We start from the raw sequence: 57,671 nt of genomic DNA on the forward strand, positions 1-57,671 counted from the left end.
TGGTGCCAGTTAAACGCGTCGTCGATGCTAATGTGAAGGTCAGGGTCAATGCTGACAATACAAATGTCGATACCGCAAATCTGAAGATGGCCATTAACCCATTTTGTGAGATTGCTGTAGAAGAAGCGGTACGTTTGAAAGAAGCAGGTATTGCGACCGAGATTGTGGTAGCAACCATAGGGCCTAAGGCGTCGCAGGAACAACTCCGTACGGCAATGGCACTAGGAGCTGACCGCGGTATCCATGTGGAAACCGACGAAGAGCTTGCGCCACTGTCTATTGCAAAATTACTTAATGCAATTCAAGCCAAGGAGCAGGCTCAGCTGATCATGCTGGGCAAACAGTCAATCGATGGCGACAACAACCAGACAGGTCAGATGCTGGCTGCACTGGCAGGTCTGCCACAGGCTACATTCGCCTCTGAGGTGAAAGTCGAGGGCGAACACTTGGTCGTGACTCGTGAAATTGATGGGGGTTTGCAGACGCTCAAGATGCCACTGCCGGCGGTAGTTACTACTGACCTGCGTCTGAACGAACCTCGCTATGCCAAATTACCTAACATCATGAAGGCGAAACGTAAGCCGCTCGATACCGTGACGGTTGAAAGCCTGGGTGTGACCCTCAAGCAGCATCAGAAGGTGCTCAAGGTAACACCGCCTGCTGAGCGTCAAGCCGGTATTATGGTGGCTTCTGTCGAGGAGCTAGTGGACAAGCTAAAGAATGAAGCGAAGGTGATCTAAATGGCGATTCTAGTAATAGCAGAACATGATAATGCGACTCTAAAACTCGACACGGCTAAAGTCGTGGCCTGTGCCCAGGCTATCGGTAGTGAAGTCGATGTGATGGTAGCGGGTCACAACTGCGGCGCCGCTGTCGAGAGCGCCAAGCAGCTTAGCGGTGTGCGTCAGGTCTTGGTGGCCGATGGTGCCGTTTATGCCAATGCCATCGCCGAAAACTTGTCTCAGCTGATTGTCTCTGTGGCCAGCGAGTATCAACATATTCTGGCTGCGGCATCGAGTATTGGTAAAGATGTGTTGCCTCGTGTGGCCGCACTCTTAGATGTTGCCCAGCTCTCAGAAGTGGTCGAGGTGGTGAGCGAAGATACCTTCGTGCGTCCTATCTATGCCGGTAGCGCCATGGCAACGGTACAGAGCCTGGATGCCATCAAGGTGATGACGGTTCGTGCCAGTGCCTTCGATGCAGTCGCTCAAGAGGGAAGTGCCTCGGTGCAGACACTGGAACATGAATACAGTGGCGACGTGGAGTTTGTATCGCAAACTCTGTCTGAGTCAGAGCGTCCCGATCTGGGCGCAGCTTCAGTCGTGGTCTCTGGCGGTCGCGCCATGGGCAGTGCTGAGAACTTTGCCATTTTGGAACAGTTGGCTGATAAGCTTGGTGGTGCACTGGGCGCGTCTCGCGCGGCAGTGGACGCCGGTTATGTGCCAAACGATCTGCAGGTGGGACAGACAGGTAAGATTGTCGCGCCAGATCTCTATATCGCCGTAGGTATTTCTGGTGCCATCCAGCACCTGGCGGGGATGAAAGACTCTAAGGTGATCGTGGCGATTAACAAAGATCCTGAAGCGCCTATCTTCCAGGTAGCCGACTATGGTCTGGAAGCGGATCTGTTCGAGGCAGTGCCTAAGTTACTCGAACTTATTTAATAAAATGTAAATGCATGGTGAATACCTTGGTGTTCATCTAAAGTTTAGTGTGATATAGATCACGTGGAGCGGCTTTGAGGTAGCATCCTTAAAGCCGCTTGTGTTTTTATGTGCCTCACGTTTGCCGATAGTGACATTGGCAGGCGTCCTGAGACGTAGAGGTGCATTAAATATCAGTAGTATTCGTTAGGGTGATGCCGTTAAGCGAATATGAAAGGATTTGGTGCCGAAGTGGTGGAGTTGATCAAGGCTCGCCGCTGGGGCTGTCATCGAATAGAGGCAGCACTGCCATAGTGCTTCTTATCCGGACTGATAAGAGGAAATTATACCGATAATGGGTATCACTATGGAGCGCTACTGATAGGACAGGTGTAATATCTATTGCTATATCCCACCAGTTCAGTTGCCCTCCATTCGTATTTTAACGAAGACAATATTTAACAATGACAACTTTGAGTTATGCCGATTCGGCACTTTCTTTGCTGCCACCCTTGGTAGCGATTCTGCTGGCGATCTTCACTCGCCGTGTATTGCTGTCCTTAGGCTTAGGGATCCTCTTGGGGGCACTCTTAATTGCCGATTTTTCGCTGCTGGATATGGGTCAGTATCTGGGCCAACAGGTGGTGGGCCTGGTGTGGGATGATGGTGCCCTGAATAACTGGAACGTCTACCTGCTGGGCTTCTTGATTCTCCTCGGGATGATCACCGCGCTGATCACTGTGAGCGGGGCGGCTAAGGCCTTTGCCGATTGGGCGCGCCAGCATATTCGCAACAAGCGTGATGCCAAGCTACTGACCATGTTCCTGGGTTGCGTGGTGTTTATCGATGACTATTTCAACAGCCTGGTGGTTGGTAGTGTCGCCCGTCCACTCACCGACAGATATTATATCTCTCGCAGTAAGCTGGCTTACCTGCTGGATTCGACCGCCGCGCCTATCTGCGTGATTTCGCCAGTGTCGAGCTGGGGCGCTTATATTATTGCGCTGATCGGCGGCATCTTAACTGCCCATGGTTTTACCGACAGCGGTCATCTGAGTGTGTTTGTGCAGATGATACCAATGAACTTCTACGCCATCTTCGCGCTGCTGTTACTCCTATGTGTTGCCTTTATGGGGCTGGATGTGGGCCCGATGCGCCAGCATGAACTGAACGCCCAAAAAGGCAATCTGTATGATGAGTCTAAGGGTTTACCTCCTGGGGCTAACAGCGACCTGCCTGAGGCGGATTCGGGCAAGATATTAGGCTTGTTTTTACCTATTACGGTACTGGTATTTGCCACCATCTACTTCATGATCAGCAGCGGCGCCGATGCCTTAGCGGCAGAGAGCCTGCCCTTTAGCGTAATTGGTGCCTTCGAGAAGACAGATGTGGCGTCATCACTCTTCTTTGGTGCCGTGATAGGTTTGGTGGCCACCTTAGTGCTAGTGATCAGTCAAGGTCTTGAGAAATCCCTTATTCTGAAAGGCATTATTGCCGGCGCGCGCTCTATGCTGCCTGCCATTTATATTCTACTGTTTGCCTGGACCATTGCCGGCGTGATAGGCCAAATGGAGACGGGTAAATATATGGCCAGTCTGGCATCGGGGAACATTCCTTTTGCTTTGCTACCTGCCGTGTTGTTTGTACTGGCTGGATTAACCGCTTTCTCTACCGGTACCAGCTGGGGCACCTTTGGTATCATGCTGCCTATTGCTGCCGATATGGCCATGGGCACCCACAGCAATATGATGTTGCCTATGCTTGCCTCTGTGCTGGCTGGCGCCGTGTTTGGCGATCACTGCTCGCCTATCTCTGATACCACTATTTTGTCTTCTACCGGGGCGAACTGTCACCATATCGACCATGTGCTGACTCAGCTGCCTTATGCGCTTATTGTGGCGGGGATCAGTTTGGTGGGTTACACGGTGTTGGGCTTTACCGAGTCTGTTGGCGCCGGACTAGTGGCCTGTAGCGCGTTATTTGTGGTGAGCGTATTGGTGCTGCGTCACAAGGCTAATCGCCCGGCCTAAGCAAGCTTGAGCAGGCGTAATCACTCGCATTGATTGAAACCTGAGAGATAAAAATGCCGCTCATTGAGCGGCATTTTTTATGGGCGTTCCCTGGTTTAAGGGGGAGTCCTTAGTTCAGACCACGGCGTTTAAGCAAGGCATCAGTGGTTGGCTCCTGACCGCGGAAGGCCTTGTAGGCTTCCATCGGCGGGACGCTGTTACCCACTTCACGTATTGTCTTGCGATACTTCATACCGATCTCGCGGTTTAGACCACCCTGTGTTTGCACATAGGCAAAGGCGTCTGCCGCCAGGATCTCACTCCACATATAAGCGTAGTAACTGGCCGAATAGCCGCCTGGGAAGGCGTGGGCAAAGTAGGTCGACTTATAGCGTGGTGGTACGGCTGCGATATTGATGCCGTGCTTTTCCAGCGCCTTAGCTTCGAACTCAGCCACATCCTGTAGCGGTGTATCGGCGCTCAGTGAGTGCCACTCAAGGTCAACCAGCGCCGCGGCCATATATTCCAAGGTATCGAAGCCCTGGTTGAAGCTACGTGATTTGAGCAGCTTCTGCAGCAGTGCTTCAGGGATCACTTCACCGGTTTGATAATGCTTAGCATAGTTAGCCAGTACTTCAGGGTGCGCAGCCCAGTCCTCTTCGAAGGTCGACGGGAACTCAACAAAGTCACGAGATACAGCGGTACCTGCCAGGCTAGGGTAGGTCACCTTAGAGAACATGCCATGGGTACCGTGACCCATCTCATGGAACATGGTGGTGACTTCATCGTAGCTGACGAAGGTGGGCTCACCCTCAGGGGCCTTCTTGATGTTCATCACGTTGACGACCACTGGCTTTTGGTTCAGTAGTTTAGATTGAGTGACGAAAGAGCTCATCCAGGCACCGCCGCGCTTGCCTTCACGGGCAAAGTAGTCGGCGTAGAAGATCGCCATCGAGCTGCCGTCGGCGTCAAACATCTCGTAGGCCTTCACATCTTCATGGTAGACAGGCAGATCTGGACGTGGCTTAAGCGTGACGCCATAGAGACGCTCTAGGGTAAAGAAGACGCCATCTTTAAGTACGCGCTCAAATTCGAAGTAAGGCTTGATGGCGGCGGCGTCTAGATCGAACTTCTCTTTACGCACTTTCTCGGCATAAAAAGCCCAGTCCCATGGCGCTAGGGTGAAGTCACCACCGGTTTTGTTGATCATCGCCTGAATATCGTCGGCTTCTTTCTGGGTGTTAGCCACAACCGCTGGCACCATAGAACCAAACATCTGATAAACGGCTTCTGGCGTCTTTGCCATCTGCGGCGTTAGGCGGTAGTCGGCCCAGCTGTCGTAGCCCAGTAGTTTAGCTCGTTCTGCGCGCAGTTGTGCCAGACGAGAAACCAAAGAAGCCGTTTCGTTTTCACCACTCATGCCACGGGTGGCAGAAGCTTGCCATACCTTTTGACGCAGTTCGCGATTTTCCAGTTTGGCCAGTACAGGCTGGCGTGTGGTGTTGGTGATGTTGAGCAGGTACTTGCCTTCATGGCCTGCAGCCTTGGCATCGGCCTTGGCGGCGCGAATATCACTGTCTGACAATCCTTTTAGCTCATCGACATTGTCGACCACAACGGCGATCTCTTTGGTGAGTCTCAATAGGCGCTGGCTAAACTCGTTGGTGAGTTTAGATTGCTCTTCGTTTAATACGCGGATTTGCGCTTTTTGATCTTCGGTCAGCTTGGCGCCAGCCATGACGAAACGCTGGTGGTAGACCTCGATGAGACGAACCTCTTCGTTAGTCAGTCCCAGGCTATCCCTCTGTTGGTACAGACTGTCGATACGTGAGAACAGCTTGCCATTGAGGTGAATATTGTCAGAGTGGGCCGCCATTTTTGGCGCCATTTCGCCTTGGATCTTGCGCAGGGCTGGGTTGCTGTTAGAACTCGTTAGGTTGTAGAACACCTGAGAGGCGCGGGTGAGCAACTCGCCGCTGGTTTCCATTGCCACTATGGTGTTAGCAAACGTCGGAGCATCCTGGTTATTGGCGATCGCGAGAACCTGTTGGTAGTGCTCTTTGATGCCTTGCTCTAGCGCGCTTTGGAAATGTTCATCCTTGATCTGGCTAAAGTTAGGTGCCTGATACTGCAGCGTGCTGGCCACCAAGAGTGGGTTTTCTGCCATTACGGCTGCTGCTTGGGCATCTTGTGTCTGAGTCGATTGGCAACCACTAAGTAAAAGGGTGGTCGATAAGGCGCCGGCAACGGCAAATGCGATAAGATTGAGTTTCATCTATTTGAACTTCCTTAGATTGCGCTTGTTATTTTTATGTGGAGAGAGTTTGGCTTTAATGTAGCCATTGTAAATTAACTCAGGCTGAAAATGAGAGGTAAGACAATAAAAAAGGAGCCTGGCGAAGGGCTCCTTTGGGTATTACTCGGGATACTAAGTCATTACCTAGCTATTACCATAAATATTAGCGGGTAAAGTTATGGTACTTTTCGATACCAAAGCTACTACCTTCGGCGTGACAAGTCGCACATGACTCTGTGGTGCTGAGCTTGTACCACTCGGTAGCCGGTACATCTTCAGTGGTAGTACCGCCGTTTTGCATCATATGGTTCAGCGCGCTTTCATCGTTATGGCAAGCGTAACAGTTGGCCGTGATTGGGCTGGCCATCTTGTCATTTACGCCATAGGCACGTGCCTTGATGAACTGATTTGGTACCGCATTCAGATCAACCACACCGCTGTCATGACAAGCCACACAGCCTGTTTGCGGTGCGATCACGCTTGCAGAGTTAGACACTTCCTTACCGTCTTCATCCAAGCTCTTGCTGCCTACACCCCAGTGCATGCTGTGCACCATAGGGCCGAAGCCTGGAGAGGAGTAGCCGGCACGGCGATCTTGACCATTGTTATGACAAGCTACACAGCCCAGGCCACCTTCGGCAAAGTTACCGTTCTTGTGGAAGTTGGCTTCGCTGTTGTGACAGGTGGTACAAGACTCGCTGCCGACGTTATGACGACGCTCGTAGCTGCTCACCTCTCCTGAGACAGGATTAACAACATCTGTGTAGCCATGGATGGTGACCACGTCGGTTTCATCACCCTGATAGTCTTCAGTGGTGAAGCTGACTCGAAGTGACGCCATTAAGCCTGCATCAGGCACACCGCTTAAGTCCACACCCGTAAAGCACATGGTTTTACTGCCATCGGCTTCATAACTGTAGTCGTAAGAGCGGGTTAAGCGCGCTACGATTGAGTCATTGTATACGGCATGCGGGTAAGAGCCAGCGTAGATGATCGGCTTCTCTGGGTTGTAGGCCACATTTTGCTCTTCATACAGGGCATGCAGATCTACTAAGGTTTCAGTTTCACCTTCCACTTGGTAGAGCGACATAGTGGTACACCAGAGGCCAGCATCGTTAAGTGCTAGTGGTGTGCCTTTCACCTTGTATGATTCTTTAATGACCTGTTTCTTATCAAGTTTAGCCTTAGCTTCATGTAGCTTACGCAGATCTGAGCCGTTACCAGGAACGATATCTCCCGGAATGCCACCAGTGTCGTGACAGTCGGTACAGCCTGGGCCCGCGATGTTGACATTAACTGTTGGCTCGGCGTGGCAAGAGCTACAGTTCATCACACTAAAGCCAGTCTCAAACGCTTGGTGGTTAATATGACCTATCTTTGAGAGGGTATTGCTGGCGTAACCGCCAACGGAGAAGCCTTGTTCGTTAACCGCAGTGCGGCTTACCGAGCCGTGACAGACCATACAACCTTCGACGAAGGTGACTTCACCGTCCATGCCTTGGGCCACATAACTTGAGTGGCGATTAGGGCTGGTAGAGTAGTCGACGTGACAAGAGAAACAGGCCTCAGTAGTGGTCGAGAAGGCACCTTCTGGCTTGTTAACTACATATTTACCAGAGCTAGCAATGCCTGATTCGCTATGGCCGCCGACACGTAGCCAAACAATTCCTTCGGTTCCCGCATTAACGCCTTTCAAAGGTAGAACGAATTCATAGTGACCATCGCTTATTTGAGTAAGCGTTGCTCCTTCGGTGTCGGGTGTTCTGGAAGACTCCATGTTTACCCCACCGTAACCACCGATATGAACATTGTCTTCGATTTCGTTGATTGGGCTTTCGGTGCGGTTATTGATAAAGCCTTTGTCGGTCAGAGCTGCAACTTTACCTTCGGCTTTTGTCAGGCCGTTAACAAGCTCACCATTTTCATTAGTGACCTCAAACTCGTAACTAATAGTACCTTCACCAAGTGTATAGTTAATTACCTTAACATTTGTTTCTAACGATGTTGTTGCTACCGGTGGAGTCCAAGATTCTCCTGGAGTACCAGGTTGACCATCAACTCCGTCTTTACCATCTTTCCCATCGTCACCACTGCATCCCGCTAACGAACCGGCCAGCACAGCGGCGACCAGATAAGCGAGTTTTTTAGATGTTATAAGTTTCATCATTTTTCTCCATTGATCCAAAGCGCCGAGTTAGCCGCGTTCCTGCTAAATTTTTGCAGGGGGTCATTAGCAGTCAACAGTTTGTATCAGCGTGATTGGACCCAGGTTATTTTTATTGTTTGAACCAACATGCAAACATATGGGTTCGAATATGAATATATTGTTAATCTCGTGTTATTTTCTTTACCTGGGTCACAGGAATTTATATCTCTTTGGGGGTAGGTCTCATTTTTGTTAAATTTATTTAAAATCAAACACTAATTAATATTTGTTAAGGTTGTTTTAAGTTTATTTTAAGGTTTGGTTGTTTTAACCATCGATGAGATAAACGAAGTTGTTGATGCAGGCAAACCGCACTGGTTAGGGACGGTGCCGATTACTCTGCAGGTGGGATTAGCACAATTTAATCTTGTGACAGCTGGGCCAGCTTTGCTTGGTAGCGCAGCTGTAACTCGACCTCATGGGTTTTATCTAAAGCCTGGGTAATAGCGTGGCGAGCCGCTAGCGGTTTACCCATAAGGTATAGGGCTTTAGCCTTGCCAGCATAGGCTTGTGGCATATAAGGGGCAAGCTCAATGGCCTTGGTGTAGTAGCGTAGTGCGCCTGGATAATCGGCGTTTTGGTAGTGCTCGTTAGCAAGCATGATCCAGCGAAACGGACTGGGATCATCGGCTTTGTCTATGCGCTGCTGTAATGCACGCGCTTCTGGGGTACGTCCCTGAGTTACCATTAACACTTTATAGTTAATCAATAAATTCAGATCGTCATTATCGATAGCTAAGCCATATAAGTAGAGAGATTCCGCTTGTTGATGTGCGTTTAAATGGCGAAAGATCACCGCAAGCAGATTGATGAGTTCGACCCTTTTAGGTGCCAGTGTTAACCCTTCGATGGCGATCTAGGCGGCTCTGGTATACGTTTTTTGCTCTAGCGCATCGGCCGCTTGGTTTTGATAGTACATGGCCATAAACTCATTTTCGCTAATATTCCCCTTAGCTCGGCTGTTACGACTCGGGAAATAGTCGACCACTAAGCCTGGCTCGTAGAAATAGAGGCTACCGGCTTTGGGTTCGAAGTTGGGATCCATGAGCTTGGTTTTGACATGATTGGAGATCAGCTGCAGTTCGGTCGATTGGAAAAACACTGGCGAGGAGGTTTCCTCAATATACTTGAGTTCAATGCCCACCAAGTTAGCGTAGGCCTTGGTCAGTACAGCCAAAGACATACAGTTACCCGCATTTTGGATTAAGGTGTCATTGGCATTGTAGGTTTGGCCATAGTAGTTAAACGAGCCTAAACGTCCCTCGAGATAATCATAGATGCGGTAATGACCCGCTATATCCTGATGGGCGTCGTAATAGCTAAGAAAACGTGATTTCTCTTTTTCATTGATAAACAGTATCTTATCTATACTTTCTATCTCTGGTTTTTGGCCTAATAGACTCGTATCGAGTTGCTTGATGAGATCAAACTTGTCTATTTTTGCCTCTTGCTTTGGCTGAGAGACACAGGCGCTGAGCGAGAGTAGGGCCAGTAAGTTAATGAAGTGAGCCTAAAGGGTGAAAAAACCATAACTTTCCTTATATCTGTTGGGACGTGACGACCTTTCCTGATGATTCGCAAATTGCCAATGTACTTTTACTGGATAATAAATAACCATCCTACAGGTGTCTATCGCCATTTTCTGGCCGAAATGAACCCATGCCTATGCTTCGCCCATTTGCCTAGTCAGGGGAGAAATGTGTGAGATTGTGCAACATCGCCCATTGCCAGCGTGTTTGGCGCTGCTAATTGATATTAGATGGTGATAGAATCGCTCGATAACAATAATCAGGGGAATATTCGATTTGGCACAGCTTTACTTTTACTACTCGGCGATGAATGCGGGTAAATCTACTTCTCTGTTGCAATCTTCCTATAACTATCGTGAGCGTGGCATGAATACCTTGGTCATGACGGCGTCTATCGATGATCGTTATGGTGTGGGTAAGGTCGCCTCGCGTATCGGTATCGAGACCGAAGCTCAGGTGTTTGCCAGCGACGATAATCTGGTGGAGATGGTGAAAGCGGCCGTCAGAGAGCAGACCTTGCACTGTATCTTAATCGATGAGTCGCAGTTTTTGAGTAAGGAGCAAGTACGCCAACTAACCTATGTGGTTGATTTGCTTGATATTCCTGTGCTTTGTTATGGCCTGAAGACTGATTTTCAGGGGGAGTTGTTCAGTGGCAGTCAGTACCTGCTGGCTTGGGCCGATAAGCTGGTGGAACTTAAGACCATCTGCCACTGTGGTCGCAAGGCCAATATGGTGGTGAGACTGGATGGCGAAGGCAAGCCGATGAGAGAGGGCGAGCAGGTCGCTATCGGCGGAAACGAGAGTTACGAGTCCGTGTGCCGTAAACATTTTCGCGAATTCCTTTGGGATTAAGTGTTAAAACAAAAAGCCACCTCAGGGTGGCTTTTTAATGCAGGCTTATTTTATCAATGGCAAGAGCCGCTAGTGCTGCTTATGACCAGGGTTGACCTCCTGTTCGGGGAACCATTTTTCATAGAGACGCTGTATCTCGCCCTCAGCAATCAAGATCCCCAGTGCAGTGTCGATTTGGGTGAGTAGGGCTTGATTACCTCGCTTAACCGCGAAGGCCACTGGCGAACCGGGATCGGGATTATCGAGTATCTTCACCTTGATTCCCATCTGCCGCGCCAGATAGAAGCCTACCGCCTTAGGCATAATAGCGGCCTGGATTCGACCTTCCTTTAACATCTGCATCGACTTCTCTTTACTTTGAGTGCCGATAATGCGGAAATCGTACAGGGTGCCCAACTCCTTCCAGTGTGTCTCGATGTAGGAGTGGCGATCGCCGCTGACAAATTCGTTGTGAAGATCCTCAAGCTTAGTGATCTGTTGGTTGTCTTCGAGAATGAATATCACATCATATCTATGGTAGTAAGGCTGGGTGAACTCAAAGAACTTGGCTCTAAGAGCGTTGACCTCCATGCCTGCAATCACCTCGATATCGCCAAACCTAAGCTCATTAAATACCAGATCCCAGGCTTGCTGCCTAAACTGAAATGGCAGGCTTAGACGCTTAAAAATCAATCTGGCCACATCGGCATCGAACCCTGTCGTTTCGCCGTTTATGGAGAACTGGTAAGGAGGAAATCCGGTGGCTACGCCACATCGTGTCGGTGGCGTTTGCTGCGCCTGAGTCGCAAGACTCAAACAGAGGATTAGGCTGCCAAGAAGCAGCTGTTTGTAGGTAGCAATGTGGGGCATTAGTTGAGGTGGCCTGCTAGTTTCATCTTTTCACTCATAGGGGTTTAGTTTAGTTGGTTTTGTCGTCTTGGAGCGAACGCGCTAAGGGCCACCCTGGCAGGCGCGTCTTCGCTAATGGCCATGATAATATTGTGGATTAGACCTAAATAGCAAACAAAAGCTGTTACAAGGTATTTTATGGTCATAAATTCAACTAACTAGATGAAAATAATCTTTATTATCATAGCCTTGTTTAGTGTGTCTTAAATTAAATCCCCTATGAGATCTGGCTCAAAAACTCAACACTTGTAACCTATGTTGATACAGAAATATTGCGTTAGATCAATTGTCAATTCGTTGTCAGTCGTCAAAATTCAGGCTCTTCTTGGATAACTTATTAAAATGCAATGCGAAATAATCAACCCGTGATAGACAATGAAGTCCCGCTGACCGACGATGACATCTTGCTTTCCACGACAGATCTTAAAGGCAATATAGGTTATGCCAATGAGGATTTTTGTCGTATCTGTGGCTTCTCTGAGGAGGAGCTGCTGACTCAGCCCCATAATATAGTACGTCATCCCGATATGCCCAAGGACGCCTTCGCCATGTTGTGGCAAAGCCTGGCCAAGAAGCAAGCCTGGCTCGGTGTGGTGAAAAACCGCTGTAAAGATGGCTCTTTCTACTGGGTCAACGCCTATGTAGCACCTGTATTAGAAAATGGTCAGGTGAAGGAGTATCAATCGGTACGGCGCCGGGCAAGCCGCGAGCAGGTAGAGCGCGCCAGCGATATCTATCAGAGCCTCAATAAGGCAGAGAGTCGCACTGAAATTACTGATGCGCGCCTGAGTTTTGGCGGCAAGTTAACCCTGTTTGCCTTGAGTTGTCTCTTACTCGGGATTGTCCTCACCATGGTTTCTCCCTGGCTTGGGCTGCTCTGCTTGCCCTTGATATGGTTTGGGATGCACCGGCTGCTTGCGCCGCTAAGGAGACTCAATGACCATGCGCTCGCTATTGTGTCAGATCCTGTGGCTAGACATATCTATGCCGGGCGGCGGGATGAGATAGGTAATATTCACTTTGCTATGGAGTTCACGACGGCAGAGATAGCCGGTGTGGTGGGGCGCATGACTGACGCCTCGAGCGCCATCGCCAAAGACAGCGACGAGCTGCTTGGTTCTATTACCGAGGCGGCCGATCGCGCCGATGGCCAGAATCAACAAACCGCCCAGGCTGCAGCGGCCGTTGAGGAGTTAACGGCCAGCTTTAATGAACTGGGGCAGCAGATAAAACAGGTGTCGGTGGATGTCGAGGCGAGCCAGGCGGCGGTGCAGCAGGGCTATCAGCAGCTCGATGCCGTGGTGGCCAGCATAGATGAGCTACATCGCGAGGTGGGTAACTTTGCCAATGTGGTCAGCGAGATAGAGCATGACAGCGTAGCGATAAACCAGGTGCTTGAGGTGATCACTAAGATTGCCGAGCAGACCAATCTGCTGGCGCTGAATGCGGCCATCGAGGCGGCAAGGGCCGGTGAATCTGGCCGCGGTTTTGCCGTAGTGGCCGATGAGGTTCGCCAGCTATCGGCGCGCACCGCAGATTCTACCAGTCAGATCGATGCCATCATCGCCAAGTTTCAGCAGAGCACAGCCAATGCGGCTCATACCCTGAGCGCTGGTCAGCGTCAGGCGACTCAGGCGGTGCAGCTGGTTAAGCAAGCCGAGGAAGTGTTTGCCGAACTGGTCAATCGTATCGATAAGATCAATCAGATGGCTGAGCTGAGTGCAGATGCCATGCAGGAGCAGGGATTGGCAGCGGTAGATATCAGTGATTCGCTGCAGGCGATCAGCGAGCTGGCCAGCGAAGGCTTCGAACAATCCCAGGCCGATAGGCGCTTGGGTGAGCGCACCTCACTTAAGTCGGTCGAGTCTCGGCAACTGGCACGTCAGTTTTGGCGTCAGGCGGTGCATCGCGCCAATGCCTAGGCGTGTCGCAAGAATGCTTAGCAGTATTGGTTAGATAACAAAAAGCCCAGACAATTCTGGGCTTTTTTAGGTTTAGCGATTGTGATTAGAGCTGCATCTCTGGGACGTGCTCGGGCACAATCAGTTTGCCGGCCGTCTTGGCGACGATCTCCTCGACACTCACCCCTGGGGCTCGTTCCAGCAGGTGGAAGGCACCATCTTTGATCTCCAGGAAAGCAAGGTCAGTTAGCACGCGCTTGATGCAGCCGTAACCGGTCAGCGGCAGCTCACATTTTGGCAGCAGTTTAGAGTTGCCGTGCTTATCGGCGTGCATCATGGTGACGATAATATTATCGGCACCGGCTACCAGATCCATGGCACCGCCCATGCCTTTGATCAGCTTGCCAGGGATCATCCAGGACGCGATAGAACCTTCCACATCCACTTCGAAGGCCCCCAGCACGGTGAGATCCACATGACCACCACGGATCATGGCAAAACTCTCGGCCGAGGAGAAGAAGGAGGCGCCAGGTACCGCAGTAACCGTCTGTTTGCCCGCGTTGATGAGATCGGCGTCTATGGTCTCTTCGGTAGGAAACTCGCCCATGCCGAGCAAACCGTTTTCCGACTGCAGCATCACCTGCATGCCTTCGGGAATATAGTTGGCGACCAGAGTTGGGATGCCTATGCCTAAGTTGACATAGTAGCCGTCTTGCAGCTCTTGGCTGACACGCTGTGCCAGTTGTTCTCTCGATAAAGCCATGGTGTCGCCTCCCTATTTACTCTTCACTGTACGCTGCTCGATACGCTTCTCAAACGTACCTTGGATCAGGCGATCCACATAGATGCCTGGGGTATGGATATGGTCGGGATCCAGCTCGCCCGGCTCGACGATATGCTCGGCTTCGACCACAGTGATTTTACCAGCGGTAGCCATCATAGGGTTGAAGTTAGCGGCTGTCTTGCGAAATACCAGGTTACCCATGGTGTCGGCCTTCCAAGCGCGTACCAGAGCGAAGTCGGCGGTCAGCGCAGGTTCGAGCACATAGTGACGACCATCGATCTCACGGGTCTCCTTACCTTCGGCCACTGGCGTGCCGTAACCGGTCGCGGTGAAGAAGGCGGGGATACCGGCACCACCGGCGCGGATCTTCTCGGCCAGGGTGCCCTGAGGGGTGAGGATCACGTTAAGTTCACCCGAGAGCATCTGCTGCTCGAAGGTGGCGTTCTCGCCAACGTATGAGGCGATCATGGTGCTGATCTGACGGCTCTTAAGCAGTAGCCCCAGGCCGAAATCATCGACCCCGGCGTTGTTTGAGATGGCGGTGAGGCCCTTGGCACCACTCTTAACCATCTGGGCAATTAAGCCTTCAGGAATGCCACAGAGGCCGAAACCTCCCACCATCACTGTCATGTTGTCTGTCAGACCTTCCAGTGCTTCTTCATAGCTGCCGACCAGCTTATTGAGTCCTGCCATTATTATTATCTCCTTTGAGAGTAAGCCGGGCCTGAGCCCAGCCCTGTTATTCTGTTAACGCGCGTGCGACCTTGGCACCGCTGACTCTGCCCAGTGCCTGGCTGATACTGTTACCTGCCTTGATCAGCGCATTAAGATCTATCCCTGTGTCTATTCCCATACCGTGGAGCATATAGACCAGATCTTCGGTGGCCAGGTTGCCCGATGCGCCTTTGGCATAAGGGCAGCCGCCAAGCCCTGCCACCGAGCTGTCGATGACACTGACGCCGGTCTCCAGGCAGGCGAGAATATTGGCGAGCGCCTGGCCATAGGTGTCATGAAAGTGTAGTGCCAGTTTCTCCACCGGCACCTTTTGCGCGACCGCTTCCACCATTCTACGGGCATTTAAGGGGGTGCCAACGCCTATGGTGTCACCCAGAGAGATCTCGTAGCAGCCCATTTTGTAAAGGATTTCTGCCACGCGAGCCACTTCCTCTACCTGTATCTCGCCCTCGTAGGGACAGCCCAGCACGCAGGAGACATAGCCGCGCACCGGGATCTGTTTTGCCTGAGCCGCCTCCATCACGGGGATGAAGCGCTCGATCGACTCCTCGATAGAGCAGTTGATGTTGCGCTGGCTGAAGCTCTGTGACGCTGCGCCGAAGATAGCAACCTCGTCAGCCCCGGCGTCAAGCGCAAGTTCCAGTCCCTTAAGGTTAGGAGTCAGGGCGCTGTAGACCACGCCTGGGCGTTTACTGAGCTGGCGGAAGATCTCGCCAGAGTCGGCCATCTGCGGCACCCACTTGGGGGAGACGAAACTGCCAGCTTCAATACGGGTTAGGCCTGCTTCGCCCAGTTGGTCAATTAGTGCTAGCTTATCGGCTGTGGTCACCGCCTTCTCGTTCTGTAGGCCGTCGCGGGCGCCGACCTCGAAGATGCTGACCTTGCTTGGATAGCTGTACGTCGCGGACATGATTAAGCGTCCTCTTTCGCAGTGACTTCGAGCAGCAGGGCGCCGTCGCTCACCAACTCGCCTGGCTGGAAGAAGAAGGCAGCGACTTTGCCGTCAAACGGTGCCTCTATGGTGTATTCCATCTTCATTGCTTCCATCACCATCAGGCCTTGACCCGCCTCGACCTCATCGCCTACTTCGACCAGGTGAGTGACGATAGTGCCGTTCATCGGCGCCTTGAGCTTGTCTTCGCTGCTGGCTTGATCTTCAATCACCTCGGTTTGCAGGGCGCGGAAGTGGTAGCTGCCGCTCGGCAGGAAGAGGGTGAAATCGTCGCCTTCACGGCTGACGGGGATCTTGCTCTTGTGGCCGTTGATCTCGGCGTGCAGCAGATCTTGCTTGAGTTCGCCGCTCAGTGTCAGCTGCTGATCGTTAAGGTTCAGGTAGTAGCAATCGCCAACCTGACTCAGGGTCAGATGCTGGATCTCATGTTTATCGTCTAGCAGGGATAGCTGATGCATGCCGCTGCGGTTGAGCCTAAAGCCGCTGACCTGACCCCAAGGAGAGTAGGGATCCTGGCTGTTGGTCGCTGTGAGCTTGGCCTGCTCTTTCTGTGCGCACAGGTGATAGAGCGCGGCGAAGGCCAGGGCGCCATTTTGCTCATGGCTGTTGTCACCATCCAAGTTCGCGCCAATCAGGGTGTCGCCATAACGCTCGATAAAGTCTGTGCTGAAATCGGCCTGGCCAAAGGCCTGGTGTTCGGCGATGTTAGCCAAAAATTCTATGTTGTGCTTGAGGCCGCTGATCTGGTACGACTCCAGGGCATGCACCAGGCGCTGCAGGGCTCGGGGGCGCGACTCGTCCCAGACGATCAGCTTGGCGATCATAGGGTCGTAAAAGTTACTGATCACATCGTTTTCGCGGATACCGGAATCGATGCGCACATAGCGGTTCTGTTCGGGTTCACGTAGGAAGTTGAGCTTTCCGCTGGCGGGCAGGAACTCGTTTTGCGGATCTTCGGCGTAGATACGTACCTCGAAGGAGTGGCCGTGGATGCGCACATCCTCCTGGCTCAGTGGCAGCTCGCTGCCGCTGGCGACCATCAGCTGCCATTTGACCAAGTCCTGACCCGTGACCATCTCGGTCACAGGGTGCTCTACCTGCAGACGGGTGTTCATCTCCATGAAGTAGAAGCTGTTGGTCTCGTCACTGGCATGGGTGTCCAGCAAAAATTCTACCGTGCCCGCGCCCACATAGTCGATCGCCTTGGCGGCGGCCACAGCGGCCTCACCCATGGCGCGGCGCAGGCTGTCAGACAGGCCAGGGGCCGGAGCTTCTTCAACCACCTTTTGGTGACGACGCTGAATCGAGCAGTCGCGATCCGACAGATAGATACAGTTGCCCTGAGTATCGGCAAACACCTGCACCTCGACATGGCGAGGCTGTCTCAGGTAGCGCTCGATCAGCAGCTTGTCGTTGCCAAAAGAAGAGGCGGCTTCGCGGCGGGCCGAGTTGATCGCCTCCAGGGCTTCAGATTCCGACTCGACGATACGCATTCCCTTACCACCACCGCCGTAGGCAGCTTTAATTAGCTGAGGAAAACCTATCTCTTTAGAGGCCTTGAGCAGCACCTCGTCGCTCTGGTCGTCGCCGTGATAACCCGGCACCAGAGGCACATTGGCCTTTTCCATGATGATCTTGGCGGCGCTTTTGCTGCCCATGGCATCGATGGCATCGGCACCCGGTCCGACGAAGGCGATACCGGCTTGTTCACACTGGCGGGCAAAGTCGGCGTTTTCCGACAGGAAACCGTAGCCAGGGTGGATCGCCTGGGCGCCGCTGCGCTTGGCGATTTCAAGGATTAATTCGCCCTTGAGGTAAGACTCGCTCGGGGCGCTGCCGCCTAAGTAGAAGGACTCATCGGCCATGGCCACATGACGGGCGTCCTTGTCGGCGTCCGAATAGAGGGCCACGGTTTTGATCCCCATGGCCTGTGCTGTCTTGATGATTCTGCAGGCGATTTCGCCACGGTTGGCGATCAATAATTTGGTAAACATGTTAGCGTGCTCCCCGAACTGGTAGGGCAATAGGGTCTAAGATGATCTCTGGCTTCATTAGGCGTTCCACCTTGGGCTTCTTTTCTCGAAGAAGGCGTTTAGCCCCTCCTGGCCCTCGTCTGAGACGCGAATGCGGGCGATACGCTCGCTGGTGTAGGCCAGGGTTTCCTGGTCGATAACACCATCTTCCAGGCGTGACAGCAGGGTCTTGACCCAAGCCATGCCTTGAGGGCTATTGCCCTTGAGCGCCGTGATGATGGGCGCACTGGCCGCATCGAGGTCATTGTTAATTTCATGGATCACATTGAGCTTAAGTGCCGTTTGGGCGTCGAAACGCTCGGCGGTCAGCATGTAGCGGCGCGAGGCGCGCTGGCCCATGGCACGTACCACATAGGGGCTGATCACCGCGGGGATAAGCCCGAGTTTTACCTCGCTCAGGCAGAAGCTGGCGCGGCTGTCGGCGATGGCGATATCGCTGGCGCAGATTAGCCCCAGAGCGCCACCAAAGGCTGCCCCTTGTACCAAGGCCAGTGTCGGCTTGGGGAACTTGTCCAGCTTGTGCATCAGGGTCGCCAGCTCGTTGGCGTCACTCAAGTTTTGCTCGAAATCCATCTTGGCTTGCTTGCGCATCCAGTTGAGATCGGCGCCGGCGCTAAAGTTACGGCCGTTGGCCTTAAGCACCAACAGCTGACAGTTGTCATCTTTGGCGAACAGGTCGAGGGCGGCGATCATCTCGGCAATCATCACCTCATCGAAGGCGTTATGTTTGTCGGCGCGGTCAAGCACCATCTCGCCGACCCCGTCGCTTAGGGCGCAGCTTAAGTATTTAAATTCTTGTGCGATTGTTTGGCTTGTCATGGGTATCCTTCCTTGCCTCTGCGTTATCGATTGCTGACTAAAGCGGCGCATTACATGCGGAATACGCCAAACTTAGTCTCCTCAATTGGCGCATTGAGCGCTGCAGAGAGGGCAAGGCCGACCACGTCACGGGTTTGGGCAGGGTCGATAATGCCATCGTCCCACAGTCGGGCGCTGGCATGATAAGGATGTCCCTCCTTGTCATATTGAGCCACGATTGGGGCACGGAAGGCGGCCTCATCTTCGGCGGACCATTCCACCCCTTTGCGGGTCAGACCGTCACGGCGTACGGTTGCCAAAACGCCGGCCGCCTGCTCGCCGCCCATCACAGAGATGCGCGCGTTAGGCCACATCCACATCATGGTCGGCTCGAAAGCGCGGCCACACATGCCGTAGTTACCGGCGCCGTATGAGCCGCCAATGATCACGGTAAATTTAGGTACAGTGGCGCAGGAAACGGCGGTCACCATCTTGGCGCCGTGTTTGGCGATCCCTTCGTGCTCATACTTCTTACCCACCATGAAGCCAGTGATGTTTTGCAAAAACAGCAGTGGGATCTTGCGCTGGCAGCAGAGCTCGATGAAGTGGGCGCCTTTTTGCGCCGACTCGGAGAAGAGGATGCCGTTGTTGGCGACTATGCCCACGGGATAGCCGTGAATGCGGGCAAAGCCGCACACCAGAGTGGCGCCATAATTGGCCTTGAATTCGTCGAAATCTGAGTCATCCACTATGCGGGCAATCACCTCTTTGACATCGAAAGGCTTCTTCAGATCCGTGCCGACTATGCCGTAAAGTTCATTGATATCGAACTTAGGCGGTTTAGCTGGACTTAGTTGACTGACGATCTGCTTGTTGTGATTGAGTCGGGTCACTGCCTTGCGCGCCAGTTCGAGGGCGTGGTCATCGTTTTGCGCCATATGGTCGGCTACGCCTGAGATCTTAGTATGCACCTCGGCGCCGCCCAGCTCTTCTGCCGAGACTTCTTCACCGGTCGCGGCCTTCACCAATGGTGGTCCCGCCAGGAAGATGGTGCCTTGCTCTTTGACGATGATCGATTCATCGGCCATGGCGGGTACATAGGCGCCCCCTGCGGTACACAGGCCCATTACTACGGCGATCTGTGGGATGCCTTTTGAGGACATCTTGGCCTGGTTATAGAAGATGCGGCCGAAATGATCTCTGTCGGGAAATACCTCGTCCTGGCGCGGCAGGTTTGCCCCGCCTGAGTCCACCAGATAGATGCAGGGCAGGTGACAGCGCTCGGCGATCTCCTGGGCCCTAAGGTGTTTCTTCACCGTCAGTGGATAATAGGTACCGCCTTTTACCGTGGCGTCGTTGGCGATGATCATGCACTCGACGCCGCTGACGCGACCGATACCGGCGATAATGCCCGCAGCCGGTACTACGTCTTCATAGACCTGGTAGGCGGCAAATTGGGAGATCTCCAGAAACGGTGAGCCGGGATCCAGTAGCTTCTCTACACGTTGACGTGGTGACAGCTTGCCACGGGAGAGGTGGCGCTCCATGGCCACGGCGCCACCGCCTTGTTCGATTTCAGACAGTTTTAATTTGAGATCGGCGACCACCTGGCTCATCTGTTGATGCTTGGCCTTAAACTCGTCGCTGCGGGGATTGATTTGACTGCTCAGTTGCGTCACGGCTTGGTTCCTTTTAAGACTGTGGTGAACGGGAAGCGGCGATTGCCCGCCCGAGGCCGGACAGGATCCGGCCTACTTTACGCATTCGATTATTTCGACTCGTTGAACAGCTCGCGGCCGATCAGCATGCGACGGATCTCAGAGGTGCCGGCGCCAATCTCATAGAGCTTGGCATCGCGCAGCAGGCGACCCGTGGCGTATTCGTTTACATAGCCGTTGCCGCCCAGCAGCTGGATCGCATCCAGTGCCATCTTGGTAGCGAGCTCGGCGCTGTAGAGGATGGCACCAGCGGCGTCTTTACGTGTGGTCTCACCGCGATCGCATGACTTGGCAACGTTATAGATGTAAGACTTGGCGGCGTTCATGCCTGTGTACATGTCGGCAAGCTTGCCCTGTACCAGCTGGAACTGACCGATAGACTTGCCGAACTGCTCACGCTCGTGAATGTAAGGCACCACGATATCCATACAGGCGGTCATGATCCCTAACGGGCCGCCTGAAAGCACTACGCGCTCATAGTCCAGACCGCTCATCAGCACCTTAACGCCGTTGTTGAGGCCGCCAAGGATGTTCTCTTCTGGCACTTCGCAATCTTCGAACACCAACTCACAGGTGTTAGAGCCGCGCATGCCCAGCTTGTCGAGTTTTTGCGCTTGACTGAAGCCCTTGAAACCACGCTCAACGATGAAGGCGGTGATGCCGTGTGGGCCCTTGTCCATATCTGTCTTAGCGTAGATCACATAGGTGTCGGCATCTGGGCCATTGGTGATCCACATCTTGTTGCCGTTGAGGATATAACGGTCCCCCTGTTTGCGGGCGCTCAGCTTCATAGAAACCACATCTGAACCCGCGTTAGGCTCGCTCATCGCCAATGCGCCGATATGCTCACCGCTCACCAGCTTGGGCAGGTACTTGGCCTTCTGCTCGCTATTACCGTTACGATTGATCTGGTTAACACACAGGTTTGAGTGCGCGCCGTAGCTCAGGCCAATTGAGGCCGAGGCGCGGGAGATCTCTTCCATGGCCACCACGTGGGCTAGGTAACCCATGTCTGCTCCGCCGTACTCTTCAGGCACTGTGACCCCAAGCAGACCCATTTCGCCCAGTACAGGCCATAGCTCGTTAGGGAAGGCATTTTCCTGATCGACTTTCGCGGCGATAGGGGCGATTTCGTTGGCGGCGAAGCTTTGCACTGCGTCACGCAGCATGTCCACATCTTCACCTAGGCCAAAGTTGAGAGAGGAGTAGAGTTGAGTCATTGTTTTATCCTACAGGTCTAATTTTTATAATTTTTATCAGGCCGGTTTATCCAGCCTTGCTTGTGTTCAATTTGTTGCTGTGTTAACTCGATATGGATTTTTTTGGTGCCTTAGGCTTGTTCTTGCTGCTCCAGGGCAGCGCGGCACTGTTGCTCGGCAGAGTTGAGCTCCATCAAGACCACCTTGATGTCGTCCATCTGCTGTTGCAGGGCCGATTTTTTTTCTTCCACCAATTCCAGCATGGTATGTAGCTGAGTACTGCTGTTCTTGTCGGCGTCATATAGCTCAAACAGGCGGCGAGTTTCGGCGAGGGAGAAGCCCAGACGTTTACCTCTTAAGATCAGCTTGAGACGCACACGATCTTTTAGACCATAGATGCGGGTTTGCCCGCGGCGTTTGGGTTTCAACAACCCCTGATCTTCATAGAAGCGGATACTACGGGTAGTAATGTCGAACTCCTTTGAAAGGTCGCTGATAGAGTAGGTGGTCTGTGGACTGTGTTTGTCGCTCATCGAAAAAATACCATATTGATTAACTTGTCTAGCACGATATATGAAGTTTACGTAAAGGTAAAGATTTTGGTGGTCGGATTGGCCCATTTGGCTGTAAAAATCTTAGTGATAACTGGTGGAATAACCACCAGCCCTGACTTTGGGACTAGGTTAGGGAAGTTGCGAATAAGTCCTAGTGGGCTTCTCTTTTATAGAGAGTGGCTTACACAGCAATTGGCGTTCAAGGCGTCTGACTGAAGGCATGGCTGGGCCTGGCAAAGTCAGATAACGCTGAGAGCCGGTTGCTGTGAAAGTGCCGAAGGGCGTAGTTTACAGGCCAGCCTGCTGTGTTGTGCTTCTTGCAAAGGACTTTGGCCATTTGGCGCGAACCATGGCTTGCATTCAGGCCTGTAAGTCGACGCAGAGCACACAGGGGACTTGGTCGCACCTCCCTTAGGCAAAGGTCTAATGGGAAAAGTGTCACTTGGCTCCATAATGTGATCTATGGCGCATAAGCCAAATCGTATGGAAGGGGAAGCCGATATGTCGGGCGTCAGCCGCGCTCGCATGTCATTCGGAGAAGATCACATGAAGGATTTGCATAATCAGTTACACCAGGAATCTATCGACAATCCCAACGCCTTTTGGGCCGAGGCCGCTGGCGCCTTAGTCTGGGACAAGGCGTTCGAGCGGGTACTCGATGATAGTCAGGCACCTATGTATCGCTGGTTTAGCGGCGGACAACTCAACACCTGTTATAACGCGGTCGACCGTCACGTTGAAGCTGGGCGCGGCGAGCAGGTGGCGATTCAATATGTAAGCCCGATTACGGATACCGAATATGGGATCACCTATAACGAGCTGCAAGCCCAGGTGAGCCGACTGGCCGGTTATATGGCCAGCCAGGGCGTGACCAAAGGCGACAGGGTGATCATCTATATGCCCATGGTGCCAGAGACCGCCTATGCCATGCTGGCCTGTGCGCGGTTAGGGGCGATTCACTCAGTGGTGTTCGGAGGTTTTGCCGCCAACGAGCTGGCGACCCGTATCGACGATGCCAAGCCTAAGATGATCCTCTCTGCTTCCTGCGGCGTGGAGCCATCGGGCGTGGTGGCCTATAAGCCGCTGCTGGATGATGCCCTCGAACAGGCAAGCCATCAGGTGGAGCAATGTGTGATCCTCAACCGTCCTCAGTTGCAGGCCGAATTAGTCGATGGCCGCGACATAGATTGGCAGAGCGCAGTGGCCGATGCGCCCAATATCGAGTGCCAGACGGTGGATGCGACCGATCCACTCTATATTCTGTATACCTCGGGTACCACAGGCCAGCCCAAAGGTGTGGTGCGCGATAATGGCGGTCATGCGGTAGCACTCGCCTGGTCGATGAAGCATATCTATGATATCGACCCGGGTGATGTTTTCTGGGCGGCTTCGGACGTGGGCTGGGTTGTTGGCCACTCATATATTGTCTACGGCCCCTTATTAGTGGGCGCCACCACAGTACTGTTCGAAGGTAAACCCGTAGGCACGCCAGATCCTGGCATCTTCTGGCGCACAATTGCCAAATATGGGGTAAAGAGCTTCTTTACCGCGCCGACGGCGATCCGCGCCATTAAACGTGATGACCCAGAGGGCAGTTACCTTGAGGGTGTGGATCTTAGTTGTCTCGGCACTCTATTCCTCGCCGGTGAGCGCTGCGACCCGGATACCCTGCACTGGGCCGAGCTGCAGCTCAATAAGCCGGTGATCGATCATTGGTGGCAGACAGAAACCGGTTGGCCGGTCGCGGCTAACCTGATGGGCACTGCGCCTGTGCCGGTCAAGGCCGGATCTCCGGCTAAGGCTGTGCCAGGTTATGACGTGCAGGTGCTCGATGAGATGGGCGATAGTGTCGCGCCGAACCAGTCAGGCAACGTAGTGATCAAGTTGCCATTGCCACCGGGCACGCTGGCGACCCTGTGGCAAAACGAGGCGCGCTATAAGGAGAGCTATCTCTCCATGTATCCGGGTTACTACCTCACAGGGGATGCCGGTTACATGGATGAAGAGGGTTATCTCTATATCATGAGTCGCATCGATGACATCATTAATGTGGCCGGTCACCGTTTGTCGACCGGGCGCTTCGAAGAGGTGCTGTGTCAGCATGAGGCGGTGGCCGAGGCGGCGGTGATCGGGGTGGACGACAAGCTTAAGGGACAGGTGCCACTGGGGTTAGTGGTGCTCAAGAAAGGCTGCGATCTCAGTGACGAGCAGCTTTACAAAGAGCTGATCGCCCTGGTACGTGAGCAGATTGGCCCTGTGGCAGCCTTTAAACTGGTGAGCGCCGTGCCTAAACTGCCTAAGACGCGCTCGGGTAAGATCCTGCGCGGTACCATGCGTAAAATTGCCGACAACCAGGATTTCAAGATGCCGGCGACTATCGAAGACCCGTACACGCTGGAGTTGGTGCGCAACGCCCTGACCCGCATGGGTTATGCCGACGCTCACGTTTAAGGTGTTTGTCTTTCACGATTTAAAAGGGCCCTAGGGCCCTTTTTTAATGTCGGCTTCACTTTGCAACTTAAAGGTGTCGATGCGCGTTATCAATTGCAGCCAAATGCCGCTTGTATAAGGCTCGTATACAGGAGTCGTAAAGAGATAGGGGCGCTCAAGTATAAGCCGCTGCAGCAGTAGCGTGAGTTTATCTTAGCAAGGAGAAGCTTTTCGCCTGCGGTTTAAATATCGCCATTGATAAATGGTTTTAAGCTGTCGTATGCTGAGATGGCACTTTAATCCAAAAGGTTGGGGAAAATGAAGAGTAAGTATCTAGGAATAGTGTTGTTGGTCATCGGCGTAGCGTTAGCCTGGTGGGGGTATAACATCTATGACTCAACCAGTTCGCAGATCACCCGAGCGGTCAACGGCGATACGCCCATTGAGGCTTGGGCTGGTATGGTTGGTGGCGCCATCTGTGTGTTGATTGGCCTATTAAAATTAAAATAATCTTTTAGCACTGACTGGTTAAGCCTGCATTTTTGCAGGCTTTTTGTTTTTAAGATGAAGGATAGAGTAATAAGCTGGGCTGCTAGATAGCTAAGCTAAGCCTTTGGATAACTTATATACGGGCTAATTGGTATAGGGGCTAATTGGCGCAGCTTTTCTGTATTTCGGGCTCCGATAGTACAATCCTGACAGCATAAGACAGTGTCAATTATCGTAAAAAAAAACCGGCATAGAGCCGGCTTTTTCAAGTATCTTCAAGGATGCTAGTTAGGCGAGTTTAACCAACATCTTACCTCGGTTCTTGCCTTCAAACAGGCCGATAAAGGCCGCCGGAGCATTGTTCAGTCCTTCATATATAGTCTGCTCTGCCTTAACTTGGCCATTTGCCAGCCACTGACTCATTTGCTGGGTAAACTCGCCATAGTGCTGCCAGTGCTCGAACACGATAAAGCCTTCTATTCTCAACTTTTTCATGATGATATAGGCAAGGTTGCTTGGGCCTGGAGTTGGCTCGGTTTCATTGTACTGGGCGATCATGCCACACACGGCAATACGACCATGGTCGTTCATGTTATCCAGCGCTGCGGCTAAATGCTCGCCGCCGACGTTTTCAAAGTAGACATCTACCCCTTGAGGGGCCGCCTCTTTGAGTGCCTGACTCAGGTTGGTGGTGCGCTTATAGTTGATCACCTGCTCTATGCCCATTGCCTTGAGCGCTTTGGCTTTCTCGTCTGAGCCCACAGACGCAACGACCTTGGCCCCCATCAAGAGACCCAACTGACAGGCAACACTGCCCACGGCGCCAGAGGCGGCTGAGACAAACAGTGTCTCGCCTTCTTTTAACTGGGCGATGCGATTAAGGCCAGTCCAGGCGGTCATACCTGGCATACCCAACACCCCAAGGAAGTGGGATTCAGATAAGGGGGTCTCGGGTAACAGAGTGTGATCAGCGCCGTCGGTAATATAGTGGCTACGCCAGCCTTTCATGCTGCTGACTTTGCTGCCGACCGGGAAGTCGGCATGGTTAGATTCGATCACCTCACCAATGACGCCGCCTTCTAATACTTGGCCCAAGGCAAACGGCGGGATATAGCTCTCTCTGTCTACCATGCGGCCACGCATGTAGGGGTCGACCGACATCCATAGGTTTTTTACCAGAAATTCTCCGGCCTTGAGTGGTGGTAACTCGATCTGTTTTAGGCTGAAATTCGCTTGGGTAGGCATGCCTTGTGGACGGCTGGCCAACAGTATCTCTTGTGCTTGCATAGATTAAACCTCTTTTTACTTTGCGCGCTAACTAATTGTGGTAAACTCTACAAACAAATTGAGCGCAATGCAAATACTTTGTGCGCAAAGTAATGCGTTTTATTGCCCGAGTATCTTGCATCAATTTTGTTAAGATAGTTGTAGGCTAAGGTGGCTGGCGGCGCTAAAGTGCAGAGCCTTAGTAATAGTTCGAGTCAAAAACGGTAAAAATAATGAGTAAGCAGATGAGTGAAGTACAAGTGACAACTGATGCCGCCGCGGGCGATAGCCTACAACAGGGCGGCGAATGCCTGTCAGATAACGTCTGCTTTGCCCTCTATACCGCCGCCAATGCCTTGGTGCGCGCCTATCGTCCCTTATTGCAAGAGTGCGATCTTACCTATCCCCAGTATCTGGCGATGCAGGCCTTGTGGCTGAAAGATAACGCCAGTCTGACGGATCTCTCCCTAGCGACTCGTTTAGACTTGGGCACCTTAACCCCCATAGTGAAGCGCCTTGAGGCCAAAGGACTCGTGGTTCGCCATGTCGACAGCCGTGATGAGCGAAAGAAGGTGATTCAGGTGACTCAGGCCGGTGAGGCGCTTAAACAGGATGCCCTGGCGCTGAAGCAGCAATTGCTCGCTAAGGTGACAGCATCGGATGAGCAGCTCGAGCAGCTAAGGTTGATCTGTCTGAATCTGACCCAAGATCTCAATGTCGGTTAGTCCAGGTGCTTGATGTGAAAAGCGAAAACACTGTTCTGAAATGCGGCCAGTGAGCGGGGAGTTTTCCTAGTAATTAACTTACCAATTTTTGTATAATCGCGACCAATTTCGTGCCTATCGACTATGTGACTCGCAGTTGTCGTCATAACCTTTTTTAAGCTTATGATTTAACTCAGATAGTCCAGACTATAATAAAAGATAGGTGTAGACAGTCTCTGTTTCCCATGGGAAAAATCTAATGCAAAATCACTCAGACCTCCTCGATATTGGCGTGATTGGCCTAGGCGTCATGGGCAAAAATCTGGCGCTTAATATTGCCGACAACCATTACCGTGTCGCTGCCTTCGATCTTGATAGTGCCAAGATAGATGCCTTGTTGGAGCAGGAGCAAAAAGAACGTCCTGCCGATAAACCTCAACGTATTGAAGGATGTAGCAATCTTTCAGAAATGTTATCTAGTCTCGCAAAACCTCGCATTCTGGTGTTATCGGTTCCGGCCGGTGCGCCTGTCGATGGCGTCTGTCATGCATTGCTTCAAGCAGGTATCGAAGCCGACGATATTGTGGTCGATACCGGCAACAGCCTTTGGACTGATACCGTGGCCCGTGAAGCCCAGTATAAAGATCAATTTATCTTCTTTAGCTGCGCCGTTTCAGGTGGTGAGATGGGGGCACGTTTTGGTCCCTCTTTGATGCCCAGCGGCGATATCAAGGCGTGGGACAGAATCAAGCCAATTTGGGAAGCGATTGCGGCCAAGGTTGACCCGCAAACGGGTTTGCCTATCGAGCGTCAAGAGCCTGGTAACCCTGTGGCAGAGGGCGAGCCCTGTACCACTTACATTGGTCCGGCTGGCGCCGGTCACTATGTGAAGATGGTTCACAATGGCATTGAGTATGCCGATATGCAGCTGATCTGTGAGGCTTATCAGCTGCTAAGCGAAGGCTTAGGGTTAAGTGCAGCAGAGGTCGGCGAGATCTTTGCCCGCTGGAATCAGGGCAGCCTGAACAGTTATCTGATGGAGATCAGTGCTGACGTCTTGTCGCAGGCGGATCCCTTAACGGGCAAGCCATTGGTCGAGATGATCTTAGACAAGGCGGGGCAGAAGGGCACTGGCCTGTGGACGGCGGTGAGCAGTTTGCAAATTGGTTGTCCGGCGCCCACTATCGCCGAAGCCGTATACGCCCGGGCGGTGAGCACTCAGAAACAACAGCGCCAGCAGTTGAGCCTGTTGCTGGCCGGTCCTGCGCCGCTGAGCTTAAGCGAAGATGAGCGCGGAGTCTTTATCGACCAGCTGGAAAATGCCCTCTATTGCGCCAAAATCGCCTGTTACGCCCAAGGCTTCCAGCTGATGGCGATGAATGCGCAGGAGCGTGGTTGGCAGTTGGATTTTGCCGAAATCGCCAAGATATGGCGTGCCGGTTGTATTATTCGTGCTACCTTCCTGCAATCGATCACCCAGGCCTATCAACAGGCACAAACCGCAGGTCAGCCTCTCGCTAACCTGCTGATGGCTGAGACCTTCAGTCTGGCGTTATCGGCCAAGCAGCAAGATTGGCGTCAGGCCGTGGCCAAGGCGATCATGAGTGGTGTGCCCGTACCCTGTATCGGTTCGGCGCTGGCCTATTACGATAGCTATCGCTGCGAGACCCTGCCGGCTAATCTGCTTCAAGGTCAGCGTGACTTCTTCGGCGCCCATACCTTTGAACGTATCGATAAGCCAGCTGGTGAAAAATATCACCTCAATTGGAGTCATAGCGAGCGCACGCTAGAGAAGCTCTAACTGCTGATGAACATAAAAAACCGCTACTGATACCAGTTAGCGGTTTTTTTATGTCTAAATTTGGCGCTGGCTGACGTTAGCCCTGACAGCCGCCACTCTCGTAACAACTGGGCTTACGGGGACAGCTGGCACCGCGGGCGCAGATGAGCCTGGCTTCGCTGTCGATACCGCGCTCGACCCAGTTGATGTTGAGGATCTTAGCCACCCGCTTGATATCTGTCTTGATATTGCTGGGGAGGGGCGATGAACCGCCATTGTCGACACAGGCCTCTTTGAGTTGTTGGGCCACTTGATTAGCGTCGCCGCCTTGGGCCTCGATGGCGGGATTGAGGTCGATACCGGCGCACAGCACGTGGGGATTACCGGCAAGATCCTTTACCCGAATCGACTCGCAGCAGTAGATCTTCGGCTCGTTGGCTACATCTAAGATGGAGATTTGCGCCGATGAGCCTTGGGTGGTGGCGTTGATCATTCTAAATACTGCCCAGTGCTGGCAGGGATCTTCCACCTGACGCATATTGCCCCAGGGCAGCGGAATGCCGTTACCTCGATAGACGGCCTTAAGCTTCCCGGGGGAGTAGGCATCGAAATAGTGCCATTGGCTATAGGGGGAAACCGCCGTCATGCGGCGCATGGCCACCGAGGGGGAAACATCCACCAACCTGGCAACGTCTATCTCGTAACCATGTCTGTCCAATAGCTGCCTGAAGGGCACCTTAGGGCAGAGCAGGGCGCCAGCGAAAAAGCTGGATTCAAAATCGCGCCAGGCGTGCAGTATATCCTGGGCATCGACGGTCGATGATTGAGACCTAAGATCGGCTTCTTCCACTAAGCTTGTGCCATGGCTGCGACCGGCCACCATGATGCTTTTCAGGCCATCTTTGTTGTGTAGCACGCTATGACCTATGTGCACCGCCAAGTCATACTTGAGTCGGCGGGTATGCTGGTTAAGCAACTTGTTAAGACAGATTTTGTTGGGCAACTCGAAGTAGGAGGTGATGATATGTTGTTGGGTCGCTCCAGCCTCTTCGCGGATCGCCTTGGGCGCGCGGGAAAACCATTTCACCACCAGACCGAGGCGCTGCACGATAGCCAACAGATCCTCAAGGCTTAATGGCATGCGTTTTAGGCCCACCTCTTCGGCGGCGCGCTCTAAATCGGGAAAGTGGTTTTGGTGATGCTCCTGATGGGCCCGAATTAAAAGGTGAGCGAACTGGCGACCGCTGATCCCGGTTTGCGATAACATTTCAGGGATGGCAATTTGTAAAATTTCATTGGAAAACAGAAAACTGGGTTCCAGCGCCATGCCGCTTATCCCACCGCGGGAGCCTTTGACCGGGGTGATAGCCTGCTCCTCGGGGGCATCGTCGAGAAACCAGTCGACCTCTTTTTGAAACACCGCTGCAATCACGGCCAGCATGCCTGCACTGGGCACGCGTTTACCGCGCTCTATCATCGACAGGTAAGAGACTGAAGGGGCTGAGTCGGCATCAACCCTAATACAGCGGGCTGACAGATCTTCCATGGTTAGGTTATTGCGTTTTCTGAGGTTACGTATCTTAGTGCCCAGAAAATGCGACTTTCTCATCAAGCTGCTATTTGACTTCATTTTGTAAAATTCACACTGTGAAATTTCTATTGTGAAATTGTAATGAAAAAGTGGCTAGACTACAAATTAAGCAATCGGGGAAATCTATTAGCCCTTGAGCGTCACACTAAGCTGTAAGGGAAATATCTCCTCAGCGAGTCACATAGCGATCACGAAATATGAGGGATGAGGCGATGAATATGCATACAGAGCAACTAGACCAGAGTATTTACAACTTCATCAAGCAGGTAATGCCAATGACACTGATAAACGGAAATAACGCTCTGGCCCCACAAGGTCAGGAGCAAGATACCTTGACCTATGCCAAGCAGATCTTAGATCAGTATTTTCCCCTGGATCAGGGTTCGCATCAGGATGTCTGCAGCTATGTGATTTACTACAAGCAACTGCTAGCCTTCTTCGCCGATGGCAGCCAGAGTGGTCTGGCACAGCCAAAACAGTTTGTGGCGCTGTCGGGTCACAAGTGTGAGCCTAGCTCTCTAGTGCTGAAAAATAATGGTTTTCATATTGAGATTGCCATCGATCGTAGAGGTGAGCAGGGACGTCATGATCTGGCAGGCATCAATGATGTACAGGTCGAGGCGGCATTGATGACGATAGTTAATAGCGAGCAGAGCCCTTGTCAGCGCAGCTGGACCAGCCTGGTGACTGGCCAAGCCGATAAGCATTGCAAGGAGTTCACTTCAAAAGATGGCAACGAATACTGCCTGTGATCTTTCCATCGACTCGCTATAAAAAATGCCAGCATTTCGCTGGCATTTTTTATGGCTATTTGTATTCAGCCTGACGTTTACGCCAGGGCCAGTCCTAAGCTGAACAGAGCACTAAAGATCACCGTGAGCTTGGCGGTGCGTCCTAATAGGGGGTTTAATGCCGCCCCCGAGGTTTGGCTAAATTCGCTGTTTAATTTACGCGCCAATACCAGAGAGAGTCCACCGAGTAAGACAGGCAGACCAGGTAGTAAGCCCAGCAAGAAGCCACCAATGATGAGTGCAAAAGGTAGGTATACCAGTGCCTGATATAGGACTCTGGCTTGCCCTTCGCCAATTTTAACCGCCAGGGTGTGCTTGCCCGCTTTGGTATCTGTGGGAATGTCGCGGGTATTGTTGACCAGCATTACGGCGGCGTTAAACAGGCCGATGGCACTGCCTAAAATCCAGGCGGCAATGCTGGTGTCATTGGCCTGCAGATAGTAGCTGCCTACGACGGCAACCAAGCCGAAGAAGACAAAGGCGGCGACCTCACCAAGGCCATGTGAGGCCAGCGGATAGGGGCCGCCACTATACCCCAGGGCGCCGAGTATTGAGGCCGCGGCTAAGATGGCGATAGGCCAGCCACCGTGGTAAATCAATAGTGAGCCAACTAATAGCGCCAGCACTAAGCAAGCCACCATGGCATTGCGTACCTTGTTTGGGGCAAGCAGGCCACTTTGGGTGACTCGTACCGGGCCTAGTCGCTCTTCGGTATCGATACCACTCTTAAAGTCGAAGTAGTCATTGGCGAGGTTGACGGCGATCTGCAGCAGCAGGGCGCACAGCATTGAGGTGGCAGCAATCAGCCAGCTAAATTGCGTTAGTGAAAGTGCAAGCGCGTTGCCGACCAAAAGGGGGCCAATGGCTGCAGGTAAAGTACGGGGGCGTGTCGCCAAAATCCAGGGATTCATTATGTGAGTTCGTAGTTGTTAGGGTGGGGATGGGAGCGAAGCTCGACAAACTTTGACCAAGCATAGCAAAAAAGGCGAACTCGATGAAGCGATTGAATTAGCATTATGTGAACAGCTTCGTTTTATTTGTGTGGTTTGCCACTTCTGCTTGCTATCAGTTTTAACAAAGTTTAACGGCACTGTTAAAACTTTGTGTATTTTTGAAGCGGCGCACATCTCCAAGTGATTTTAAGCATAAATTTGCAGCTAGCCTCAAAGACATATCCCTTTTTATATGCTGTGATAGCTGTCTGACAGTAGGAAACTGTGAGCTTTGGTTTAAGCTTATCTAATTAATTTATATAGAATTATGCGTAAACCTCGTCGGCAGTCTCCTCGAAGGGTAAGACAAGGAATAGGGTAATGCGTTTTGATGAACAGGTTGCCATTGTCACAGGGGCTGGATCCGGCCTAGGCCGGGCCTATGGGATTGCTTTAGCCGAGCGCGGCGCACGCGTGGTCCTTATCGATTCAGGTATCGCGGATAGCGGCTGCCAGACATATAGTGGTGCTGGTCTCAACAAGACAGCCAAAACCCTAGCCGGGCTGGGTGCCGATTGTTTGACATTTCAACTCGATGTTCGTAATCCTCAGGCCTTAAAAGAGGCGGTAGATACTGTCATGACCCGTTGGGGACGTATTGATATTTTGATCAATAACGCCGGGGTCCACTCAACCGTGCCTTTCGATACTTTGAGCTTTGAACAGTGGCAGCAGCAATTGGATGTGGATCTCAATGGCAGCTTTCACCTGACTAAATTGGTCTGGCCGTTAATGAAACAGCAAAATTATGGCCGTATCGTTATGACGGGCAGCGCCAGTGGTCTCTATGGGGATATGCACGAGACTCATTTCAGTGCCAGTAAGATGGCGCTAGTGGGTCTGGTCAATAGCCTGGCTAAGGAGGGACGAGAATATAACATTTACGTCAACACCTTAGTGCCTCAGGCGCTCACCCCTATGACGGAACATCACCTTAGCCCTCTGGTGAAACCCTTATTTAGTACCTCGTCGGTTAATGCCGCACTCCTGTATCTTTGTTCTGCCAAGGCCTGCACTGGCCAACATCTGCTGGTTGCCGCCGGCAGTGTCAGTCACGGAATGTTTGTCGAATGTCAGCCGCTGCGCATTATAGAAGATGGCTGTAAGCCTGAGGAGATCGCCCATCGTTGGGACGAACTCTACCGCGCCCAGCCATATTTATATCATGAGAGTGGTGAGGAGCAGGTGACGGCTTGGGCTAAGCGCAGTGCCGCCGAGCATAACGTTGATATAGAGTAGTGCTATATTCGACTTGCTGATCCTGTCCACTATTCTTGCATTAACTTCTTGAGTTGCAGAGCGGTTTTAGGCTTTGTTGCCCATAGGCTTTGGCTGGGATGTGATGCTCGGTTTAGCGAGATGACAAGCTTGATAACTGGGGCAAAACTTTGCTGCAAGGGGCTAAGAGAAGCTCAGGTTAAGCTAGTAAGGTTAGCGTCGTTTAAGGTAAGCTTAACGGTCAAGTTAGATAAAATATCGGTGAGATCGTATGAGTCACGTGTTAGATGATTTGTTATCCCTATTATCGCTAGAGCAGATAGAGGCTGGCCTCTATCGGGGGCAAAGCCAAGATCTGGGTTTTGGTCATGTGTTTGGTGGTCAGGTAATGGGGCAGGCTTTGAGCGCTGCAGCGCAAACGGTTGACGCCGAACGTCATGTTCACTCCTTCCATTCCTATTTTTTGCGCGCCGGTGATGAAAAGCTACCTATTGTCTATGATGTCGAGAATATGCGCGACGGTGGCAGCTTTAGTGCACGCCGGGTAAAGGCGATTCAGAAGGGCAGACCCATCTTTTACATGACCTGCTCTTTTCAGAAGCCAGAAACCGGATTCAATCATCAAAACCAAATGCCTGATGTACCAGGCCCTGAGGGTTTACTGAATCAGCAAGAGTTGGCGATGACCCTGACAGATAAGGTGCCAACTAAGGTGCTTGAGAGGTATATGGCTGACTCGCCTTTGGAGATGCGTTTGGTGAATCCATCGACTCCTGTGGCACCCAAGCAGAGTGATCCCAAGCGCTATGTGTGGATCCGTGCTAATGGCAAGGTGCCAAATGATCTCTCTGTTCATGAGTATCTGCTGGCCTATGCTTCTGACTTTAACTTCTTGGTTACCGCGGCTCAGCCACATGGCGTGTCGTTTTTAACACCGGGTATGCGTATGGCGACCATAGATCATGCTATGTGGTTCCATCGTCCCGTCGATTTGAGTCAATGGTTGCTTTATAGCATTGAGAGTCCTAATGCCAGTGGCAGTAGGGGGTTTGTTCGCGGCGAGTTTTATACTGAGTCTGGTGAGTTAGTCGCATCGGCTACCCAGGAAGGTTTGATTCGACTAACACAGGGATAAAGGATTTAGGTAGGTTGAAAGAAATGAAGATTAAAATGAAAGTCATTTTAGCCACTTTGCTGCTGATGTTGGCGGGGTGTGTGACCGTAGAGCCAGAGCCACCCATTATTGTCAACGGAGCCGCAGGCTATTTGGAAAGGGTTAACCTGCCTCAGGGATGCAGCGTGACCATAGCTGTGATCGATCTCGATACCCCTGGTGTCATCGTCGCCCAGAAAACCTTTGATATTGCCAGGGCTCCCGTGCCGTTTAAATTTACCTTTGCCCGAGAGACCATTGAAAGCCACGTCAATTATGGTGTGGTGGCAATGATTCAGTATCAGGGGAAGGTGATCTTCCAAACTTACGATAAGTTTCCGGTGATCAATAACGGTAAATACACCACTGAGGTGGTGATGAAACTGGTTAAATAGCGCCAGATAATAACAGGGAGCCCTAGGGCTCCTTTTTTATGCCCCTATGATTTATCTATTCATTCTTAGCGGATTGCTCTATTGCTCAGACATGTTTTACAAAGGATGAATCTTGAGAAAATTTCACGCAGTAGCGCACTATGATCTGTTGATTTGTTATATTTTATCCAATAGGGTGGGAAGATAATAATTATCAAGGAAGAGCAGATGCAATTTGTCGGCAGTCATCATCTTATTGGGAGTTTGCCTGAAGCGGCGCTAACTCAAGAAAACCCTCTCGATAGACATAACAAGCTCAAGGCGTTGAGGAGTTCACAACCAGGAATGGTCGCTGAATTTCAGCTGCCCACCCCAACTTCATTTATTGGCGGTTCTCACCGTCAAGACTTAACAGATAAAGCAGGCCCACATCAAGATTTGGCATCTAAGGAAGATACGGCTATAGATTTTGCTGACCTGACAGAAGCGCAGAGCCAAGTGTTGCTGGCCAATCTTGGGCTGTTGACTCTCGCCTTATGCTTTCTGCTGTTTGGCAGCAGTGTCTAGTCACTAGCCCGTTAGAGGAAATAGTGTAAACGCTAGCTTTGGCATGCTGAGCGACTGGTTAAATCGCAGCAGCTGTCTTCTATTTGCCTAACCAATTTCTTATCCACCTCATCAGATGCAGAGCTTAGGATGTACTGGGCTTTTTGACGTCCCCAGGATTGCCGTGAGCCTGCACCTTTGTTTTGCCTAAAAACTCAATTACACAAAGCGATTTCAATGACCGCTATCTCTCTTTTCATCTCTTTCCCTCTCTTTCCCTCTCTTTCCCTCTCTTTCCCCTATCTTTCCCCTATCTTTTCATGGTGCCAAAACCTGTGTTAACGGATTGTAAATTGTCATTTCGCTTTGCTTTGCCAATTCGGCGCTTAATAAGTGGGCAACGCGGATGCTTGTCACATAAACAAAAGGTGTATTGTCGATATTTGTTTGTTTTGTGTGATCTGTATCGTGTCGAGGTATTTAAAAAGAGGTACAAGTTAGGCTTGTTGATTTAGATCAATAACTCCTCGTTATTTGTCTGGCAGGATACGCGCAAATGTAAGGAATTTGATAATAAAAACAACAGTAACTGTTGTATTAATGGAGTAGTATGATGAAAAAAACTATCGTTTCAGGTCTGATCGCTGCCACCCTACTGTCTACTGGATTTACAGCCTCTGCACACCAAGCTGGTGATGTTATTATTCGTGCTGGTGCCGCTGTTGTTGCCCCTAACGAATCTAGCCAAGATGTTGCTGGTTTTGGTGAGTTCAATGTTAGTAACAATACCCAATTAGGTCTTAACTTTGGTTACATGCTGAGTGATAACTGGGGTATTGAGCTATTAGCGGCAACGCCATTTAGCCATGATGTCTCTTTAGATGGCGTAGGCAAGATTGCAGAGACTAAGCACCTGCCACCAACTTTAGTGGCTCAGTATTACTTCGGTTCTGCCGAGTCTAGCGTGCGTCCTTATATCGGTGTGGGTGTGAACTTCACTAACTTCTTCGATAACGAATTCACTAATGATCTGGATGGCGCATTGACTGACCTTAGCCTAAGTAACTCTTGGGGATGGGCTGCGCAGGTAGGTTTTGACTATCAATTCAATAAGAATTGGCTGTTTAACGCTTCTGTTTGGTATGCACAAATCAGCACTGATGTTAAATTCAATTTAGGCGATGTTCCTGTGAAAATTGAAACCGACATCGACCCATGGGTTTACATGGTGAGCTTTGGTTACACTTTCTAAATCTAAGTTTTCGATAATAAAAAAGGAGCCAAAGGGCTCCTTTTTTATTATCTATTTCTAACGTATCAGGTTACTGCGCCTTTTTAGCTGCTTTTGCCGCTTTACGTTCTTCTTTGGTGCGCCAGTGACGGGTGTTGTAGATAAATTCTGGTAGCAGCTTAGTTAGCCAAGCGACGAGTCGCCAGCGCTTGGTGATATAGGCTCTGCGCTTTGCCTTCTGCATCGCCTTGATGGCCTGACGGGCGACCTCTTGGGGCGGTGATAGCCAGAGGCGACTCTTCTGCATGGCGGCTTTGTCCAGCAAGCCTAACTGCAGATCTGTGATAGTGATTGGCAGCTTTAAGCGTTGGGCATGCATACTTAGCCCCTCTAGGTAACTGCTGGCGTAGGCCTTAGAGGCGTGGTAGGCCACGTTAGGGCCGCCACGTAGACCGGCGATAGAGTTGATGGCCGCTAGTTGGCCATAGCCCTGTTCGACAAATAATCGAAATGCCGTATTGCATATGGCGCTGTAGCCCTGCACATTGACGGTAATAATATCTTGGTCAAGTTGCCATGGCAGCGAGGCATCATAGCCGTTGAGGCCAGTATTGACTATCACAAGGTGGGCGCCACCGAGTTGCTGCCATACAGACTCTAGGGTGTTGATAATTGCCTTGGGCTCGGTAATGGCCAATGGATGCAGGCTGACTTTTGTGGGCAGCCCATTGGCAAACTCTTGAAGTGATTCGGTATCTTGTGCCAGAAGTGCCAGTTCGACACCTTGCTCGGCGAGTTGTTTGGCGATTTCGCGACTGACAAGTGAGCTGGCGCCCACAATTATGGCTGTAGCTTGAGACATGAGACTATTCGACATCAAATGGTTAGCCTATGATATGAAGATATCTGATTGAGAACAAGATTTATAATATAGACATATGGACATCCAGAAGTCTTGATGTATGATTAGGAGCAAGAGTATGAACAGATGGTTAAGCCCGGTAGTGGCAATGGCGATGAGCGCTGGTTTACTGGCAGCTTGTGCGACACCCAATGCCAGTGTGGAGATCCAAGGGGAAGTGTGGTTTAAGGAGCGTATGGCGTTACCGCCTGAGGCTGTGCTATCGGTGCAAATTCAGGATGTGTCTAAGATGGATGCCCCTGCTGTGGTGTTGGCGGCCTTTGACAGAGACGATGTTACAACGCCTGCACCTTTTAATTTTGTCATTCCTAGGGATCAGTTTGAGGCAGGCCATAGTTACACCGTCGGTGCCAAGATCACTTTAGATGGCAAGCTGATGTTTATTAATACTCAATCGTACCCCATAGATTTAGGCGATAGCTCGCCTATCTCAGTGTTAGTGCAACGCGTCGGCAGGTAAGATTAAACACCGCGCCGATAGCGATTACTGGCCCTATGTGGTTGTTTGTTAACGAGATCGAAAGAGGCGCGGTATGCCGGTAAAAATTCCCGATAATCTGCCAGCGGCGGAAATACTCGAATCAGAAAATATCTTTGTCATGTCCGAAACCCGGGCGGCAAATCAGGATATCAGACCGATGAAGGTGCTGATCTTGAACCTGATGCCAAACAAGATAGAGACTGAGACTCAGCTGTTGCGATTACTCGGCAACACGCCGCTACAGGTGGATGTGGATCTGCTGCGTATTCACGATAAAGCCTCTAAGCACACCTCTATCGATCATATGGACAACTTCTATCGTGATTTTGAGGCGGTTCGTCACAAAAATTACGATGGCCTGATCATTACCGGTGCGCCTTTAGGGCAAATTGAATTTGAAGAGGTGACTTACTGGGACCATATTCGTGAGATCATCGACTGGTCGCAAGAGCATGTCACCTCTGTGCTCTTTCTGTGTTGGGCAGCTCATGCGGCCCTGTATCATCTCTACGGCTTGCAGCGCAAACTGCTGTCGGCTAAGCGTTCAGGGGTGTTTAACCATCAAAGAACCTGTAAACATTTCCCTTTGCTGCGCGGTTTCGATGATGAGTTTTTTGCGCCTCACTCTCGCTTTGCCGAAATGGATGTGCAGGATCTCAAGGCTCACAAGGATCTGCAGGTGTTGGCCGAGTCCGATGAGGCGGGCGCTTACTTGGTGCTGAGCCGCAACAACCGTAACCTGTTCGTGATGGGGCACCCCGAATATCAAAAATCGACCTTAAGCGATGAGTATCAAAGGGATCTTGCCGAGGGGCTTAGCCCTAAGGTGCCGAAAAACTATTTTCGCAATGACGATCCCAGCCTGCCGCCAGTGGCTCGCTGGCACGGTCATGGCAGTCTCTTGGTCAGCAATTGGCTTAACTATTATGTCTACCAGCTGACGCCTTATGATCTTGATGATATGAACGCTATCACTCCTTGGGAACATGAGTATAAAGATGAGCAGGAGTAACTCTTACGGCGGGTCGATCCTTATCGATACCCCCAGGCTGTGCATGCGCCAGTTTGTGCTGGAGGATGCCGAGGATGTGTATCGTTTTGCCGCGAATCCCGATGTGGTGCGCTATACAGGTGATGCAGATGCGGTCAAGAGCCTGGAAGATGCAAAGCGGATCATAGAAAACTATTGGCTGGCGGGGTACCGAGAACATGGTTTTGCCCGTTATGCATTGATCAACAAGGCTGATAAACAGCTGATCGGTTTCTGTGGCATAAAGTATGAATCCTTACTTAACCGAGGGCAGGGTGGCATAGATATCGGCTATCGTATGCTGCCCGAATACTGGGGAAAAGGGCTTGCCACCGAAGCCGTCACTGCCTGTTTGCGCTATGCTCGCGAGACCCTAGGTATCGACTGCGTCTATGCTGAGGTGATGCTTGATAACCCAGCTTCTAGCCGGGTACTGGAAAAGGCTGGCATGGTGCAGATAGATAGCTATCAAGACGATGGCGTGAGTCTCCTTCTTTTCCGCACGCCCTAGGTGGCTGGCAGTTAGTTTTGTTCTCCTGATAGCTGCGTGGCGGTTGAAGAACAAGGTGTAAGGCGCTATTTTAACTAGACGCAGCGCCCGCTCGCTTACCTTCGAGAATGGATCCTCATGTCAGAGAAAAACCAAGCTGTACTCCTGTTATTGGCCCATCCTTCGCAGCACAGATCCGAAGTCAATCTTCCCCTGTATAACCTTGCCAAGACGATTCCTGGCGTCACCGCAGTGGATCTCTACGGTGAGTATCCCGAATTTGATATCGATATCGAGCGGGAGCAACAACGATTGCTGAGTCATGACGTGGTGATCTTTCAGTTTCCCCTCTACTGGTATTCGACGCCCGCTATCTTGAAGGAGTGGCAGGACTTAGTGTTGGAATATGGCTTTGCCTATGGCACCGATGGTAATGCGCTCAAAGAAAAGACCTTTTTCTGTGCGATCACAGCAGGGGGCAAGGAAGAGGCCTACCAGACTGAGGGTTATAACCATTTTACCCTGAGACAACTATTGGCGCCCCTTGAGCAGACCGCCAGCCTGACAGGGATGCGCTATCTGCCACCCTTTGCGCTGTTTGGGGCGCGCACCGCCATCGAAGATGGCCTGATGGCTCAGCACCTGAGTGACTGGCGTTCCCTGTTGAGAGCCTTGGTGGCTGGAAAAGTCAATCGCCGAGTGGCCGCTAAGCTGGCCAAGCTAAACGGCCATCTTGATCAGATCATAACGGGGTAAGCGCCATGACGAGCTATTTTCTACAGGCTTTTATTTATCTGGTTGCCGCCGTAATAGCTGTGCCCCTGGCAAAGCGGTTTGGTCTGGGCTCAGTGCTGGGGTATTTGATCGCCGGGGTGGTGATAGGGCCTGTGATCGGCCTGGTGGGCGATGAAACCTGGGTTATTCAACACTTTGCCGAATTTGGCGTGGTGATGATGTTGTTTGTCGTCGGGCTGGAGCTTGAGCCCAAAATGCTCTGGGCTATGCGTCATCGCCTGATGGGGCTTGGTGGCTTGCAGGTGTTCTTAAGCGCCGCAGCCGTGATGGCTATCGCGCTCTATTCTGATGTGCAGTGGAGCATAGCTCTCACCATAGGCCTTATTTTCGCGCTTTCTTCGACGGCCATCGTGCTGCAGACCTTTAATGAAAAGGGGCTAAGCCGCACCGATGGCGGACGCAATGCCTTCTCGGTATTGCTGTTTCAAGATATCGCAGTGATCCCTATGCTGGCCTTTATTCCTTTGTTGGCGCTCCCCGAATTGGTGGATAAGGCGCAGCAGGCGGCTACTCAGGTTGCCGAGCATCATGATGAGATGAGCCTGGTGGCTGGGCTGCCGCCCTGGGCCTATGCCATAGTTATCGTCGCCGCAATCGCCAGTTTGGTGGTAGGCGGGCACTACTTGAGTCGGCCGCTGTTTCGTTTTGTCGCTGCCTCTGGACTGCGGGAGATCTTTACCGCGACTGCGCTCATGCTGGTCATAGGCATTGCGGCGCTGATGAGTTTGGTCGGGCTATCGCCTGCCTTGGGTACCTTTTTAGCTGGTGTGGTGCTCGCTAACAGTGAATTTCGCCATGAGTTGGAGTCCAATATTGAGCCCTTTAAAGGTTTGCTGCTAGGGCTTTTCTTTATCACTGTGGGCGCCGGGATAGACTTTGGCATCCTCTGGCAAGATTTTGGCCTGATCATTGGCCTGACGCTGGGGATCATCTTGCTCAAAGTGCTGGTACTTTTACTGCTCAGCTTAGTGTTTAAGATCCGTCAGAGCGATCGCTGGTTGTTTGCCCTGAGCCTTGCTCAGGCTGGGGAATTTGGCTTTGTGCTGCTTAGCTTCACGGTGCAAAACCATGTGTTACCTGTTGAGTTGGCGCAGCAGCTTTCATTGGTGGTGGCCCTGAGTATGATGCTGACCCCTGGTCTGTTTATCTTATTCGAGCGGGTGATTGAGCCTAAATATCGCACCAGCAGCGCCGAGCGGGAAGCCGATCAAATTGATGAGCGCGGCAGTGTGATCATCGCTGGCGTCGGTCGATTCGGCCAGGTAGTTAATCGTCTACTCAGCGCCAATGGCATCAAGACAGTGGTGCTGGATCATCAGATAAGTCAGGTCGACATGCTGCGCAGCATTAACGTAAAAAGCTATTTTGGGGATGCCACCCGACCGGATCTGCTGCATACGGCTGGGATAGATGAGGCGGCGCTCTTGGTGGTCGCCATGGACAATCGCGAAGGGGCGGTGGAGCTGGTGAAATATGTTAAACACAGCTACCCGAAAGTGAAGATATTAGCGCGGGCATTTGACCGAGGCCATGCCTATCTACTGCGTGATGCGGGCGCCGATTTTATTCAGAAGGAGACCCTGCTGTCGGCGCTAGAGTTAGGGGCCGATGCCATGAAATGTTTGGGGTTTCATCCTTTTCATGTGGAGCAGCAGAAAAATACCTTCAAGCGTATCGAGAAGCGCAGTTCAGATATGCTCTATCGTGCCTGGAAAGATGACAGCAGCGGTGAGCGTTTCGACAACAACTACCGTAAGCTGTTCATTGAGTTAGAGGAGACGATTAAGGCCGCCATGACAAGGGATCGTACCGATAAGCATGCCATGAGCGATCGAGGCTGGACCCCGCCGCCCAAGGGCTATGATGAGTTGCTTGACGGCGATGAGCCGCTGCCATTAACGCCCCCAGAGGATCAGATCAAGCCTTAAGGGCGGAGAGACTGGGTTGTAGCGCCTCGGGCAGCGCCAGCTGCATTGGCTCATGACTCACAGGGCAGGTGAAATTTAGGAAGCAGGCGGTCAACTGCAGGTTGGGATCGCCTGCTGTGGCATCACCATGCTGCCTGTCGCCCACGACTGGGTAGCCAATGCTTGCCATATGGATACGGATCTGGTGTTTACGCCCTGTCTCTATGTTTACCTGTACCAGCGACATATCAAGCTCGGGATCATATTCAATAAGTGAGGCATGGGAGCGCGCGGCCTTGCCATCGACCTCAGTGTCTATGGTGCGGGTCGCCTCGGGAAATTCACCTTTAACAATCACCCTGTACTGCTTATCTAGCTCACGCTGTTCAAATTGAGCCGCCAGCGCCGCCGTGGTTTTCTTACTGTGACCTATGATCACCAGCCCCGTGGCAGCTCTGTCCAGTCGGTGGATGATGAAGGCCGGACGCTGAGGCGTGAGGTGGGTTTCTACAAAGCGATTGATGGTGGTGTGATCGCTCCATTTTGATCCCTGGCACAACATGGCGTAGGGTTTGTACCAGATGCTGTAATCGCCCTTATCTAAGATTAACTTTGCGTCGTCGACGCTTTGGTTAAGCACGCCACTATTGTAATAGAGGTGCAACTCATCGCCGATTTGTAGTGGTTTCTTTGCTCGGCGCAGTCGCTGGGTGTATTTCCCTCGGGTGAGCCACACAGCACCTTTGGTCATCGCCTGCTTTATCGCCTGTTTCGAGAGTTGGCTTGCCATAGCCAGTTGGCCACAGGCGTCAGTCTGGGTCTCTTTGATGGTGAGGTGGCATTCACATTTGGTTGGTATAGTCTCTTGGGGCATGGGGCTTAATGACCTAATATTCAGGCCCGATAGTTTACACCATTTTAGTGAGAGTTTGAGGGGCTTTTTACGAAGGCGGGCATGGCTTTTGCGCTGCTATACTCATGCTAGGCGGTAATACATGGCGTGGACAGTGATCACCAGGGAGGAGTGGATGAGGCGATTGATAGTAAGCGTGCTGGCAGGCTTGCTGATAAACTATGGTGGCACTGCGCAGGCAGAGGAAGCCCCAGTCCTGGTTCGTTATAACTTATCGACACACTTTGTCGATCCTAAGCAGAGCTACTATATCGATCTGCTGCGCCTGGCAATGGAGAAGAGCCGAGATCAGTTTGGCGACTATCAGATGCAAGCGGTGCCGCTAGAGATGCCCCAAGGGCGAACTATCAAACTGGTAGAGCAGGGCAAGTTGGATGTGGTGTGGACCATGACCAGTATGAGCCGCGAGCAGCAGTTGCGGGCGGTCTATTTTCCGCTGCTAAAAGGGCTGATGGGTCATCGAATCGCCATCATTCGTAAGGAGGATGAAGCGCGTTTTGCAAATATTACTCGCCTAGAGCAGTTGCAGGCGATTCCCGTCGGTCAGGGGATCGACTGGCCCGACAGTGATATTTTGCAGCGCCAGGGTTTTACCTTAGTACGTGGGGCGGCTCCCCATCTGCTGGCTATGCTGGAGAAACGTCGCTTCGACTATTTTCTGCGCGCCCTGCATGAGCCTTGGGGTGAGATAGCCGACAAAGATACGCTGATGGTGGATTCTCACTTTGTTATTGTCTATCCGGCGCCGCTCTACTTCTTCGTCAGCCCGGATAATCTGGCGTTGGCAGAGCGGATCGAGTATGGCCTACGAGCGGCGCTAGTGGACGGCAGTTTCGATGAACTCTTCTATCATCATGCCGTTACTGAAGGTATGTTGAGCCGGGCTAAGTTAGCCGAGCGGCGTTTGTTTCGGTTGGACAACCCTTTGTTGTCCCAGGAAAGCGAGAACTTGTTAACTGAGCCTGAACTCTGGCTCGATTAACGATGCTGATTTTACTGGAAATTGTCATTAATTTGGCGTCAAATACCAGTATAAAGACTTCAATATTGGAGCGGTTATGATCGCAAATGAGCAGATGGTGGCTGTACTTGAAGCCCTTCCTGATCCCGCCTTTATACTATCGAGCAGTGGTAAATACGTGGCCGTATTTGGCGGCAGTGACGCCCGCTATTACCACGATGGTCGTGGTTTGATAGGCGTCCGGCTGCAAGATGTGATTAAACCTGCCAAGGCTGCCTGGTTTTTGCAAATCATAGACAGGGCGCTCTCCAGCCGTCGTTTGCTTATTGAAGAGTATGAGCTGAGCAATAAGGATGTAAAAGGGCTGCCCGATGAGGGGCCTACAGAACCTATCTGGTTTGAGGGGCGGATTCAGGCGCTTGATTTTCTTGTCGATGGCGAGGAAGTGGTTTTATGGGTGGCCAGCAATATCTCTAAACGTCATGATCTGGAGCTTAAGCTTAGAGAGATGAGCGATACCGATCAGCTGACCGGTCTGTTTAATCGGCGCAGGCTCGAACGCGATATTTCTATTCACTTCGATAATTTTACCCGTCAACAGATGCCCACCACCGTCTTAATGTTGGATATCGATAACCTGAAACAGATAAACGATGCTAAAGGCCACCACAAGGGGGACGAAAATATCCTGGCGGTTGCCGAGATCTGTCGCCGTGAGTTTCGCAAAACAGATTATGCTTACCGTTTTGGTGGTGACGAGTTTATTGTGATGCTGCCGGGCTTGATGCCGAATCAGGCGATGACTATGGTCGAGGGCTTGCATCAGCATTTCAATCAGGCGCTGGCGGCATTGGCCGAAGATTGCCCGAGTGCCACCATCAGTATGGGGATGACAGGGATCAATGCTAAAGACGCCTCCTACCAAGACACCCTAAAGCGTGCCGATATGGCTCTGTATCAGGCGAAAACCCAAGGTAAAAATCAGCTAATTTTCACACCTTAAAAGACGACCCTTGGGTGCGTTGATTATCCTAAGCGCGCCGCTCAAAGAGGTTGTTTTGATTGGGGCATCCGCACCTTTCTTCTATAGTTTATATAATGAATCTTTAATGCAAATTCACTTGTTAAGCCTTGCTGACAGACATACTGTTAAGAGGAAGCAAGCGCAGCGGAGGCATTATGCACACACAGTTACAGGCAAAGATAAAACATTGGTTGAGTCTCGATAGCGATGCAAGCAGTCGCGCCGAGATCCAGACCTTGGTGGATAGCGGGGCACACGAGGAGCTGGCCGCCAGGTTCGCTGGGCGACTTACCTTCGGTACCGCGGGCATTCGCGGCGTGGTGGGAGCCGGTCCCATGCGGATGAACCGTTTAGTGGTGCAACAGACGTCTAAAGGCGTTGCCGAATACCTTAAGGCGCAGGTGGACAATGCCGTCAGTCGCGGGGTGATCGTCGGCTATGATGGTCGCCATGATTCCAAACAGTTTGCCGAAGATACTGCAAGCGTGCTCACCGCCGCCGGTTTTAAGGTGTTTCTTACCAGTGCGGTGGCGCCGACTCCGCTGGTGGCCTTTGGCGTGCTGCACTTGGGCGCTGCGGCCGGCATAGTGGTGACTGCTAGTCATAACCCGCCGCAATATAATGGCTATAAGGTGTATTGGGGCAATGGCGCGCAGATCATTCCGCCCCATGATACTGGCATCGCGGCGCGTATCGAGCTGGCGGCCAATACGCCTGTAGATATGTTGCCGCTGGCAGATGGCCTAGAGAGCGGCAAGCTGGTGATGCTGGAAGCCGATTTCTATCAGGCTTATCGTCAAGGTGTGTTAAACGCCGAGGTGCTGCAAAACCATACCCATCCTGAGATGGTGAGTCTGGCCTATACCGCCATGCATGGGGTCGGCGCCGAGATGGCCGAGAGCCTGCTTAAGGATATCGGGGTCACACAGGTCTATTCTGTGGCGGCCCAGCGTGAGCCAGATGGAGATTTCCCCACGGTCAACTTCCCCAATCCTGAGGAGGCTGGCGCCATGGATTTGGTGATGGCCGAGGCCCATCAACATGGCGCCATGTTGGCCTGCGCCAATGACCCGGACGCCGATCGCTTTGCGGTGGCGGTACGTAAACCAAGCGCCACGCCAGAGATGCCATCGGCAGAGGCTTATCAGATGCTCACTGGGGACCAGGTGGGGGTATTACTGGGTCACTATCTGCTCTCCCATGCCAGTAACGATCAGCGTCTGCTCTGCTGCACTATCGTCTCCTCCAGTCTCTTATCATCCATCTGCCAGTCGATGAAGGCCGATTGTCAGACCACGCTGACAGGTTTTAAATGGCTCACCAATGTGGGCATGAGCAAACAAACCCAGCACAACCTATTTTTGTTCGCCTACGAAGAGGCGCTGGGGTACACGGTTGGTAGCATGGTGTGGGATAAAGATGGTCTTTCCGCGCTGGTGGCTTTTGTGCAGTTAACCGCCGAGCTTGTCGCCAAAGGCGAAACACTCTGGGACAGACTGGAGAGCATCTATCGCCAATATGGTTACTACCTCAACCGCCAGGTGAGTATTGCGCTGAGCGGCGAGCCCGGCGCGCCTAGCATAGGCGAGCAGTTAAGAGCGCTGAACCCTGTTGAGGTCGCGGGACGTAAACTTGTGTCGGTGGATGATATTAGCCTAGGCGTGCGCCGCTTTGCCGACGGACGAGAAGAAACGATTGACCTGCCTCGCAGTGACGTACTCATCTATCGTTTAGAAGGAGGAGCTAGAGTGATCGTTCGCCCCTCGGGCACAGAGCCTAAGGTGAAGTGCTATTACGAGCTGGTCGAATCTTTTGGCGAGCAGGAGGGGCTAGATGCCGTGCAGCGCCGCGCAGAAGCCGCCATGGACGCATTTGTCCTTCGTCATCAAGCAGAGCTGCCTAATGCATAGGGAGCAGAAATTCGCGTCTGAAATGACGTGTCATTTATTTATGAAATGTTTGTTCTCTACTGACAATAGGCTGTCAGCAGGGGGGCTGTAAGCTCTTCATAGTGCCGAATGAGGCAGACGCTCAGGGTTGAGCGTCGCATTTGGCCCTTTAAGGAGAGCATGATGCAAGAACAGAAAGTGTTACAGCAGGCCCTTTTGGTCTGGGGCGAGATCGCCGTCGCGGATATGGCGAGAGCCAAAGTCTTCTATCAGAGCCAGTTCGGGGTGAGTTTTCGTGAGCAGCAGATGTTTGGTATGGAGATGGCTATCTTAGAGACAGAGGCGCCCCAAGCGGCCAGCATCGCTCTGGTAAAGCATGATATGATGCGCCCAAGTTCAGAGGGCAGCATTCTCTATCTGCATCTTAGCGATCACCTAGCGCCTATGGTTGAAAGGCTGGAGCGCAATGGTGTCGAAATCGCCCTGCCTATCAAGGCCATCAACGAAGGGGAGTGTGGCTATAGCTGCATCATAATTGACAGCGAAGGCAACCGTGTCGGCCTCTGGGCGCCTAGTCTGAAAGGCTAAATTGCCCACTTAGAATTAGGGCTCAATCCTAAGATGCTTTAACCATAGGGTTGAGAGCCGACAGGGTAAACGCAAGCGCTACGGCGCTTGCAAGCTATGCAATCCAAACTATGCAAAGGATATAACAGAAGGAATTGAAATGAAGACGATAAACCTCGCGCCTCAGTCCGTGGTCGGCATGAGCGTTCGCACCAACAATGGCAATGAGTCAGAGGTGGCAACGCAAAGCATTGCGCCTCTTTGGCAGGCTTTCATGGGGCAGTATGGCGAGCAAATCCTCGGCAAGTTGCCTGTGTATGGGGTCTATTACGACTATGCCAGTGACATTGATGGCGACTATAGCCTGATGGTGGCGGTAGAGGCCGGTACCCTTGAGGCCTGCGAGGGCGGGGCGTTAACCCCCCAGACCATAGAGGGCGGTAACTACCTCTGTTTTTGCGCCACGGGAGAGATGCCCCAGGCGGTGATCTCACTCTGGCAGCAGATCTGGGCCTATTTTCAGCGCCCAGAATGCCCCTATCGTCGTCAGTATCTGACCGATTTCGAGTGTTACTCTCACACCGACAGCGTCGATATCTATATCGGCGTTCACGTCGAGGTCTAGATAGGTTGGTCTTATCCGGTCGAGATATCGTCGGTTGCGTAAGTCTTGGTATCGTTATCACTGGCCGCGCCTAGCGGTGATTATTAGGTAAGTTATGCGCCGCGCCGATCGCTTATTTCAAATCGTCCAAATTCTCAGACACAGACGCCTCACCACTGCCAAGCAGCTGGCGGAGCGTCTTGAGGTCTCTAGCCGCACCATCTACCGGGATATCCAGGATCTCTGCCTGTCGGGGATCCCCATCGAAGGTGAAGCAGGCGTTGGTTATCTGCTGCGCCATGAGGTCAATGTGCCGCCCTTGATGTTTAACGAACAGGAACTGGAGGCCATTCAGGTGGGGATGCGTATGGTGCAGGCACAGGGTGGCCATGAGCTGGCCAGCGCCGCCAAGCAGGCGATGATCAAAGTCGAAGCCGTGTTGCCTGAGCGCCTCAAGGCTTATCAGTCTTTGATGTTTGCCCCTGATTTTTATAGCGATGGTCAGCTATTCACCTTTCTCGACCTGCTGCGTCAAACCGCTAGAGAACGGCAATACATTCAGCTGAGTTATCAAGATATCAAGCAAAGTAACAGTGAGCGTAGGGTGCGCCCGCTGGCGCTCTATTACTGGCAAGGGCTCTGGACCTTATTGGCCTGGTGCGAATTGCGTGGCGATTTTCGTAACTTTAGAGTCGACCGCATCTCAGGCGTACTGCCTCTTGCCAGCTATTTTGCCGATACGCCGGGCCAAGAGATGGCAGATTATATCGCCCTGATGCAGGCGCAATATGGCGACTGCTAGGCGCATTATCAGCGGTTAGGTTATTCTGGCTGCAATGACTACATAAAGCCGTGTGTCTTGACCCCAGTTTGTTTCAATTGCCCCGCTTATTAACAATGGAGTGATACACTCGGGCGATGAGCTTGAGTTAAAGAAAAGCCAACGCGAGGAATTAGCACATTAACACTCATGATGCCGCCGGGCTGGAAAACATCTATCCCTTAGTGATCTTCGATGGCACCTGTAACCTGTGTCATGGCGCCGTGCGTTTTATCGTTAATCGCGACAAGCTGCGACGTTTTCGATTTGCCTCGATTCAGAGCGATATTGCCCGGCAGATCTTGGCCGAGCACGGCATAGTCGTGGACCTTGAGGATCTCAGTAGCTTCTATCTGGTAGATGAGGATGGTGTGCTGGCTCAGAGCGAGGCGGCGCTGGCGGTGGTGAGTCACCTCGATGGCGCCTGGCCCTTATTGAAGCTATTTAGGTGGCTGCCCCGCGCCTTGAGAGACTGGGGTTATCGCCAGATTGCCAGCAGGCGTTATCGTCTCTTTGGTCGCAGAGCCTGCGCCCTGCCAACAGAGGTCGACAGGGCTAGATTTCTTAACTGAATCGAGATTAGTTGAGGATCAGAGTGCCATCAGCTTAGGCAAGAAACGATCGTCCTGTTTGGCAATCTCGCGCTGTTCATCCAGAACCTGCTGCAAAATCTCCTTGCTGGTGAGTGGATTGGCCAGTACCACACGAAACACGACCGAAGTGATGCCATGATTATTGGCCGGGATGATGCGGGTACGGGAGACAAAAGATTTTCCCTGTTCGCGCTGCCGCTTCTGAATAAACTTGGTCAAGCCATCGAGTAAGGCGTTGATCTCGCTCACCCGCGCTGTGTCACCAGTTTGTACAGCCTTTTCCAGTGTCACTTGTACCTTGGCGGGCACATAGCGATAGGTCAGCAGGCAAAGCTCTGGCTTAGATGCCAGCTGGAAATCATCTTGAGCAGCGATAAGCTCGCCGAAATAGCGCGCCTTTTCCAGGCTGTTGTTGATTAAGATCTCGTAGCCGTCACGTCCAATCACCTGCAAGCAAGCGTGCACTAGCATGGCCATACCTGGGCGGGATCCCTCTAAGGTTTGGCTACCCAAATCCTTTGAGCCCTTGCGCAGAATATATTCGGCGTGGTGTTTGATGGCGTTGGCAAATTCCGGGTCTTTAAATAGCACCATTCCGGCGCCCATGGGCACGTACATCTGCTTATGAGCATCGATAGTCACTGAGTCGGCGCGCTCGATACCGGATAACAGGTGACGATACTTGTTCGACAGTAGGCTGGCACCGCCCCAGGCAGCATCTACATGGAAATGACAGCCAAGGTGCTCGGCCAGATCTGCAAGCTCGTCGAGCGGGTCGATATTGCCGGTTTCCGTGGTGCCGGCCACGCCGACAATCGCCATGACCTTGATATTCTTATCGGATAGTTGTTTGGCCGTCTCGCGCATCTTGGCCACATCCACCTTGTTGTCCGCCGCGCAGGGGATACTGATGATGTTGTCGCGGCCGATGCCGAGCAAATCAGCGGCCTTGCCGAGAGAGTAGTGGCCGCGCGTTGACACTAAGATCGCCAGATCATCATAGCCATAATGGCGCAGCGCGCGCATCAGGCCTGATTGTGCCACACCCTTGAAATCCTCATCGGGTTTTAGCAGACGGTTACGAGCGATCCACAGGGCCGTGATATTGGCGACCGTACCACCAGAGCAGAAGGCGCCAAGGGAGTGACTGGCGCTGTGCATCCAGCTCTGATAAAAAGTCTCGGTCTGACCGTAGACCATATGATGCATCATCCCCAACACCTGACGTTCCAGCGGCGTAAAGGCCTTGGAGGTTTCTATTTTCACCAGGTTTTGGTTCAGCCCTACCATCATCTTTGACAGTGGCAGTACGAAATAGGGTAGTGCCGAGGTCATATGGCCAATAAAGCTGGGCGCCGAAGTATGTACGCTGTGGGCGATCAGCGTTTGCATCATCTGCTCGGCATAGTCGGAGACGAAGCTAGGAGCGGCCGGGATCTGATGGGCCTGAAAGTCTTTTTCGATCTCGCTAAGTGGTTTCTCGACCGCGACGATATTCTCTTTGAGGAATCCCATCAGGTTTTCTGACAGGTTTTTCTCTATCTTGCCAAGGGTCGAATTAGGAGCCTCGGGCAAGGTGAAAATACGCATCAAGGCCTCTTCAGAGGCGGTCGCTTGTCGTGTCTGTTTTGATGTCATCGAGGCGCATCGCTTAACTTGTGTCTGTTTTCTAATCGAAAACAGGCGGACGAAAAAGGGAGCTAACTTTACTGTAAGCTTTATACCGCATCAAGGGGGAAAAGTGAAATGGCTAGCGGCAGGGGCGTAAAGCCCTGAGAGGGCCCAGGGACTAACCAAAGGGGGTCGTCCCTGGGCACTTTAGTTTAATTGGCTTTGGGACTATCGACCTAGCCGATACAAGCGGGCGATATTCACTGCGCAGTGGTAAAGGTTGTCGCTGGCACTGGCCAGAACCTGTTCTAATGCCATCGCTCTTGGGGTGACTGAAAAAATAGCCTCTATGCCGTGTTCGAGCAGTATATTGGCATCGTCGCTAACGCAGCCGGCAATGGCGATCACCGGGATCCCCTGTTTGTTGGCCTCGCGGGTGACCCCCATGGGCGTCTTGCCGTGCAGGGTTTGGCTGTCGAGGCGGCCTTCGCCTGTGATCACTAAGTCTGCGTCTTTGAGCTGCTCGCTCAGCTTAACCGTTTGCATCACGATATCGATACCGGGTCTGAGCCTGGCCTTGAGATAGGCCAGCATCGCAAAACCCATACCGCCTGCCGCGCCTGCACCCGGTACCTCGCGGCATTCCGTAAGGCCCGCGAGCTGGGTAATATCGGCAAAGTGAGCCAGTGCCTTATCCAGTCTGGCGACCATGATCTCATCGGCGCCTTTTTGTGGCCCGAAGATGGCGGATGCGCCTTTTTCGCCGCATAGGGGATTATTTACATCGCAGGCAACTTCAATCTGTACCTGATTTAAACGTGGGTGCAGGCCGCTGAGATCGATACTGGCCAGTTCGATGAGGGCTGCGCCGCCAGGGGCAAGGGGCGTACCTTGACCATCGAGCAGGTGAACGCCGAGCGCCTGCAACATACCTGCGCCGCCATCGTTGGTGGCGCTACCGCCGAGTCCGAGGATCAGGTGAGTGACGCCGTTGTTGAGCGCGTGACAGATAAGTTCGCCTGTGCCATAGCTGGTGGTGATTAGGGGATCGCGCTGGGCCGGAGGCACATGGTGCAGCCCCGATGCCGAGGCCATTTCAATCACCGCGGTGCGCTGGCCAGCGATCTCTTGACCCAGTAAGCCGTAGTGCGCATCGACCTGGTTGCCCAGTGGGCCAGTGACCTTGAGCTTAACCAGTTTACCACCTGTGGCATCCACCATAGATTGCACAGTACCTTCGCCGCCATCGGCCACGGGTAACTTAATATATTCAGCATCGGGTAGCACTGCTTTAAATCCGCGTGCTATCTCTGTGGCGACTTCCATGGCGCTCAAACTTTCTTTATATGAATCGGGCGCGATGACTATTTTCATGCAGGCTTCCTGTGTGAAGGGGGAGTAACGTTTAATTAAATCTGGGGTGTCCGGCGCCAAGGTATTAACCCTTCAGCGCCGGGGAGTTTAGCTTAGAGTAGGACAAGACTCAGCAGATAGACTAGCGTCATGGCGGTAACACCTTGGATTAGGGTCGCCATGGTTTGTGCCTTGTAGGCCTGCTTCACGCTCATGCGGCTAAACTGAGTGACCACCCAGAAGAAGCTGTCGTTGGCGTGTGAGACTGTCATAGCACCGGCGCCAATGGCCATCACTGTGAGCACGCGGCCCATGTCGCTGGCCAGGCCGATATCGCCCAGCATAGGCGCAACCAATGCAGAGGTGGCAACCAGGGCTACGGTCGATGAGCCTTGAGCCGATTTTAGCGCCGCGGCGACGATAAACGGCATGAAGATACCGATACCCAGTGCCGACAGAGAACTGCCAAGGAAATTACCAATCTCTGTGGCTTTGAGCACGGCACCGAAGGCACCACCTGCACCAGTGATTAACAAAATCGGGGCTGCAACCACCAGACCATGGCTGATGCGCTCGCTGAACTCTTTGATCTTATCGTTACTCTTAAGCAGAAGTAGCGAGAGGAACAGGCCAATCATCAAGGCGTTCACAGGTTGACCCAGGAAAGCCAGCGTATCGAATAGCGCGCCATCGCCCAGTGGCATTGAAGGGAACTTGGCAATAGAGCCTAAACAGATCAGCAGGATCGGCACGAAGATAGGGGCAAAGGCTTTGGCTGGGCTAGGTAGCTCGCCATAGGTTGCCTTCAGTTTGTCAAAATCTTCCACATTGTTTTTAAGCTCTTCGGCGCCTTCGCCATCGGGCTCAACATTAGCGAAGCGGTTAGCCCACAACATACCCGCCAGTGCGGCAACGGCGGCAACGAAGATACCGACACCAATCACCAAGCCAAGGTTAGATTCCAGTCCCAGGTTACCTGCTGCGGCGATCGGGCCGGGCGTTGGCGGTACGAAGGTGTGAGTAGCATAGAGACCCGTGGCGAGGGCTACACTCATGGAGACGCTGGAGACCTTCATACGGTTGGCCATCGACTGCTTGAGCGAGTTAAGGATCACATAGCCCGAGTCACAAAATACCGGGATAGAGACCAGGTAACCGATGATCGACATGGTGAGGGTGGGGAAACGTTTACCTAACAGTTTAATGACCACATCGGCCATGGTAATCGCCGCGCCGCTCTTTTCCAGTATGGTACCGATAATGGTACCCAGAACGATAACCAGGCCGATATAGCCTAAGATACCGCCGAAACCGGAGGTGATGGTTTTTGCCACATCGGCGCTGGGTAAGCCATAGGCAAACGCAGCGATAAATGAGGCGAGAATGAGGGTTAGGAAGGGGTGAAGCTTAAATTTGGATGTCGCGATAACGATGAAGGCTATCACGGCGATCAAGATCAATACTAGGCTCATAGGGTGTCCCTGTCGTGGGTTATATTTATTGGTTTAGCGTTAACCCGCCCCTAGCGCAGGGACAGAGGGTTTTCAGGCTGGCACCATTATCCGTAGATAGAGACAATCTGGCTTCGTGCTAGTTGCCTAACATTTAACGTGAGCGCAACCAATATTTGTGCGCTTGCACAAATATTGGCGAAAACAGAAGATAAAAGTCGGTCTGGATCACAAATCGACGGGCGGGGTTGTTCGATTAGGCGGTTAATTTATCGTCGTTGGCAGATTGCCAGCTGGCCTCGCCGCGACAGGCACTGCCGAAGGCTTGAAATAGTTTGACCGAGTCAGGATTTTCATTGGCCTGCCACTCAGGGTGCCACTGCACGCCGAGGATAAACTGGCCATAATCTGGGCCGTGGATTGCCTCAATCAATCCATCTTCACCATAAGCTAAGGCTTCGAGCCCCTTGCCTAGGGTGCAGATCCCCTGGCCATGGAGGGAGTTGACCATGGTCTTATCGCCAATCAACTTGGCCAGCCAGCTGCCGGGTACCGTCTTGATGGCGTGTCTGGGTCCATACTGCACATGATTTGGGGTCTGAGGATCTTCACGGTGATCATCAAAGCCGGGTTCGCTATAGACCTTTTGATACAAGGTGCCACCCAGTGCAATATTAAGCTCCTGCATGCCGCGGCAGATCCCCAGAATAGGTAACTTACGCTTAAGGGCGCCTTTAATCACTGCCAGGTCGACGATGTCACGGTTCAGATCTTGGCTCTTTTCAGGGGTAAGGTTTTCTTGTCCATACAGGCTAGGCTCGATATTTGAGCCTGCGCCCGAGAGGTAAACCCCATCGACCATGTCCAGATACCGGTCTACGTCCTCGACGCCGAAACAGGTAGGCATGAGCAGAGGGACAGCATTGGCTATCTCCACAATCGGCTGCATATATTTGTGGGTCATCACTTGGTACGGATGTTGGTTTTTGTCCTGCTGGCCCATGGTCATCAAGATAATAGGTTTGGATTTCTTAGCACTTGTAGTCTGTGTTATTGGCATAGATCACCCGTTTGGTCGCGTTATTTGTCACCCGATGCGTGACATAAGAGTAGCGTTATACGGCCGCTGTGGGCCTTAGCTATTGGCTTTGTTTTAAGGATAGCAAAATGTGCAAAGCCCATTTATCGACCACCAGTCTGCCCTAATGGTGTTCATTATGTCAAACGGTTTGATTTTAATTAATTACGTTTTGGGGCTGGTTGGAGGAGACGTGAAATCCCAGATTTTATCCTGGGAGCATGATTCTTCGATTTGACCTGGTTTGGTTATTGAGGGGGATTCTATATGTTTGATCTATCCGAGGTGTCCATATATGCGATCGAATAACATCCCTGTTTAATTGCCAGTTCGGCATCCATGCCTCTCGCTCGTAAGCGCTAAGCTTTGCTTCACTCACCGTGCCAAAATAGTGATTGTACGAGCCCTGCCGGGCAGGCGCTACTGCCAGATTCCCCCCATTGGGCTGATCGCCACAATAACCATTTGTTCCGACCTCGACCTAGATCAAAATAACTTCACCAAATAAACCTTAACATTGGTGCGAACTGTCACCTGACAGAGCATGTTCCCGTTCCCATTGTTGGCTGGAAGACTTGAAAGGTAAGCCTGTTGAGTCCTGCTGAAACGCAATTGCTCAGGGCTGAATTGTTGAGAAACAGGCTCTGCTTCTCATGCCGGAAATGATGGTGAACATTGCTAAGAAGATAAAAAACCACCTGATTGAGATTGTTATGATTCATAAAATGAGCAAGGCCGTAAGGGGCATACCCACACCAATGGCGGGCTTGGCGCTGGGCATTGCAAGCTTAGGTTGGTGTTGGGAAAACTTTGCCGAGCTCCATGGCTATGGGCAGTGGACTGGCGCCGCGATTGCCAGCGTGCTGTTAGTCGTCTTGGCCGTTAAGTTTTTCTTTCATCACGCTCTGCTTAGGCAAGATCTCGCTCATCCGGTCGTCGGCAGTGTCGTCCCCACCTTTGCGATGGCGCTCATGGTGGTGTCTAACTCCCTGGCGCAATTTTATCCGCTAGCGGGTGAAGCCTTGTGGCTAGTGGCTGTGGTGCTCCACATCATCTTTCTGGTGAGCTTTGTATATCACAGGGCAAAAGACTTTGAACTTCACCATTTGGTGCCCAGTTGGTTTATTCCCCCCGTAGGCATTGTGGTTGCGGATGTCTCTTTCTCAGGCAATCCGGCACTGGCAGGGATAGCGCAGGGCGCGCTGCTCTTTGGCATGTTGGCTTATGCCGTGATGCTGCCCATGATGATCTATCGTTTCATGTTTACCCATGAAGTGCCTGATGCGGCGAAACCCACTATGGCGATTCTGGCGGCGCCAGCCAGTCTCTCGTTGGCAGGCTATTTAACCGTTACAACAACGCCATCGCCGGTGATTATCGCCCTGTTATTTGGCATCGCCGTGCTGATGACCGCTGTTATCTACCTGGCGTTTTATAAGCTCCTGAGATTGCCCTTTAGCCCCGGCTATGCGGCGTTTACTTTCCCTTTAGTGATTGGCAGTACGGCATTGTTTAAGATGGCAAACTGGATGGTACTCGAGGGGATAAAGGCTGATTATGTGCAGCAGGTGAGAGAGTTAGCGGTATTTGAGTTAATGGTGGCGACCCTTGTGGTGTGTTATGTCACGCTGCGCTACATCAATAACCTCTTGATACAGCCACGCCTTGTTTCACGGACAGCTTAGTGTCACCTCCTGTTTAGAGTCTCGTTTTGTTCAGTATCGACGCGCCCTGCTTGATGGGCGGCAGGTTAACCGTACTGGCAAGGAAGCCTCGCCGCGTGAAAGCCAGCAACTCAACGAATCCCCATGCGCTCAGCGCAATAATCAAAACCCTATAGTCTTAACGGTCCGTATGCGCAAAAATAATGACCTTTACGGCATGACTTAGCCGGCGAGAGTGCGTAAAATCCCCGCTTTCAGAAAGGGGGCCTAGCGCCATTGCCCCCGCTTTTTGCCGTATTTATTTAAGATGTCAGACGCCATGTACTGTGCCCAGCAATGTTTCACTCCGTTTCGCGCCTCCGTCGAGGGGATCGCGCTGCCTGAGCGGTTTACCTTTCCCTTCTATTATGAGCCCCACAAGCTGTGTGAGCTGGCGGCAAGTGAGTTGCAGGAATATCTTGAACATCAAAAGCAGTGGCAGCACAACTTCGGTCTGAGCGGCGAGCGCGAAGGTGCCATTGGCAAGATGTTTGGCGTCTTGGTGGTGCAAAATGAACAGGGTGAGCTTGGTTATCTCAAGGCGTTTTCTGGCAAACTCGCCGAGCAGAATCTGCTGCCGGGCTTTGTGCCGCCTGTGTTTGACATGCTGACCCAGGATAGCTTTTTTCATGGCGAGCAGCTGGCCATCAATCAATTGACGGCAGAGCTTGAGGCGTTACAACAATCCTCCGTTCTCAGCGGGCTACAGAGCGAACTTAAGGCGCTGCGCGAAGCCAAAGAGCAGGCTGTGGGCGAACTTAGGGCGGAGATTATCGACAACCGTAAGTCGCGCAAGGCCAGACGAGTGGCGGGT

51 protein-coding genes and 1 riboswitch (2 of these 52 only partly in view) are annotated in these 57,671 nt (G+C 52.2%); of the genes, 29 read left to right on the plus strand and 22 right to left on the minus strand.

The genetic code is table 11. From position 1 onward, the window contains the following. The 3 genes from L2712_RS10600 to L2712_RS10610 all read left to right on the plus strand — a co-directional run. A protein-coding gene (locus L2712_RS10600) for an electron transfer flavoprotein subunit beta/FixA family protein (protein ID WP_033537600.1) crosses the window boundary here: on the plus strand, positions 1-740 show its 3' portion. It extends 10 nt beyond the left edge of the window; the window shows 740 of its 750 coding nt (coding positions 11-750); the start codon falls outside the window, past its left edge; its stop codon occupies positions 738-740. Then, positions 741-1,664, plus strand: a complete 924-nt coding sequence (locus L2712_RS10605) for an electron transfer flavoprotein subunit alpha/FixB family protein (RefSeq protein WP_033537601.1) — start codon at positions 741-743, stop codon at positions 1,662-1,664. Between the two features lie 148 nt (positions 1,665-1,812). Beyond that, positions 1,813-2,029, plus strand: a riboswitch (Lysine riboswitch). Positions 2,030-2,107: 78 nt separating this feature from the next. Next, positions 2,108-3,673 (plus strand): Na+/H+ antiporter NhaC family protein, encoded by a 1,566-nt coding sequence (locus tag L2712_RS10610; protein ID WP_248977769.1) that lies wholly within the window; start codon positions 2,108-2,110, stop codon positions 3,671-3,673. 109 nt (positions 3,674-3,782) lie between these two features. On the opposite strand, the gene L2712_RS10615 is transcribed toward L2712_RS10610, so the two are convergent. The 4 genes from L2712_RS10615 to L2712_RS10630 all read right to left on the minus strand — a co-directional run bounded on the left by L2712_RS10615 (position 3,783) and on the right by L2712_RS10630 (position 9,337). After that, a complete protein-coding gene (locus tag L2712_RS10615) occupies positions 3,783-5,927 on the minus strand; it encodes a M3 family metallopeptidase (RefSeq protein WP_248977770.1) in 2,145 nt (714 codons plus the stop codon). Positions 5,928-6,111: 184 nt separating this feature from the next. Then, a complete protein-coding gene (locus L2712_RS10620) occupies positions 6,112-8,112 on the minus strand; it encodes a multiheme c-type cytochrome (RefSeq protein ID WP_248977771.1) in 2,001 nt (666 codons plus the stop codon). A gap of 403 nt (positions 8,113-8,515) precedes the next feature. Then, a complete protein-coding gene (locus L2712_RS10625) occupies positions 8,516-8,842 on the minus strand; it encodes a tetratricopeptide repeat protein (protein WP_283104821.1) in 327 nt (108 codons plus the stop codon). Positions 8,843-9,010: 168 nt separating this feature from the next. After that, the gene (locus tag L2712_RS10630) at positions 9,011-9,337 is read right to left on the minus strand and encodes a hypothetical protein (RefSeq protein ID WP_248977773.1); all 327 of its coding nucleotides are present in this window, start codon (positions 9,335-9,337) and stop codon (positions 9,011-9,013) included. A gap of 622 nt (positions 9,338-9,959) precedes the next feature. On the opposite strand from L2712_RS10630, the gene L2712_RS10635 reads away from it, so the two are divergent. Then, positions 9,960-10,538, plus strand: a complete 579-nt coding sequence (locus tag L2712_RS10635; RefSeq protein ID WP_248977774.1) for a thymidine kinase — start codon at positions 9,960-9,962, stop codon at positions 10,536-10,538. Between the two features lie 69 nt (positions 10,539-10,607). Here L2712_RS10635 and L2712_RS10640 read toward each other — a convergent pair whose 3' ends face one another. Further along, positions 10,608-11,387 carry a transporter substrate-binding domain-containing protein gene (locus L2712_RS10640; protein WP_248977775.1) on the minus strand — a complete coding sequence of 260 codons (780 nt, stop codon included), beginning with the start codon at positions 11,385-11,387 and terminating at the stop codon, positions 10,608-10,610. 386 nt (positions 11,388-11,773) lie between these two features. Between L2712_RS10640 and L2712_RS10645 the strand changes: the two genes are divergently transcribed. After that, positions 11,774-13,348, plus strand: coding sequence for a methyl-accepting chemotaxis protein (locus L2712_RS10645; protein WP_088904257.1), 1,575 nt, complete (start codon positions 11,774-11,776; stop codon positions 13,346-13,348). An 85-nt stretch (positions 13,349-13,433) separates the two neighbouring features. Here the strand turns inward: L2712_RS10645 and L2712_RS10650 are convergent, their stop codons facing one another. The 8 genes from L2712_RS10650 to L2712_RS10685 all read right to left on the minus strand — a co-directional run bounded on the left by L2712_RS10650 (position 13,434) and on the right by L2712_RS10685 (position 22,079). Beyond that, the gene (locus L2712_RS10650; RefSeq protein WP_033537609.1) at positions 13,434-14,090 is read right to left on the minus strand and encodes a 3-oxoacid CoA-transferase subunit B; all 657 of its coding nucleotides are present in this window, start codon (positions 14,088-14,090) and stop codon (positions 13,434-13,436) included. A gap of 12 nt (positions 14,091-14,102) precedes the next feature. Beyond that, positions 14,103-14,804 carry a CoA transferase subunit A gene (locus L2712_RS10655; protein ID WP_033537610.1) on the minus strand — a complete coding sequence of 234 codons (702 nt, stop codon included), beginning with the start codon at positions 14,802-14,804 and terminating at the stop codon, positions 14,103-14,105. Positions 14,805-14,850: 46 nt separating this feature from the next. Further along, positions 14,851-15,756, minus strand: a complete 906-nt coding sequence (locus tag L2712_RS10660) for a hydroxymethylglutaryl-CoA lyase (protein ID WP_248977776.1) — start codon at positions 15,754-15,756, stop codon at positions 14,851-14,853. A gap of 2 nt (positions 15,757-15,758) precedes the next feature. Continuing rightward, entirely contained in the window at positions 15,759-17,792 is a 2,034-nt protein-coding gene (locus L2712_RS10665) for an acetyl/propionyl/methylcrotonyl-CoA carboxylase subunit alpha (protein ID WP_248977777.1), read from the minus strand. Positions 17,793-17,849: 57 nt separating this feature from the next. Beyond that, on the minus strand, positions 17,850-18,650 hold the full coding sequence (locus L2712_RS10670) for an enoyl-CoA hydratase-related protein (protein WP_248977778.1): 801 nt from the start codon (positions 18,648-18,650) through the stop codon (positions 17,850-17,852). 50 nt (positions 18,651-18,700) lie between these two features. Continuing rightward, entirely contained in the window at positions 18,701-20,308 is a 1,608-nt protein-coding gene (locus L2712_RS10675) for a carboxyl transferase domain-containing protein (protein ID WP_248977779.1), read from the minus strand. A gap of 89 nt (positions 20,309-20,397) precedes the next feature. After that, the gene (locus L2712_RS10680) at positions 20,398-21,567 is read right to left on the minus strand and encodes an isovaleryl-CoA dehydrogenase (protein WP_248977780.1); all 1,170 of its coding nucleotides are present in this window, start codon (positions 21,565-21,567) and stop codon (positions 20,398-20,400) included. 110 nt (positions 21,568-21,677) lie between these two features. Further along, the gene (locus L2712_RS10685) at positions 21,678-22,079 is read right to left on the minus strand and encodes a MerR family transcriptional regulator (protein WP_033537616.1); all 402 of its coding nucleotides are present in this window, start codon (positions 22,077-22,079) and stop codon (positions 21,678-21,680) included. Between the two features lie 567 nt (positions 22,080-22,646). On the opposite strand from L2712_RS10685, the gene L2712_RS10690 reads away from it, so the two are divergent. Next, entirely contained in the window at positions 22,647-24,551 is a 1,905-nt protein-coding gene (locus L2712_RS10690) for a propionyl-CoA synthetase (RefSeq protein WP_248977847.1), read from the plus strand. A gap of 297 nt (positions 24,552-24,848) precedes the next feature. Further along, entirely contained in the window at positions 24,849-25,040 is a 192-nt protein-coding gene (locus L2712_RS10695) for a DUF3185 family protein (RefSeq protein ID WP_033537618.1), read from the plus strand. Positions 25,041-25,307: 267 nt separating this feature from the next. On the opposite strand, the gene L2712_RS10700 is transcribed toward L2712_RS10695, so the two are convergent. Then, positions 25,308-26,306: an NADP-dependent oxidoreductase gene (locus L2712_RS10700; RefSeq protein ID WP_248977781.1), complete on the minus strand. Its 999-nt coding sequence runs from the start codon at positions 26,304-26,306 to the stop codon at positions 25,308-25,310. A gap of 224 nt (positions 26,307-26,530) precedes the next feature. Here L2712_RS10700 and L2712_RS10705 point away from each other — a divergent pair, with 224 nt between their 5' ends. Together L2712_RS10705 and gndA are read left to right on the plus strand one after the other, a co-directional pair. Next, entirely contained in the window at positions 26,531-27,010 is a 480-nt protein-coding gene (locus tag L2712_RS10705) for a MarR family winged helix-turn-helix transcriptional regulator (RefSeq protein ID WP_248977782.1), read from the plus strand. 238 nt (positions 27,011-27,248) lie between these two features. Next, entirely contained in the window at positions 27,249-28,790 is a 1,542-nt protein-coding gene (gndA, locus tag L2712_RS10710) for an NADP-dependent phosphogluconate dehydrogenase (protein WP_248977783.1), read from the plus strand. Between the two features lie 76 nt (positions 28,791-28,866). On the opposite strand, the gene L2712_RS10715 is transcribed toward gndA, so the two are convergent. Then, positions 28,867-30,399 (minus strand): DUF3612 domain-containing protein, encoded by a 1,533-nt coding sequence (locus L2712_RS10715; RefSeq protein ID WP_248977784.1) that lies wholly within the window; start codon positions 30,397-30,399, stop codon positions 28,867-28,869. Between the two features lie 173 nt (positions 30,400-30,572). Between L2712_RS10715 and L2712_RS10720 the strand changes: the two genes are divergently transcribed. After that, positions 30,573-31,112 (plus strand): aldolase/citrate lyase/malate synthase family protein, encoded by a 540-nt coding sequence (locus L2712_RS10720; protein ID WP_033537623.1) that lies wholly within the window; start codon positions 30,573-30,575, stop codon positions 31,110-31,112. A gap of 77 nt (positions 31,113-31,189) precedes the next feature. On the opposite strand, the gene L2712_RS10725 is transcribed toward L2712_RS10720, so the two are convergent. Continuing rightward, complete coding sequence (locus L2712_RS10725; protein WP_033537624.1) at positions 31,190-32,062, minus strand: 1,4-dihydroxy-2-naphthoate polyprenyltransferase; 873 nt, start codon at positions 32,060-32,062, stop codon at positions 31,190-31,192. A 402-nt stretch (positions 32,063-32,464) separates the two neighbouring features. Here L2712_RS10725 and L2712_RS10730 point away from each other — a divergent pair, with 402 nt between their 5' ends. From L2712_RS10730 to ompW, 5 genes are all read left to right on the plus strand, one after another. After that, positions 32,465-33,382, plus strand: coding sequence for an SDR family NAD(P)-dependent oxidoreductase (locus tag L2712_RS10730; protein ID WP_033537625.1), 918 nt, complete (start codon positions 32,465-32,467; stop codon positions 33,380-33,382). A 250-nt stretch (positions 33,383-33,632) separates the two neighbouring features. After that, a complete protein-coding gene (gene tesB / locus L2712_RS10735; protein WP_033537626.1) occupies positions 33,633-34,496 on the plus strand; it encodes an acyl-CoA thioesterase II in 864 nt (287 codons plus the stop codon). A 23-nt stretch (positions 34,497-34,519) separates the two neighbouring features. Beyond that, positions 34,520-34,909, plus strand: a complete 390-nt coding sequence (locus L2712_RS10740; RefSeq protein ID WP_033537627.1) for a YbaY family lipoprotein — start codon at positions 34,520-34,522, stop codon at positions 34,907-34,909. A 207-nt stretch (positions 34,910-35,116) separates the two neighbouring features. Continuing rightward, positions 35,117-35,455 carry a hypothetical protein gene (locus tag L2712_RS10745; RefSeq protein ID WP_248977785.1) on the plus strand — a complete coding sequence of 113 codons (339 nt, stop codon included), beginning with the start codon at positions 35,117-35,119 and terminating at the stop codon, positions 35,453-35,455. A 589-nt stretch (positions 35,456-36,044) separates the two neighbouring features. Then, the gene (gene ompW, locus L2712_RS10750) at positions 36,045-36,686 is read left to right on the plus strand and encodes an outer membrane protein OmpW (RefSeq protein ID WP_033537629.1); all 642 of its coding nucleotides are present in this window, start codon (positions 36,045-36,047) and stop codon (positions 36,684-36,686) included. Positions 36,687-36,756: 70 nt separating this feature from the next. Here the strand turns inward: ompW and L2712_RS10755 are convergent, their stop codons facing one another. Beyond that, entirely contained in the window at positions 36,757-37,527 is a 771-nt protein-coding gene (locus L2712_RS10755) for an SDR family NAD(P)-dependent oxidoreductase (protein ID WP_248977848.1), read from the minus strand. A 118-nt stretch (positions 37,528-37,645) separates the two neighbouring features. On the opposite strand from L2712_RS10755, the gene L2712_RS10760 reads away from it, so the two are divergent. The 5 genes from L2712_RS10760 to L2712_RS10780 all read left to right on the plus strand — a co-directional run bounded on the left by L2712_RS10760 (position 37,646) and on the right by L2712_RS10780 (position 42,311). Further along, a complete protein-coding gene (locus L2712_RS10760; protein WP_248977786.1) occupies positions 37,646-38,047 on the plus strand; it encodes a YbaY family lipoprotein in 402 nt (133 codons plus the stop codon). A gap of 73 nt (positions 38,048-38,120) precedes the next feature. Further along, the gene (metA, locus tag L2712_RS10765) at positions 38,121-39,080 is read left to right on the plus strand and encodes a homoserine O-acetyltransferase MetA (protein ID WP_248977787.1); all 960 of its coding nucleotides are present in this window, start codon (positions 38,121-38,123) and stop codon (positions 39,078-39,080) included. Then, positions 39,067-39,609, plus strand: coding sequence for a GNAT family N-acetyltransferase (locus tag L2712_RS10770; protein ID WP_033537633.1), 543 nt, complete (start codon positions 39,067-39,069; stop codon positions 39,607-39,609). The genes metA and L2712_RS10770 overlap by 14 nt, the downstream gene beginning before the upstream one ends. Positions 39,610-39,726: 117 nt before the next feature. After that, on the plus strand, positions 39,727-40,344 hold the full coding sequence (locus L2712_RS10775) for an NAD(P)H-dependent oxidoreductase (RefSeq protein ID WP_248977788.1): 618 nt from the start codon (positions 39,727-39,729) through the stop codon (positions 40,342-40,344). Between the two features lie 5 nt (positions 40,345-40,349). Next, complete coding sequence (locus L2712_RS10780) at positions 40,350-42,311, plus strand: monovalent cation:proton antiporter-2 (CPA2) family protein (RefSeq protein ID WP_033537635.1); 1,962 nt, start codon at positions 40,350-40,352, stop codon at positions 42,309-42,311. On the opposite strand, the gene L2712_RS10785 is transcribed toward L2712_RS10780, so the two are convergent. Continuing rightward, positions 42,301-43,164 (minus strand): RluA family pseudouridine synthase, encoded by an 864-nt coding sequence (locus tag L2712_RS10785; protein ID WP_248977789.1) that lies wholly within the window; start codon positions 43,162-43,164, stop codon positions 42,301-42,303. The genes L2712_RS10780 and L2712_RS10785 overlap by 11 nt on opposite strands. A gap of 154 nt (positions 43,165-43,318) precedes the next feature. On the opposite strand from L2712_RS10785, the gene L2712_RS10790 reads away from it, so the two are divergent. The 7 genes from L2712_RS10790 to L2712_RS10820 all read left to right on the plus strand — a co-directional run bounded on the left by L2712_RS10790 (position 43,319) and on the right by L2712_RS10820 (position 49,640). Beyond that, on the plus strand, positions 43,319-44,185 hold the full coding sequence (locus L2712_RS10790) for a hypothetical protein (protein ID WP_248977790.1): 867 nt from the start codon (positions 43,319-43,321) through the stop codon (positions 44,183-44,185). 76 nt (positions 44,186-44,261) lie between these two features. Beyond that, entirely contained in the window at positions 44,262-45,167 is a 906-nt protein-coding gene (locus L2712_RS10795) for a GGDEF domain-containing protein (protein ID WP_033537638.1), read from the plus strand. A gap of 176 nt (positions 45,168-45,343) precedes the next feature. Further along, entirely contained in the window at positions 45,344-47,098 is a 1,755-nt protein-coding gene (locus L2712_RS10800) for a phospho-sugar mutase (RefSeq protein ID WP_248977791.1), read from the plus strand. Between the two features lie 177 nt (positions 47,099-47,275). Further along, positions 47,276-47,665, plus strand: coding sequence for a VOC family protein (locus tag L2712_RS10805; RefSeq protein WP_248977849.1), 390 nt, complete (start codon positions 47,276-47,278; stop codon positions 47,663-47,665). 139 nt (positions 47,666-47,804) lie between these two features. Next, a complete protein-coding gene (locus tag L2712_RS10810) occupies positions 47,805-48,269 on the plus strand; it encodes a GyrI-like domain-containing protein (RefSeq protein WP_248977792.1) in 465 nt (154 codons plus the stop codon). A gap of 94 nt (positions 48,270-48,363) precedes the next feature. Then, complete coding sequence (locus L2712_RS10815; RefSeq protein WP_248977793.1) at positions 48,364-49,050, plus strand: helix-turn-helix transcriptional regulator; 687 nt, start codon at positions 48,364-48,366, stop codon at positions 49,048-49,050. A 203-nt stretch (positions 49,051-49,253) separates the two neighbouring features. Continuing rightward, positions 49,254-49,640 (plus strand): thiol-disulfide oxidoreductase DCC family protein, encoded by a 387-nt coding sequence (locus L2712_RS10820; RefSeq protein ID WP_248977794.1) that lies wholly within the window; start codon positions 49,254-49,256, stop codon positions 49,638-49,640. Positions 49,641-49,658: 18 nt separating this feature from the next. Here the strand turns inward: L2712_RS10820 and panP are convergent, their stop codons facing one another. The 4 genes from panP to L2712_RS10840 all read right to left on the minus strand — a co-directional run bounded on the left by panP (position 49,659) and on the right by L2712_RS10840 (position 55,136). Then, positions 49,659-51,299, minus strand: a complete 1,641-nt coding sequence (panP, locus tag L2712_RS10825; protein ID WP_248977795.1) for a pyridoxal-dependent aspartate 1-decarboxylase PanP — start codon at positions 51,297-51,299, stop codon at positions 49,659-49,661. A 201-nt stretch (positions 51,300-51,500) separates the two neighbouring features. Continuing rightward, complete coding sequence (locus tag L2712_RS10830) at positions 51,501-52,646, minus strand: glycerate kinase (protein ID WP_248977796.1); 1,146 nt, start codon at positions 52,644-52,646, stop codon at positions 51,501-51,503. 92 nt (positions 52,647-52,738) lie between these two features. Continuing rightward, entirely contained in the window at positions 52,739-54,097 is a 1,359-nt protein-coding gene (locus L2712_RS10835) for a GntP family permease (protein WP_248977797.1), read from the minus strand. A 235-nt stretch (positions 54,098-54,332) separates the two neighbouring features. Beyond that, a complete protein-coding gene (locus L2712_RS10840) occupies positions 54,333-55,136 on the minus strand; it encodes a gamma-glutamyl-gamma-aminobutyrate hydrolase family protein (protein WP_088904280.1) in 804 nt (267 codons plus the stop codon). A 731-nt stretch (positions 55,137-55,867) separates the two neighbouring features. Here L2712_RS10840 and L2712_RS10845 point away from each other — a divergent pair. Together L2712_RS10845 and L2712_RS10850 are read left to right on the plus strand one after the other, a co-directional pair. Next, positions 55,868-56,839, plus strand: a complete 972-nt coding sequence (locus L2712_RS10845; protein WP_248977798.1) for a TDT family transporter — start codon at positions 55,868-55,870, stop codon at positions 56,837-56,839. A gap of 298 nt (positions 56,840-57,137) precedes the next feature. Further along, a protein-coding gene (locus L2712_RS10850; RefSeq protein WP_248977799.1) for an RluA family pseudouridine synthase crosses the window boundary here: on the plus strand, positions 57,138-57,671 show its start. The gene runs 1,146 nt beyond the window's last position; only the first 534 of its 1,680 coding nucleotides appear in the window; it begins with the start codon at positions 57,138-57,140; its stop codon lies off the right edge, out of view.

The organism is Shewanella marisflavi, assembly GCF_023283925.1.
GTDB classification, from domain to species: Bacteria; Pseudomonadota; Gammaproteobacteria; order Enterobacterales; family Shewanellaceae; genus Shewanella; species Shewanella marisflavi.

What these genes read in the sequence shown, in the direction of transcription:
- L2712_RS10715 (WP_248977784.1), bottom strand. Translation starts at nt 30,399, where the DNA reads ATGAAGTCAAATAGCAGCTTGATGAGAAAGTCGCATTTTCTGGGCACT.
- L2712_RS10605 (WP_033537601.1), top strand. Translation starts at nt 741, where the DNA reads ATGGCGATTCTAGTAATAGCAGAACATGATAATGCGACTCTAAAACTC.
- L2712_RS10830 (WP_248977796.1), bottom strand. Translation starts at nt 52,646, where the DNA reads ATGAAAATAGTCATCGCGCCCGATTCATATAAAGAAAGTTTGAGCGCC.
- L2712_RS10840 (WP_088904280.1), bottom strand. Translation starts at nt 55,136, where the DNA reads ATGCCAATAACACAGACTACAAGTGCTAAGAAATCCAAACCTATTATC.
- L2712_RS10655 (WP_033537610.1), bottom strand. Translation starts at nt 14,804, where the DNA reads ATGGCAGGACTCAATAAGCTGGTCGGCAGCTATGAAGAAGCACTGGAA.
- L2712_RS10845 (WP_248977798.1), top strand. Translation starts at nt 55,868, where the DNA reads ATGATTCATAAAATGAGCAAGGCCGTAAGGGGCATACCCACACCAATG.
- L2712_RS10670 (WP_248977778.1), bottom strand. Translation starts at nt 18,650, where the DNA reads ATGACAAGCCAAACAATCGCACAAGAATTTAAATACTTAAGCTGCGCC.
- L2712_RS10770 (WP_033537633.1), top strand. Translation starts at nt 39,067, where the DNA reads ATGAGCAGGAGTAACTCTTACGGCGGGTCGATCCTTATCGATACCCCC.
- L2712_RS10690 (WP_248977847.1), top strand. Translation starts at nt 22,647, where the DNA reads ATGAAGGATTTGCATAATCAGTTACACCAGGAATCTATCGACAATCCC.
- L2712_RS10695 (WP_033537618.1), top strand. Translation starts at nt 24,849, where the DNA reads ATGAAGAGTAAGTATCTAGGAATAGTGTTGTTGGTCATCGGCGTAGCG.
- L2712_RS10625 (WP_283104821.1), bottom strand. Translation starts at nt 8,842, where the DNA reads ATGGTAACTCAGGGACGTACCCCAGAAGCGCGTGCATTACAGCAGCGC.
- L2712_RS10835 (WP_248977797.1), bottom strand. Translation starts at nt 54,097, where the DNA reads ATGAGCCTAGTATTGATCTTGATCGCCGTGATAGCCTTCATCGTTATC.
- L2712_RS10745 (WP_248977785.1), top strand. Translation starts at nt 35,117, where the DNA reads ATGCAATTTGTCGGCAGTCATCATCTTATTGGGAGTTTGCCTGAAGCG.
- L2712_RS10785 (WP_248977789.1), bottom strand. Translation starts at nt 43,164, where the DNA reads ATGCCCCAAGAGACTATACCAACCAAATGTGAATGCCACCTCACCATC.
- L2712_RS10640 (WP_248977775.1), bottom strand. Translation starts at nt 11,387, where the DNA reads ATGCCCCACATTGCTACCTACAAACAGCTGCTTCTTGGCAGCCTAATC.
- L2712_RS10815 (WP_248977793.1), top strand. Translation starts at nt 48,364, where the DNA reads ATGCGCCGCGCCGATCGCTTATTTCAAATCGTCCAAATTCTCAGACAC.
- L2712_RS10760 (WP_248977786.1), top strand. Translation starts at nt 37,646, where the DNA reads ATGAACAGATGGTTAAGCCCGGTAGTGGCAATGGCGATGAGCGCTGGT.
- L2712_RS10800 (WP_248977791.1), top strand. Translation starts at nt 45,344, where the DNA reads ATGCACACACAGTTACAGGCAAAGATAAAACATTGGTTGAGTCTCGAT.
- L2712_RS10645 (WP_088904257.1), top strand. Translation starts at nt 11,774, where the DNA reads ATGCGAAATAATCAACCCGTGATAGACAATGAAGTCCCGCTGACCGAC.
- L2712_RS10665 (WP_248977777.1), bottom strand. Translation starts at nt 17,792, where the DNA reads ATGTTTACCAAATTATTGATCGCCAACCGTGGCGAAATCGCCTGCAGA.
- L2712_RS10725 (WP_033537624.1), bottom strand. Translation starts at nt 32,062, where the DNA reads ATGAATCCCTGGATTTTGGCGACACGCCCCCGTACTTTACCTGCAGCC.
- L2712_RS10790 (WP_248977790.1), top strand. Translation starts at nt 43,319, where the DNA reads ATGAGGCGATTGATAGTAAGCGTGCTGGCAGGCTTGCTGATAAACTAT.
- L2712_RS10755 (WP_248977848.1), bottom strand. Translation starts at nt 37,527, where the DNA reads ATGTCTCAAGCTACAGCCATAATTGTGGGCGCCAGCTCACTTGTCAGT.
- L2712_RS10775 (WP_248977788.1), top strand. Translation starts at nt 39,727, where the DNA reads ATGTCAGAGAAAAACCAAGCTGTACTCCTGTTATTGGCCCATCCTTCG.
- L2712_RS10610 (WP_248977769.1), top strand. Translation starts at nt 2,108, where the DNA reads ATGACAACTTTGAGTTATGCCGATTCGGCACTTTCTTTGCTGCCACCC.
- L2712_RS10660 (WP_248977776.1), bottom strand. Translation starts at nt 15,756, where the DNA reads ATGTCCGCGACGTACAGCTATCCAAGCAAGGTCAGCATCTTCGAGGTC.
- tesB (WP_033537626.1), top strand. Translation starts at nt 33,633, where the DNA reads ATGAGTCACGTGTTAGATGATTTGTTATCCCTATTATCGCTAGAGCAG.
- metA (WP_248977787.1), top strand. Translation starts at nt 38,121, where the DNA reads ATGCCGGTAAAAATTCCCGATAATCTGCCAGCGGCGGAAATACTCGAA.
- L2712_RS10615 (WP_248977770.1), bottom strand. Translation starts at nt 5,927, where the DNA reads ATGAAACTCAATCTTATCGCATTTGCCGTTGCCGGCGCCTTATCGACC.
- L2712_RS10795 (WP_033537638.1), top strand. Translation starts at nt 44,262, where the DNA reads ATGATCGCAAATGAGCAGATGGTGGCTGTACTTGAAGCCCTTCCTGAT.
- L2712_RS10705 (WP_248977782.1), top strand. Translation starts at nt 26,531, where the DNA reads ATGAGTGAAGTACAAGTGACAACTGATGCCGCCGCGGGCGATAGCCTA.
- L2712_RS10810 (WP_248977792.1), top strand. Translation starts at nt 47,805, where the DNA reads ATGAAGACGATAAACCTCGCGCCTCAGTCCGTGGTCGGCATGAGCGTT.
- panP (WP_248977795.1), bottom strand. Translation starts at nt 51,299, where the DNA reads ATGACATCAAAACAGACACGACAAGCGACCGCCTCTGAAGAGGCCTTG.
- L2712_RS10720 (WP_033537623.1), top strand. Translation starts at nt 30,573, where the DNA reads ATGAATATGCATACAGAGCAACTAGACCAGAGTATTTACAACTTCATC.
- L2712_RS10620 (WP_248977771.1), bottom strand. Translation starts at nt 8,112, where the DNA reads ATGAAACTTATAACATCTAAAAAACTCGCTTATCTGGTCGCCGCTGTG.
- L2712_RS10630 (WP_248977773.1), bottom strand. Translation starts at nt 9,337, where the DNA reads ATGTCTTTGGCTGTACTGACCAAGGCCTACGCTAACTTGGTGGGCATT.
- L2712_RS10700 (WP_248977781.1), bottom strand. Translation starts at nt 26,306, where the DNA reads ATGCAAGCACAAGAGATACTGTTGGCCAGCCGTCCACAAGGCATGCCT.
- L2712_RS10730 (WP_033537625.1), top strand. Translation starts at nt 32,465, where the DNA reads ATGCGTTTTGATGAACAGGTTGCCATTGTCACAGGGGCTGGATCCGGC.
- L2712_RS10680 (WP_248977780.1), bottom strand. Translation starts at nt 21,567, where the DNA reads ATGACTCAACTCTACTCCTCTCTCAACTTTGGCCTAGGTGAAGATGTG.
- L2712_RS10650 (WP_033537609.1), bottom strand. Translation starts at nt 14,090, where the DNA reads ATGGCTTTATCGAGAGAACAACTGGCACAGCGTGTCAGCCAAGAGCTG.
- L2712_RS10740 (WP_033537627.1), top strand. Translation starts at nt 34,520, where the DNA reads ATGAAGATTAAAATGAAAGTCATTTTAGCCACTTTGCTGCTGATGTTG.
- gndA (WP_248977783.1), top strand. Translation starts at nt 27,249, where the DNA reads ATGCAAAATCACTCAGACCTCCTCGATATTGGCGTGATTGGCCTAGGC.
- L2712_RS10780 (WP_033537635.1), top strand. Translation starts at nt 40,350, where the DNA reads ATGACGAGCTATTTTCTACAGGCTTTTATTTATCTGGTTGCCGCCGTA.
- ompW (WP_033537629.1), top strand. Translation starts at nt 36,045, where the DNA reads ATGATGAAAAAAACTATCGTTTCAGGTCTGATCGCTGCCACCCTACTG.
- L2712_RS10685 (WP_033537616.1), bottom strand. Translation starts at nt 22,079, where the DNA reads ATGAGCGACAAACACAGTCCACAGACCACCTACTCTATCAGCGACCTT.